We start from the raw sequence: 57,671 nt of genomic DNA, 5'->3' as shown, positions 1-57,671 counted from the left end.
CAAACCAAGTGCTGACTCTCTTACTTGATCCTGTATAAATCCTATCCCGTTATCTTCTATGTAAAAATGCAACTTATTATTTTCTATCCTTAAATGAATACATACTTTTTCACATGAGGCATGTTTTTTACAATTATGTAATGCCTCTTGGCTTATACGCCATAAAACTTCTTCTATCTCATCTTCAATTAAAACCATTCCATCAATTCGAACTTCCACTTGAATCCCTAACAGTTTTCCGTAATTTTGAATCGCTTCTGCTAAACCTTTCTCTAATCCTTCAGGCCTTAATTGCCAAATCAAAAGTGTCATCTCTTGTAATGCTTCCTGTGATAATTCTCCAATATAGCTTAACATCTCTTGCAAGTCTCTATCCTTCGTCATATTTAGAGTCCCTTTCGCTGTTAGCATAATTGAAAATAACAATTGTTTAACAGAATCATGTAAATCACGAGCCAATCGATTTCTTTCAGCTACAACTACATATTTTCGTTCTTTCTCAACTAATTGAATACGTTGTATTGTCGTTCCAATTTGAAATGCAATCGCTTCTAATAACGCTAACTCCTCCTCAGAAAAATGTGTTTTATGAGGCGAGGCTACATTTAATAGACCAAATTTCTCTGATCCAGATCTTAGCGGGATTGTCGCATGATGTGTAACATCTTCTGTCTCGCCCCAATTACATTCAATCGCATCCTCTATTCGTTTACATTCAATAATATTTGTCGCTTTTTCCAATCTTCCATTCACAAAACGTTCTACACACCAACAATCTCCTTCACACATCGGCTTCTTTTCCTGCCACGTAAGAGCTGGGGGTAAGTTTTGGTCTACAAGCATACGATGCTTTCCACTTTCATCAATAAAGAATATCCACCCTGTTTGTAAATTCATAACTTGTAATAATGTATGTAACACTTTTCCTAACATTTCCTGTAAGTTTGTTGCTTCATTTAGTAACTCAGCAATTTCTTTTAATGCCTCTAAACGATGCATCTCTTTTTCATCTATGCTCATTCTCATCACCAACTACCATTATAACATTAAGAAATTTCAAAATACTACAAACAAAAAAGAACCGAATTCCTTCAGCTCTTTTTTCGGAGATATCCCATACAGTACATTCAAATCTGCCGATTTGCAAATCTAAATTCTAAACCAAAACAGAAATTAGCTAGTTTTCATTAACTGTCTGATAAAGATTGTCCCACATGGATATTCTGTAAACTTTCAGTGTTAACGAACATATTCGCTGCTGGCATTTGCACTTGATTTTTATGGAACATAGACATTAATTCAAATCTTACTTGTCTGGAAGTTTCAAAATAATCTTCAGGTTTAATCAAACCTGTAATACAAAATTCATATCCAACATATTTAAGGTTAGGATTTAAGTCTGTAACTCCAACATATTTAAATGGTTCAACAGCTTCATCATCTACTCTATAAAGATTTTGGTCCAATTTTTCATTACAAATAACACATACTTCTTCTAACAATTCCTTAACTCTTGTAGGATCTTCCTGATAATTTACCGTGATGCGTTCAATAACTCGCATCCACCCTTTATTAAAATTCTGTATCGTTCTAATCTCTCCATGTGGTATGGTAAGGAGCTTCCCTGACCATTCACGAATTTGCATAAAACGAATACTAATTTCCTCAATAGTTCCTGAATTTGTTCCATTAAAAGTTACAAAATCGCCAACACGAAACTCTTTGTCCGCTAATCTTGCGAAGCCTAATATGACATCTTTTAGCATCTGTTGTGCAGCAAAACCGATGACAACTCCCGCTATCCCTGCACCTGCAATAATACTTTTTATATCTACAAATTGACTAATTAAATATATGATTAGACTGATGATAATGATATATCTAAAAATAGATCGAATAACACTTTGAATCGTCTGCTCTACCTCTTCATCAAAAAAGCTTGATTTTTTAAAAAACCAATCAATAATGCGGTTTATGACAAAAGAAATAATGATAAGAACTAAAGCAAATAGTAAAAATCTTAAAAGTAAAAATTCCCTTACATAATTAAAAAACTCTTCAGTATACGTTAATAAACTCATCCATCCACTTCCTTACTAATGAAAATTTCATGCAGAGCTACTCTATTTTAAATACACATTTATCATCTCAACACTTGTTTTCGAAACATCTTTTATCCTGATCTTAAATCGTACTTTCTTAACTATGTATTTGTATTCATTGTTCATCTTCAACAATATAACCATTTCATCAATCTTTCAACTTCAGATGTCCTTTTCTATTCACTATAAATATACCCTTTTTAATACCCTAAAGGGAGATTACAATAGAATTTTTTATAAAATGAAACTTTAATCAGTGGGGTTTTTTGTTCATCTCCCACTGATTATTAGCCCTCACCAATCGGGCATTTACGGGCAGCAGGGCTTCCACCTAACTTCTTTGCTCCAGCCGAATTTTGAGGTAGAAGTTTTACTGCCCACAAATAGCGGGATAAACGCCTTTTTTTTAAATCCGCAATACTCACTTCATTACAAGGAAAATATTCATATGACACCGAATAGTTCATTTGAATATATTTTTACTCGCGGAGGTTACTAACAATGGGATATATTGAAGAACTAAGAAAAGTTGTTGGATCAAGACCACTCAATCTAGCAGGAGTTGCTGTAGCTGTTTTCAATGAACACGGTCAAATATTACTACAACAAAGACGAAATGGCATTTGGGGAGTTCCTGGAGGTTTTGTGGAACTTGGTGAATCCACAGAAGAAGCTGGGAGACGAGAAGTGCTTGAAGAAACAGGTATTGAAATTGGTACACTTCAGTTAGTAAGTGTATTTTCAGGTAAAGAGTTTTTTGTACAATTACCAAATGGAGATGAATTTTATCCTATTACAATCGCATACCTTTGCAAAGACATTACAGGTGGTTTGTTAAAAGCAGACGAAGCTGAATCATTACATGTACAATTTTTTGATTTAAATGGGCTACCAAAAAAGATTAGCCCGTTCATTAAAAAGTTAATTCAACAGCAAGTCGTCTCTATTCAAATGTGAAAAAGAGACCTTTTGAAGGCCTCTTTTTTTCACTTCACTTCTGCATTTAAACAAGATTTAAAATGTCCAAGTGCATATTCATGCCCTTGCGCATTAAAAGATGCTACTGCTTTTTCATAAACGACAATTTGAAACCCTTTGTTATAAGCATCTACTGCTGTATGAAGGACGCAAATATCTGTACATACACCTACAAGATGCACTTCCTCTATTCCTCTTTCTCTTAGCTTCATTTCTAAATCCGTTCCTGCAAAAGCACTGTAACGTGTTTTGTCCATGTAATATACATTTTCAGCATTTTTATATTTTTCGTATACTTCTTGTAATTCACCGAATAAGTCTCTTCCATTTGTATCTGCTATATTATGAGGTGGAAACAATTTCGCTTCTGGATGATATACATCATTGTCTTCATGTTTATCAATCGCAAACACTACATAATCTCCACCTTCAATATACTGCTTCGTTATATGCACAAGTTCTTTCTCAATTTCTTGACCTGGCTTCCCGCAAGTTAAAGCACCTTTTTCAGCTACAAAATCATATGTATAGTCGATATTAATAAGAGCTCGTTTCATTACTACTATCTCTCCTTCTTCTGTTTCACAGTAAACAATAGAAAATTTGTTATTACGACATCGTATGTACTATTCGACATTTCAAATGAAATCCCTACATTTCCAACTCAATACTTACCTTAATCCGAGTTTATCATAAAGTGAAACTTTAATCATAGGGGGGTGTCCATCCCCCTATGATTATTATCCTTCACCAATCGGGCTTTTACGGACAAATTGATCTCCCACCTAACTTCCTCACATGTGGGTAGGGGCCTTACTGCCCGCAAATAGCGGGATAAAACCGATACACAATGACAAAGCATACAGCTCCAATTAACAAGTCATGAATGTGATAATTGAGCGTAACTTCAACCGCCTCTTGTAAAGTAAACCAAATGACCGAAAACATTATAATAAATAAGAAAATACGAATAACTCGTTTCAAACTTTCAATCCCTTCCTCTTACATGATAGTAAAGAATAAGTTCTTCCTATTCATTCGTACTAGAAAGTGAAACAAATTATTCTCAACAACCTAATCCTATCCAAATTAAAAAGTACACTACCACTTTAAGTAATGTACTTTTTATCCATAATTAAGACGCAGGCTTTGTTTCAAACGTTGCTTGATTAAAGCTAATGACTTTTCCTTTCGGGTCATTGTTTTCAAACTGAGCTGCGGTAATCGTATGACTACCTGTCTCAAGCGTCTTTTCTTTTAATTGTACTGTTGTCTGTGTTGTACTAGTTACTTGATGTTTATCTGCAAATATTTGATCTACAAATACAAATGTTTCTTTATCGTTTTGAAAATTGGAAAGTTCTAATTCGACTTGCTGAATTAAAGTATCCTTTTTTATGAATACAGTTGGTATATTGCCATTTTCAGAAGTACCATCTGGAGTAGTTACTTTTACTTTCCCTTCTCCGATTGGCACTGCTCCTTCAGGAAATACGACCATATTCTCATCACTTGCATTTACAACTTGTTCTTCCTGGTTTGACTGTGCATCCTCTTTTTCCTTTGGAGTACCACAGCCTACTAATAACAATACAGACAATCCAGCGATTATGAATTTCTTCAAAATTCATTCCCCCTGTTATTTCATTATAATTTATTATACAAAAATAACTTCTTGATTTTAAAACTAGTTTTTAACACTTTCATGAACAAATATTAACTTGCTCACGATTACTGTACCATACTTTCATTTTAAGAACATTAATTTTTTTAAAGAAATAAATAGTAATTCCAATCTATTCATCATTTTAGCCCAATTTACTAAAAAAATATCCATTCAAAATAAAAAGACATTGTCATTTCAATGTCTTTTCTACATAACATTTAGAAAATAAATGTTGTAATCTCATCAACTTCTTTTCGAGAAAGTTTCTTCGGCTTATCTTTCGGAAACCCGAGTGAAATTACCATATTAATTTGTTTTTGAGGCTCAATTTGTAAATATTGTCGCAGTTCATCTTGAGCTAATAATACAGGTCCTGTCATTGGACAAGTACCCAGTCCTCTCGCATGTGCAGCCAACATTAAGTTTTGTGCTGCTAAACAGCTACTCTTAATTCCTTCCTCTTCCCATACTGAATCAGGAACGAAGGCAATTGGATCAAATATCTTTTCACGAAACTTTGATTCATATGGTGTTGCCAAACATACGATTAATACTGGCGCCTCAGAGAAAGCTGTCGCATATGGACCGAAAGAACGTGTAAGTAATTTCCCTGCTTTCTCTTCTCCATTTTCTGCTGCTTTTGCCGCAAGTTTATGTAATGCATCCCATGTCATTTGTTCAATTTCTTTAATTTTCTCTCGGTTCATAATGACCAAGAACTCCCACGTTTGTGAGTTCGTATCACTCGGTGCATAACGAGCACAATCAATAATTTCTTTTATATCACTAGTGGATACTTCTTGTTCTGTAAACTTTCTAACACTTCGTCTACCGTGAATTACTTCTTTAAAATCTTCATAATTCATATATTAAATCCCCTTTTTACAGCGTTTTCAAAACTTGTCCTATGGTTGAATTATATCATGAAAAAAAGCTGGGGGAATACCAGCTTTTTCCCTCATTATTAATTTGTCACTTTAAACAAATTAATACTTTCTTCATATGCAGCTTGTAGTTTTTTCGTAATTGGTCCTCTTTCGCCGCTTCCAAACTTCTCATCACCAATTTGAACAACTGGGAATATTTCAAGTGGTGTCGCTGTAAAGAAACATTCGTCAGCCTCGTATACTTCTTGCAATGAGAATTCACGCTCTTCCACTTCAATATGTAAAGCTTTCGCTAATGTAATAACGTAGTGACGAGTAATGCCGTGTAGAATGAAATTATCGGCCGGATGTGTAATTAATTTATTATTTTTCACCATAAAGAAATTCGAATGACACCCTTCTGTTACAACTCCATCTCGTACTAATATCGCTTCTTGATACCCTTGCTCGTTTATTTTATTTTTAATCATGATATTAGGTAGAAGGTTTAAAGATTTTATATGACAGAACTTCCAGCGTATATCCTCTTCTACAGTAACCTTTATTCCTTGTTCCATAGTAGCGGTAGGTCTTGGAAACAAAACAATATTCGCAAAATATGTTGGCTGTAAATCTTTTTCATACACATGATTTCGAGCTTGAGCTCCACGTGATATTTGAAGATACACATTCCCATCCTCTTGAAATTGATTTCTTTCAATCATTTGATGAAGTTCTTCAACTAACTCTTCCTTTGTAAACGGCGGAACAATATTTATTTCCCTCATAGATTTAAAAAAGCGTTCCAAATGTAAGTCTAATAAATGAGGCTTCCCATCGTATAACCTAAACACCTCATATATACCATCACCAAATTGAAAGCCCCTCTCCTCTAATGGGACCATCGGCTGTTCTTCCTTCGTATTCACAATTCTTCCGTTAAATAAAATCCAATCTTTATGAGTAGCTTTCATTCCTTCCCACTCCTTTATTCCATAATTGATTTTATTGTACAACTTATCCACACTTAAAAGAAGGAATTTTCTGTATTTAACTAAACAAAAAAAGTACATCACCTATTTAAAGTGATGCACTCAACCATTCATTTATTTCAGAAAATATTTTTCAATATCATCTAACATTAAGTTTGCAGCTTTAATACCGCCTGCTGTATTCCAAATTACTTCATCCACTTGGAATACTTTATTGTCTTTAGAAGCCTGCAGCTGCTTAAAGAGTGGGTCTTCTGTCCATTCTTTTGCTAACGTGGTTCCTTCGTTATTCTTATCTGCATCTTTATCAGATGTGAAGTAGAATATGTAGTCCCCATCCATATTCGGAATTTGCTCTTTTGTAATTCCTTTTATCGCAAATTCATCTTTATCTTGTAGTGGTGGTCGCTTAAATCCAATATCATTTAAAACAGCACCTGAGAATGAGTTTTTCTGATAAATACGAACGTCACCTGGTACGAAGCGAATAATAGAAACTTTAGAATTCAATTTATCTCCTAACTTCTCTTTCATTCCTTCAATACGTTTTTTATAATCTTCAAGAGCCTTTTGCCCTTCTTTTTCTTCATTTACAGCTTTTGTATAGAATGTAAAGTTTTCCTTCCAATCCCCGCGCAATGTTTCAGCGTATACAGTTGGCGCTATTTCGTTCAATTGCTCATATATTTTTTCATGACGCATTTTATTCCCGATAATTAAATCCGGCTTAAGCTTCATAACTGCCTCTAAATTAATATCACGCTCAGTTCCTACAACTTTCGTATCTTTTAAATCTTTCGCTAAATGAGGATACCATTCATCACCAGCACGTGGTTTTGTAGTTCCAACTGGCGTTGCTCCAACAGCTAAAAGTGCCTCCGCACCCTCATTTGTTAAAACAACTACTTTTTTAGGTGTACCATTTACTGTTGTTTCACCCATTGCATGCTTTACAGTATACGAATCTTTTGCTTTAGCTGATGGATCATTTCCTTTTTTCTCTTCTTTGCTACACCCTGCGATTATTACCATAAGTATCATAATGCATAACATAAATATTTTTTTACTATGTACCATATGTCCTCCTAGATGAAATTGATTATCATTAACAATCAAAGGTTAATGTATATTACATACATTTTAGATTCTATCCGCTATTCAAATGTTTATTTTTAAAATAAAGTATATAAGTATGAAAACAATAAACGTTCTTAAAATGCGTATCTACGTTATACATAAATACGCATTCATATTACATCATAAATTTATTTCCTAATATTGATTATATTTAATATATGATGGATTATTATACACCCACTGATTTCCACCAAGGTTCAACCAACCGTTTTGATTAATATATACTAAATAAGATTCCGGATTATTTAATTTACGAATAACTGAAGAAGATGTTGATGGACCACTTCTTAAATTCACATTTGTTCCTTGTATATATGCAACACCAATTGCGCTTCCATCGCTATTGCTCGTCTTTACAAAATTAATGTACGAAGGGTCATTATACACCCATTGTCCATTTCCTAAGTCTAACCATCCGTTACTTTCCTGATATACGACATACGATTCTGGGGCGTTTAGTTGACGAATAACTGAAGAAGACGTTGATGGGCCACTTCTTAAATTCACATTTTTCCCAAGTATATAGGCAATCCCCTTCGTTTGTGGTGTTGGCTGTGGGTTTGGAGGTTGTGGATTTGGAGGATTCGGATTTGGAGCTACTCCAAAAATAGCTGCTATTCCGTTTGCATACGCTTGGCTTAGATCTTCGATAAATTGTGGATTTTTCAATAAATTAGCATCAAACGTTGTATCAATAAAGGCAGTCTCTGTTAAAATTGCATCCATTGCAGTCTCTCTTAGTACCGCATAATTTGCTTTTTTGGCTCCTCGGTCACGAAGACCGTATTTTGTTAATACAGGATTGACTGCTGCATGCATCTTTTGTTGCTTTTCATATGCAGAACTACTATTAGATAGCGCGTTGTAAATATAACTTTCAAATCCAGTTCCACCGCCACTATTAATGTGAAATGAAATAAAATAATCTGCACCAAATGAATTAGCAATATTAGCACGTTCTGATAAAGAGATAAACACATCACTATCACGTGTCATTTTAATATTGATTGGATAATTTACAGATAAAATATCTCGCACACGTCTAGCAATTTGAAGTGTTAACTCTTTTTCCACTAACCCATTACCAACAGCACCAGAATCATATCCACCATGCCCTGCGTCTATAACAAGTTTCATATATCTTTTTCATTCCTTTCTTTATTGTAATAAGCTTTCATTTCTACTCGTCCTATTTTATGTTAATTGTACAAGTTCCGTTACAAGTACAAATAAAAAAACCCCCTTATGTAAGGCGGTTTCTATCGCTTTGCTTTAGCCAATTTAAAATGAATATATACGATTGATAATGGATGTAACGTATGCAAAATAAAAGAAATAAAAGAAATATCCCCCCGCCGCTATATAGCAACCCAAACTTCAAAAAAATGTTCAAAAGAGGTGGGAAATACGTTATGTTTTGCAATACAAATAGCATACAAAACAAAATTAAAAATACGGGAATATATTGTAATTCATATGGTCTTCTCTTCTTATACATTCTTTTCCGAATAAAAGTCTGGCATAGTTCTGCTACTATAAAACAACCTCCAACTAATACAAGACCAGAAGTTATCGTCATACGTCCACCTACCTTATATTCATATCATCACCTAATCAATATTCACTATATTTTCTTTACATATATTCCATTTCCCTCAATAAAACCAGATCCCTCTATGAAAGATTTAGCTTGTTCAGTAAACATCTCTTGCAATACTTTTATTTCTTTCACATTTCTCTGTTTCATCATTTCTTCAAATGTAAAATACGTATTTGTCCCGTATCCATAACCTTGATAATCAAAATGAATAATTAACTGTGAAAAAATAGCACTCTCTTCTTGAACGCTATAATCTATTACGCCAATATATGTATCATCAACTTTTACACAATACTGAACCTTTTTCTCATCTAAGCTGTGTGAGTGAAACATTTCTTTTACAGCGCTTTCATTTTCTGTATTTACTTTCTCAAACGTAATCATATGTTGTCCATCCTTTTACTATTATTGTATCAATAATAAATGCAATTTATGAAAAAAACCTTAAGATCGAATGCGACCTTAAGGTTTTTTATTAAACTAAGCTATACGCACGCTTTGTTTCTTCGTGGAACTTATTCGTATCGTATTTATGCTCAACATAAATTTGATGCCATACCATAAACGCAAGTACAGTCCAAATTTTACGGCTATAATCGCCTTTATCTGCACAATGTGCTTCCAGTAAGTTTAATACATACTGTTTTTCGATTAAATGCTCAGTTTTGCTTTCTTTAATAATATTTACAGCCCAATCGTGCATTTCATCTTTTAACCAGTGACGAATTGGTACTGGGAATCCAAGCTTTTTACGATCTAACACGTGATCCGGAACAATTCCACGAGCAGCTTCACGTAATATAGCTTTCGTTGTTCCGTTTGCAATTTTAAATTCTGTCGGAATTTTAGATGCAACGTCAAATACTTCTTTATCTAAGAACGGTACACGAAGTTCTAATGAATTTGCCATCGTCATTTTATCAGCTTTTAATAAAATATCGCCGCGTAACCATGTGAACATATCAATGTACTGCATTTTACTTACATCATCATAATCTTTAATTTCGTTATACAATGGTTTCGTGATATCCATATAGTTAACACTTTCATCGTAATACTTCATTAATTCAGCTTTCTCTTCTTCACGGAAGATTTTCGCATTTCCATAGTAACGCTCTTCGATTGGCGTACATCCACGCTCTAAGAAGCTTTTTCCTTTAAACCCTTCTTTAAGAGCACCACTTAATGCCTTTAGAACACTCTTTCCTGGGCTAGGAATGTAAGAGAACATTTTTAACGAGTTTGGCTCACGATAAATGTTATATCCACCAAATAGCTCGTCTGCACCTTCACCAGAAAGAACAACCGTTACATGTTTACGCGCTTCTTTCGCAACGAAATACAATGGTACAGCTGCTGGATCCGCTAAAGGATCATCCATATGCCAAATGATTTTTGGGAACTCATCCATAAATTCTTGCGCTGTAATGAATACGTTATGGTTTTTAACTCCTAATTTCTCAGCAGTTTCTTTCGCAACATCAACTTCACTGAAACCACGTTGTTCGAAACCAATAGAGAATGTTAATAGATTTGGATTCATTTCTCTTGCGATAGAAGCAATAATAGATGAATCGATACCACCAGATAAGAAAGAACCTACTGGTACATCACTACGCATATGTACTTTTACAGAATCGTATAATACATCACGAATTGCTTGGATATGCTCCTCTTTCGTTGCGCTTGAAGCGTTGAAATAAGGATTCCAGTAGCGATGGATTTCCATCTCTTTACCAATTTCTTTTACGAAGTAATGACCAGGCTCAATTTTGTTAACATCAATTGTTAATGTTTCTGGCTCTGGACCATATTGGTACGTAAAGTAGTGTTGTAGTGACTTTGGGTTTACCCCTTTGTCTTCCATTACATGCATAATACTTTTCTTCTCAGATGCGAAGAATGTAGTATCACCTTGTTGTGCGATGTATAAAGGCTTAATACCGAAGTGGTCACGTGCACCGAAAAGTGTCTTTTCTTCACGATCCCAAATCATAAATGCGAACATACCACGAAGGTAGTCTACACATTTTTCTTTCATATGTGCATACAATGCAATGATAACTTCTGTATCAGATTGTGTAGCAAAAGTTGCACCTTTTTCAAGTAACATTTCACGTAGTTCTACATAATTGTAAATTTCACCATTAAAAATAATTACATATCGATCATTTTCATAAGTTAACGGCTGATGTCCTGCCTCTAAGTCAATGATACTTAAACGGCGGAAGCCAAATTGTACATGTTCATCACGAAAATATCCTTCGTCATCTGGACCGCGGTGGAAAATCATCGTGTTCATATTTTCAAATTGATGTTTTTCTGTTTCTGAAAACTCTCTAGGGTTTTCACATAAACATCCTACAAAACCACACATACTTCTTACCCTCTTTCAGTTTTCATTCTGTCTCAATACTACTATATCAACCCTATTTATACTAGCATAATCAACTGAATATGGCGACCAAAAACTATAAAAAACTCACTCCATTTCACATTTTTAACATTTTTTTATGAAAACATGAAAACTAGGCACTCACCTTTCTCCGCTTTTGTCATATGATATTGCAAATTGATTTCTAGGAGGTAATACCATGAGTGAAGAAAAAAAAGATTCTTCTCGCCCACCGGTTCGTAATTATTTAAAACAAATTGATGATTTTTTCGAACAAACACCTCTCCGTGGCGTAATTGCTGATTTAAATCATTTTTTCCAAAAGGGAAACCGTTTATTAACATTCCCAGTAGATTTATACGAAGTTGGTGACGAACTCGTCGTTACAGCCGAACTACCAGGTATACAAAAAGAACAAATTCAAATTGAAATACAAAGCGAATACTTAAAAGTCTCTGTAAAAGAAGATATACTTGAAGAGACGGAAGAAGAACAGACATCTCATAACTATTATCGCCGAGAACGTTCCATTTCAGAAGCGTCAAGAATTATTAAGTTACCATATTTAATTAATAAAAAAGCAACGAAAGCTTCTTATCAAAACGGTGTATTAGAAATTCGCGCACCGAAATTACCACAACAGCATGACATATTATCCATAGACTGAATACTAATAAAAGAAGGGTGCTAAGCACCCTTCTTTTTAATCAGCTAATCGCTTCATATCACGTATAATATCTTCGTATGGCGTATTGCTAATGCCGCTATATTTTTTCATTACTTTTCCATTTTGATCGACTAAGAAAAATGATGTACCGTGTATTACTTGCCCATTCTCTGGTTTATCTACAAGCGATTGGAAGTTATCTTTTGAAAACTTTGTAATATCCTCCAGTGAATAACCTGTTAACAAGTTCCAATTACTTGTATCCTCTGTAAACTTTTGAATGAATGCTTTCAAATTTTCTGGTTTATCAAGTTCAGGGTCTACACTAAACGAAACAAACTGAACGTCTAATTTCTCTTCCTTAGCCATTTTCTGTAATTTCGCCATATTAGCAGTCATTGGCGGACAAACTGTTTGACAGTTTGTAAACATGAAATCTGCTACCCAAACTTTCCCTTTTAAATCTTTTGTACCAAACGGCTTTCCTTCTTGATTTGTAAATTGGAAAGTTTCTAAATCCCAGTTTAACGGTTTACGGAGTTTTGCCCCTGAACTGCTACAACCTGCAAGTACAAAGAGACAAAATACAACCATAAGACCAATTAACTTTTGATAACGCTTCATTATTAAACCTCTTTTCTCTATCCTTAATTTATGTAAGTTATGTATATCATAACAAAAGTAAACACTATGAGAAAATTGTTTACATCATTTGTTCACGAAATCGTACGAATTTACGTATGTTACTTCTTTATTTCAAGCGAATTACTAGACAAAATATATTTTACTACTATTATTTCTCTAACCATTATTTGCGAAACGAAGTTCATTGTTAAATTTGTAAATAAATCTTCCTATTTTTTTACAATTAATTAAACATTACTCCATGTTAAACACTGTATTCCTTAACAACATTTCGGTACAATACAACTACAACGATTTTAAATGAGGTGATGTTCATGGCTAAGCGCTATGAAAATATGGATAATGCAAGTACAAAAAAATCAATTCGCTCCTTCTTACGTTGGCGTAAAGAAAGAAAGCAAAACAAAAAAGACTTTTCTTTTCTAGTAGAACAATCACCTGTTAAACAAAGTAAATTTCTACTAAATAACTTTGAAAAAACGACTGTCACATGGATTGGTCATTCAACTTTTCTCATTCAAACGAACGGCTTAAATATTTTAACAGATCCAGTATGGGCAAATAAATTAAAGTTAGTTCCACGACTTACTGAGCCAGGGCTCACTATAAAAGAACTACCTAAAATCGATATCGTTCTTATTTCACACGGTCATTACGATCATTTAGACTTTTCATCTCTTCGTCAACTAAATGATGATGCCTTATACCTTGTTCCTATTGGGCTAAAAAAATTATTTACTCGTAAAAAATTCACCAATGTAGAAGAATACAACTGGTGGGAAAGTACAACAATTGATGAAGTCTCTTTTCACTTCGTACCTGCCCAGCACTGGACGAGAAGAACATTATTTGATATGAACACCTCTCACTGGGGAGGATGGATCATTGATAATATGACTTCTTCAGAAACCATTTATTTTTGTGGTGATAGTGGTTATTTCCAAGGATTTAAAGAGATCGGCAAACGTTTTTCAATCGATATTGCACTTATGCCAATTGGTGCCTATGAACCAGAATGGTTTATGAAAGTGTCTCACGTTTCACCAGAAGAAGCTGTGCAAGCCTATCTAGATATAAAAGCTACACATTTCATTCCCATGCACTACGGTACTTTTGCTTTAGCAGATGAAACACCAAGGGAAGCCGTAACACGACTACGAAATAACTGGAATTTACGAATGCTACCGTGGGAACAACTACATGTTCTCTTTTTAGGTCAAACTTTCACTTATAGCCCTATTGTCCCAGATAAAGAACCAGTAAAAATCATAGAAACTTCTCATGTATAATAGTACTAATTTTTGCGAGTAATTTATCATATACTTTAAAAAATTGAAAAGGGTGTTTTCCATGAAAGATTATTTACAGACTCGCTATATAATTAGCGGTAGCGCCTGTATTGCCCTTCTCATTTCTTATTTTCTGTCCTGAAGTAATAAAAAAGCTACTTGAAAATTCATTTCAAGTAGCTTTTTTATTACTCTGCTAAATACATAAAACCAATTGCTCCTGGTCCTGTATGAGTACTGATAACTGGTGTTGTATAGAAAATCTCTGATTGAGTGAATCCATTCACTTTTTCAACAGCAGCTTTTACACTTTCTGCTAAAGGAATTGCTTTAGCATGTGGAATCGCAACAGCTTTCACCACTTTTCCAGCAGTATCTTCCTCGAATAGTTTAGCCAACGTTTTTACAATCTGCCCTTGGCTACGTACTTTCGTTACCGGATTATATACGCCGCCTTCTAAACTTGCAATTGGTTTAATATTAAGTAAAGAACCAATAAGTGCCTTACCTTTACCGATGCGTCCACCTTTTACTAAGTTTTCTAATGTATCTACGATTACGTATAAACGAGTATTTTTTCTCACTTCATCAATACGTTTTAAAATAGCTTCTAATGAGCTTCCTTCTCTTGCCATTTTAGCAGCCTCAATTACTTGATATGCTAACGCATGGCTAATGAATTGAGAGTCAACAACTGTTACTTTCGTATCTGCCATTGATGCAGCGCTATTTGCTGTTGCAACTGTGCCACTCATTCCACCTGTCATATGAATGGAAAGTACTTCACTTCCATCTTCCCCTAACTTTTCATACATTTCTACAAATGTACCCATAGCTGGTTGTGATGTTTTTGGTAATTCTTCTGATTTCGCCATTTCTTCAATAAATTCATCTGGTTGTAAATCAACGCGATCTAAGTATGTTTGTCCATTTACAGAAATAGATAATGGTAAAACATGAATATCATACTTCTCAATTATATCTTTTGATAAATCTGCCGTTGAATCTGTTACAATTTTAATTTTTTGCATATTATATTCTTCCCTTTCCAATACGCTCTCCCTGTTATTATACTAGCATTCCCGATGCTTTCAACAATTTCGAATGAATTTCACTAAATTAATTATATTTTTATACCTAAAATAAAAAAGACAGAGCTTATCTAACTCTGTCCCTGCTGTGTATTATGCATTCTTTTCAAGAGTATTTGTCTTATATACATTTGAATAATCATTCCACTTCAAACAACTTTGTAAATATTCACGGAAAGAGTACGAGAATCTTGGGTTTTTATGTTTTTGAATTTTCGCAATAAACAATTGAAGACGAGACTGAATTAGAAACGCTAATGGATGCTGTGTTTGTAGGACAGGGATTTCAAATATTTTAATACAATTCCCTGTTGCATGAGTGAAATAAAAACTTTTCGTAATCACAATATCAATCCTCTTTTTCGTTGGATTTTTGAACTTCCTCCACTTTATTCTTTAACACGTTTTTTAGTGTAGGTTTCCTATGAATACTAAAATATCCTTAAGCTGCCCCATTTAGAAGTTAATACTTCATTTATATCCACCTAATTCGAACCCTGTCCTATATATCCTTTGAGACGGGAGTCTTATTATCCATATATAGCTTGATAACTTCAGTATAAACTTATAAAAATGAAAAGTTTGTCTAAATTTTGGAGATTCTATAATTTTTCCCTTCTATATATTGTATACAATTATAGCTAGAGTATAACAAATAAATTAAAAAGTGCCTTTATAACGAGGCACTTTTCGACTGTATTTCTTCTTCTCTTTTCTGTTTTCGTTTACTAACTATCTTTGATAAAGCGATACTGATTTCATAAATACAAATAAGCGGTACCGCTACTAAACTATGTGATAAAAAATCTGGCGGTGATATACATGATGCAATTATAATCAACACGACATAAGCATATCTTCTTATTTTCTGAAGAAATTCTGCCGTTAGAAGACCTATACTCGTTAAAAACATAACAACTACAGGTAATTCAAATATAACAGCAAACGGAACTGTTAAATTTAATACGAAATGAAAATATTTTTCCGTTGTAAACATCGTATTAAACATCTCATTACCAATTGTAGTTAGGAAATGAAATAAAAATGGCATGACGATAAAATAACCGAAAGATAGGCCTGCTATAAATAATATAGACAATACCGGTATATACATTAATGTCATTTTTTGTTCATTGGGATGTAAACCTGGTTTTACAAATAACCAAATTTGTATCGCAGCAAAAGGAATTGTACAAACGATAGCAAATACTGTAGCAATCGAGAAAAAAATCCACAACACATCACTTGGACCGAGAACAGTTAATTTCATTGGTAAATCTTTTACAAGCCAAAAATAAATATCCTTCGTAAAAGCAAATCCAATAATTAAAAATAATACAAAGGATAATACTGTATATATTACTCGTTTGCGAAGCTCAACAATATGTTCTACTACGCTCATTTCCCGATCTTCCATCTCGTTCACCACACTTTATTTATCCATTCCGAGAAAAACTTCAGCATATTCTTTTATTTATTTATTTTTTTCTTTCTCTTGAAATGCCTCATCAGTCAATTCTTTTGTTGATTTTTTAAATTCTTTTAACGTTTCCCCTAAAGCTTTCCCAATTTCCGGTAACTTTTTTGGGCCAAATAAAATTAACACTGCTACTAAAATTAAAATTAACCCTGGAAAGCCAATATTTGAAAACATTTCCCCATCCCCTTCATAAGTAGATTCCTTGTCCTACTATTCCATAAGTTCATTTTGTCAAAAAATTTCGTAAACGTCAATGTATCCGTTGTCTTTTGTCAAAAAAATTTGAAAATATAATCAATTGAATATCATTTTCTATTCCTTTTGTATATGATATGGTTAAGGAAAATATAACTTATCTCAATACAGTGAAAGGGATTAACATTATGACGCAAAAAATTAAAAGAATGACCCAATTTGTAAAAGAAGAAATTGCGAATGCAATTACCCATGGTATCGGTGCCATTTTAAGCATCCCTGCCTTAATCATATTAATTATTCATGCTTCCAAACATGGCACAGCATCTGCTGTTGTTGGCTTTACCGTTTATGGCGTAAGCATGTTCTTGCTATACTTATTTTCTACACTGCTACATAGTATCCATCATCCAAAAGTAGAAAAGTTATTCACCATTTTAGATCACTCCGCCATATATTTATTAATTGCCGGCACGTATACACCATTTCTACTCATTACACTGCGTGGCCCGCTCGGTTGGACTTTACTCGCAATTATTTGGACCCTTGCGATTGGTGGCATTATTTTCAAAATCTTCTTTGTTCGTCGCTTTATTAAAACATCAACATTATGTTATATCATTATGGGTTGGCTCATCATCGTTGCCATTAAACCCCTTTATGAAAATTTAACCGGTCACGGCTTCTCACTACTATTAATAGGCGGCATTTTGTATTCTGTCGGAGCTATATTCTTCCTTTGGGAAAAGCTTCCGTTCAATCATGCCATTTGGCATCTCTTCGTACTAGGCGGTAGTACAATGATGTTTTTCTGCGTACTGTTTTATGTCTTACCCGCAGCATAAAAAAAGTTTCAGCTTGTTTAAGCTGAAACTTTTTTTATTACTTATGTAATTGAGATGCAATAATATCTTTTGTATGCTGGGTTAACTCTTTAGCATCCATACTTGCATATTCTTCAGGTGTAATTGGCTTAGAAATTGTTAATGTTGCATGAGCTGGTTTCATACGATTTCCATTAGCCTCAAACATCTTATATGTACCATCTAAAGTTACTGGTAATATGGATACGCCAGATTTTACAGCAAGGTGAAAACTCCCTGCTTTAAACTCACCGATTTCGCCACCCTTACTTCTCGTTCCCTCTGGAAAAATCACGATAGAATGCCCGCTCTTTAACAGTTCAATTCCATCTTTAATTGCCTTAAGAGATTGACGACGATCGCTGCGGTCCATAAACACACAATTCATTAATTCCATCCATGTTGGCACAACCGGAAACTTTTTAATTTCCGCTTTTGAAACGAATCCAATTGGCTTATTTAAGTAACCTAGTAACACAGGAATATCCATATTACTTTGATGATTACTTACAACTAGCACCGGCTTGTCTTTCGGAACATTTTCAAGTCCCTTTACTTCTACAGTCGATCCAGTTACACGCACCATTTTTTTACCAAACCAGTTTGTTGTTTTATACACAACACTATCTTTTTCTTGCGGTGACATCGCATTTGCTTTTCTTTTTATACGCCACAACCTTGGCGTAATCGCAATTACGATTAAAATTAAATAAAAGATTTTAAAAAACGTTTGAATCATACAGAACCCCCACCTATTATCATTCCGACCTTCATTATACTAGACAAACGAAGGAAAAAGAAGAAAAAATGTCCAAACAACAAGTGTTTGGACATTTTGAAGTTTTCTATATTAGAAACGTTTCGCTAATTCGCGTGCACTTGCAATTGCTGCTTCTTTAATGTCTTGTGCTTTTTCAGGATTTGCATTCATTCCTTCAACTGCAATATATTCAGTGTCTGATACACCCATGAATCCTAATACTGCATTTAAATGATTGCGACCGAAGTCCATAGATGCGTATGCTCCTTCAGAGTAAACGCCGCCTGTAGCTTGAATATGAAGTGCTTTTTTTCCTTCTAGTAAGCCAACTGGACCATTTTCAGTATATTTAAATGTTTTACCTGCGATTGATAAGTTATCTAAGTATGCTTTCACTACTGCTGGGTAGCTGAAGTTCCACATTGGAGTCACGAATACATAACGATCTGCATGCATAAATGTTTCTAGGTTTGTGTTCATTGCTGCAACTTTTTGTTGCTGATTTTCACTTAAAGCTTCGAATCCTTCGCCTGCTGCAAATTTACCCCAAGCAGCGAATACGTCTGCATCGATTGCTGGTACAGTTGTATTGAATAAATCAATTGTTACAACTTCGTCTTGTGGATGTTCGTTTTTATATGATTCGATGAAAGCTTCCCCTACTGCCATACCGAAAGAACCTTCTGCTGAATTTGGATTTGCTGTAATAAATAGTACTTTTGTCATTGTATTATCTCCCTTTTTCTAATTTATCTTTAACTCGAGATTTATTATTTTATAGTAAATAACTTACCTAATGTAAGTATAATACAAAAAGTTTTAATGACTGTCAATAAAAATAGCTACTTTTTTTTCGTAAGTTAATAAGTTATATTATTTCAGTTAGTTTTTGTATACAAATATTAAGGTTTTAATCAAATAAAAGACTATCTCCATATTTCATGGAGATAGTCTTCTTCAATTACTACTTTTGAAAAACATGTTTCACTTTTTCAGCCGGAATATTACTTCCACCTCTACCTTTTACATCTTCAATCATCATTGTAATGACCATATCAGGTGAATTTAAATCAAACGCAGCGAACCAACCTAGTTCTTTTCCTTCTGCCTCTTTTGATACTTTTAATTCTGCTGTTCCTGTTTTACCAGCGAGAGTCATACCATCAATTTTCGCAATTTTCCCCGTACCATCTGGATCGTTAATTACTTTCGTTAAAGCCGTTTTCAATATATCTTGATTTTCTTTAGAAATCACGTTCTCTTTCCAAGCTTTTGGTTGTTTATCTGTTTTAATAAGATACGGTGACGGAATCTTTCCATCATTTACAATCGGTGCATAAGTTAAAGCTAAATGAAGAGGAGTCATTAAGACTTGTCCTTGTCCATATCCTGTATCTGCCATTTGAATATCATTTTTTATGCCATCATTTGCGATTTTAGAAGCTGGGAATCCGTATTCAATTGGTAATTTCTCATCAAATCCGAATTTTTTCGCCTCAGCCATAAATTTATCTTTTCCAATTTTCAAAGCTTCTTGTGCGAAATAAATATTATCCGAGTACTTCATTGCCTTATCAAAATCAATCGGATTTGCATCTTTTACACGTGTTACGTAATAATTGCCCCAAGAAGAATCTTTCGTCCATTTCAGTCCTTCTATTTTCAATTCTTCTTTTGGATCGATTGTTTTTGTTTCAAGACCAATTGCACCTGTAATTGGCTTAAATACAGAACCTGGTACCGATAATTGTGTAAATCGATTCGTCATCGGTTTTTTCGGGTCATTATTCCAAGCCTCGCGTTGTGCTTTTGATGTTCCTCGTGCAATTAAATTAGGATTATAAGCTGGACTACTTACAAGAGCAATTGTTTCTCCACTTTTCGGATTAATTGCCGCACTTGAACCAGCTTCTCCCTTCATTTCATTATACGTTTTTTCTTGAACAACACTATCGATAGTTAAAGTTACATTTTCTCCATCAACAGCATCTGTTTTCGCTAAATTTTTAATTTCTTTTCCTTGTGCATCTTCCATGAAGACACGGCCACCTTTTTTCCCGCGTAGCTGTTCTTCCAATACTTGCTCTAATCCAGCTTTACCAACTGGATCATCTGCTTGATAGCCTTTCTTTTGAAGCGTCTTTAAATCTTCAGCATTTACTTTTCCGATATAACCAGTTAAATGAGCTGCTGCTTCTCCTAATGGATATGTACGAACATTTACTGGTTTTGTTGAAACACCTGGTAAATCGATGTACGTATTTTGCGTTGCCCCATCAGGTAAAATTCCAATTGGTACGAGATACCCTGGTTTTACCCATTTAGCAGCTAGTTTTTGATCAATTTCTTCTACAGACATATTTAACAACTTCGCTACTGTTTCTTTCGTTTGCGGAGCAGTAGCGTCTAATTTTTCTGGAACGATTCCGATCTCAGAAGCTTTCCCATTCGTCGCAAGACCTTTTCCATTACGATCGTAAACTTCACCACGTTTTGGTTGCGTCGTTTGCATACGCACTTTACTATCTTTTGTCATGCCAGGGAAAATGAAATCAGGAGTCCAATCTATTTTCCAAGATTCTTTATCTCCATCTTTTTCTTTCACCATTTTTGCTTCATGGCCAAAAGAGATATTACCACCAACTGTATCCATACTTACTTTAAAAGGAACAGGGCCATTCTCTTTCTTATCCTCTTTTACTTCGCCAGTCTCTACTTTTAAGTTTTTCACTTCTATACCTGCATAAATTTTTTCATATTTCTCTGTGAAATCTTTTTTAGAAATATTCTTTTTTGCATTTTCTGATAATTGATCATACATATCAGCAAATTTTTTCTTATTCCATGCTTTTGCATATGTATCAAACGCTTCTTGTGGTTTTTCTTCTTTACCGCATCCGACTAGCATTAATGCAAAGCAAAGAAAAAGAATCCCCCATATTTTTCTCAACCGATTCTCCTCCTCTTTCTATATGAATACTTTTGAAAATTTTAGCATTTTTCACATGCTACCTTTCATTATAGCACTATTGAATATCATCTATAAACTTACATTTATAAATACAAATAAAAAAATTGATGCGAATACTCACATCAATTTTTATTATTATTGTTGTTTCTCGTATACATGGTAATAATACGTATACGGATTATTTTCATCCGTTAAACCTTTTTCTACAAAAATCTCTTTCCAATTTGTCATATCCATTTCTGGGAAGAATGTGTCCCCTTCAAATGCGTGGTGGATTTTTGTTATATATAACTTGTCTACATAAGGTAAAAAGAGATCATAAATTTGCGCTCCGCCAAAAATAAAAATCTCTTCTTCATTTTTACATAGTTCAAACACTTCTTCTACAGTATGAGCTACTTCGCAGCCTTCTACATGATACCCTTCATTACGAGTTACAATAATATTACGTCTTCCAGGCAATGGTCTACCAATTGCTTCATAGTTCTTTCTCCCCATAATAAGTGGGTGACCCATCGTCGTTTTCTTTACATACTGTAATTCACTCGGTAAACGCCAAGGTAAGTTATTATCTTTACCAATTACTCTATTCTCGTCCATTGCGACCATAAATGAAACAATCATCTTGTCATCTCCTCTACAATTACACTGCAACCGGTGCTTTAATTGCTGGGTGCGGATCATATCCTTCAATCGTTAAATCTTCCATTTCAAAATCAAACACAGATTTTACATCTGGATTTAATGTAAGTTTCGGGAATGGACGTGGTTCACGTGCCAATTGCTTTTCTACTTGTTCAAAATGATTTGTATAAATGTGTGCATCTCCAATTGTATGAACAAATTCTCCTACTTCAAGACCACATTCATGTGCAATTAAATGTGTTAAAAGTGAATAGCTTGCAATGTTAAATGGAATGCCAAGGAATATGTCACCGCTTCTCTGATATAACTGACAAGAAAGCTTTCCATCTGCTACATAAAACTGGAATAGCGTATGACAAGGCGGTAAAGCCATACTTGGTACATCTTCAGGATTCCAAGCAGAAACAATTAGCCGGCGTGAATCTGGTGTTTTCTTAATCATTTCAATTACATCTTTTAATTGATCAAGTGTCTCACCAGCTGTCGTTTTCCAAGCACGCCATTGCTTTCCGTATACGTCTCCTAAATATCCAAATTTCGTTGAGAATTCATCGTCTTCTAAAACGTTCTTTTTAAACAATTCCATTTGCTCATCGTATTGCTTCTTAAATTCCTCATCTTGTTGTGAGCGAAGACCGAAATCTGTCATATCAGGGCCAGTATACTCATCGCTTTCTACCCAGCTCTTAAACGCCCATTCATTCCAAATATTATTATTATGTTGCAATAAATAGCGAATATTTGTATCACCTTTCATAAACCAAAGCAGCTCACTTGCTACTAGGCGAAATGGCACTCTCTTTGTCGTTAATAGAGGAAATCCTTTACTAAGATCGAAACGCATTTGATATCCAAATACAGATACAGTACCTGTCCCTGTACGATCTTCTTTCTTCGTACCGTGCTCCATTACATGACGGCATAAATTTAAGTATTCATATTCAACATGTTTCATATGTAGAAAAACCTTCTTTCAATCGTATATGAGATTTATCATAACATGAAAAACATCGAATTTAATAATCCAAATTAATAAAAAACATTTCTATATTAACAGAATTCTACCTCATTTATTTTCTTACAAAATGTAAATTCATAATCGCCCGATCCTAGTTCCTTTTCAACCCTATCCCTTGTTTCCCATTCAGCTTCCTGAATTCGTAACGTTGCTGTAGTATTCGCTGGTACTGAGATATTTAATATAGCTTGTTCATGTTCTACACGCCAATCAATTTTAATTTCTCCATACGCTGTTTCACGCTTTATATTTATCCATTCTAGATTGGAATCAAAATAAGGCTGGATATAAAAATGTTTATATGCAGGCTTTGTTTCATTCACTTCTAACCCAACAATATATCGGTATATCCATTCAACGATAGAACCGTATGCGTAATGATTATAAGAATTCATGTTATCCTTCCAAAGTGTTCCATCTTCTTTCACACCATCCCAATGTTCCCAAATCGTTGTAGCACCTTTTTTCACTTGATATAGCCAAGATGGATAATCTTCATGAAATAGAAGCTTACAAGCAAGGTCATGACGTTTAAACTTGCTTAATATTAAATTCAAATACGGTGTTCCTATAAAACCAGTTGTTAAATGATTTTTATTTTCTTTTAAAAGCTCAATTAAGCGATTAAATATTTTCTCCTTCACATTATCATTTACCAATTCAAACAAAAGCACCAATACGTGGGCAGTTTGGGTATCTGAAATTAATCTACCATTTGGTGTAACGAATTCATTTTGAAATGCTTGAACAATATTTGTGTGTAACGCTTCATAAAACTTAGCATCTGTTTTTTCACCTAAAATCTCAGCAATTTTTTGTAAAAGCGATGTTGAATACCCATAAAAAGCCGTCGCAATAAAATGCTTGTCTGTCCCGCCTTCATATACATCTGGTTTCGTATCTAATGCAAGCCAATCTCCTAAATGATAACCTGTATCCCATATATACTCGTTCTCACCTTGTGAACGTATGTAATCTAAATACTTCTTCATACTGTCATATTGTTCTTTTAAAATCGATACATCTCCATAATATAAATAATGAACCCACGGACAAATAATGACTGCATCGCCCCAACCTCCTGAAGTATCAAGATCAAAATCCGCTCTTTTTCCAAACGCATCTGGAATAACTAAAGGCACAGCTCCGTTAACATTTTGGTCTAATGATAAATCTTGAAGCCATTTTTTAAAGAACGATTGGACATTCATGATTTGTGTAGCTGTCCCGATGAACATTTGTGCATCTCCTGTCCATCCAAGTCGATCATCACGCTGCGGACAATCTGTCGGCACATCAAAGAAGTTACTTCTTTGGGACCATTCCACATTATGATGAAGCTGATTGATTAATGGATTGGACGTTTCGAACTCAGTCGCTTTTTCCATATCAGTATGCAATACGATCCCCTCAAAATCTGTTATTTGAGGTGGCTGAGTTAATCCACTTATTTTCACATACCTAAAACCTTGATATGTAAAATGAGGCTCAAACCTTTCCTCTTCTTCTCCTTTTGCAATATACACTATTTTTTGTTTTGCCTTTCGGAGATTTCCAGTATAAAAACTACCGTCTTTATTTAATATTTCAGCATGTTGTAATTCTATTTTTTGCCCAATATAAACATGACGGACTGTAAATCGCACCCACCCTACCATATTTTGTCCCATATCAATGAGCCACTCGTGATTTGGTAATTTTGAAATAGAGATTGGTTTTATGATTTTCATTTTACGAATCGATTCGTTTTCTTGTGCAACAATTATTTGTTTAGAATGCTCAATTACTTCAACATCCTCAAACTCTTGTCCACTTTCTTCTAACCTAGCGTCGTAAACTTCTCCGCCATAGATTTCCGAATATAAAATAGGGCTTTTTGCTACCTTCCATGTTTCATCTGTTACAATTTTTTCTTTCGCCCCATCTTCATATGTTATATGTATTTGAGCAATTGTCGCACGTCTTTCCCCGTAATAATTACGTACATGATGCATTGTAAGTGGACCCTTATACCACCCATTACCTACCAGCACAGAAATAACATTGTGCTCATCCTTTAATAAATGCGTTATATCATACGTTTGATACAGTACCCTTTTATCATAACTTGTCCATCCAGGAGTAAAATAACAATCTCCAATACGCTCTCCATTTATAGAAGCCTCATATAATCCTAAACTTGTGATAAATAAACGTGCTTTTTTAACTAATTTTTTAATAGAAAAATTTTTATTAAATGACATAACTTGCGTTCGCTCGTTTTTCGCAGCAATCCAGTTTCCTATCCAATTTTCTTGCCTTTGTAATCCAGTCTCCCAAAATGCTACATTTGACCAAGTTGACTCTTCCCCGTGATTATCCCACACCTTTACTCGGTAAAAATAACGCGTCTCCGCCCTATATTGATATGAATTTATCGGTATGTGTAAACTTTGATCTGTTTCTACTTTCTGTGAATCAAATAATATAGTTTCAAAATCTTTATTCGTCGTAACTTGCAATTGATAAGCAAGTTGTTTTACATTTCGGTTACTCGACTCAAGCTGCCAACTCATTTTAACAACTTTTGAATCTATACCTATCGGATTTTTTTTATTATCGCAAAGCACTCTCTTTATTGTTAGCACACTTCTTCACCATCTTTTCTAAATCTTAATTTAAATTAATTATAATAAAAATAAAATTCTAAATAAATAATAATTTCATTCATTCTTACAAAATTATTAACTTTCCACATTTATAAAGGTTTTCATTTTCTATTACCGAAAGTATAGTGCGGTAGGATAAAATTTATATTTGGAGGTTAGAAGCATGTCTAAAATTGAAACTCCTGTTATGACTTCTTTACAAACAACGGTTGAAAAAATGATGAAGGATTTAAATGTTCCTGGTGCTGCTGTAGCTGTTATAAAAGACGGTGAAGTTATTATTTCGGAAGGTTTCGGCTATCGTAATATAGAGACAAAAGAGGCTGTTACACCGAGTACTCGGTTCGCAATTGGTTCCTCAACGAAAGCTTTTGGCACACTTTCATTGAGTTTATTAGCACAGCAAAAAAAGTTTACTTGGGATACTCCTGTCCAGACTTATATACCTAACTTCTCTTTATCTGAACTACTTGCTAGCTCACAAGTTACAGGACGAGATTTGGCTTCCCATCGTACTGGGGTAAGTCGTCACGATGCTCTTTGGTACAGTTCTTCTTTAACTCGAAAAGATATAGTAGAAAAAATAAAACATTTATCACTTGATGCTCCGTTTCGCACAGCATTTCTTTATAACAACTTAATGTATGCGACAATTAGTTATATTGTAGAAAACATTACGAATCAAACATGGGAACAATATGTTGCAGAACATATTTTAGAGCCTTTAAATATGGATCAAACAAACTTCTCTGTTACAGACTCACAAAATACAGATGATTACGCATTACCTTACGTTGAAAATAACGGTGAAATGAAAGAAGTTCCATTCCGTAACATTGATACAGTTGGCGCTGCTGGATGTATTAATTCTACAATTGAAGATATGGCAAATTGGGTACTTCTTCACTTAAACGAAGGGAAATTTGGTGATCATGAACTAATCTCCTCTGAATTATTACAACAACTGTGTACACCACATAATTCAATTCCAGATCAACCAGCTTTATCACTTCCTGAATCTCCATTAAATAGTTATGGGCTTGGTTGGTTTATTAGCGCTTACCGTGGTTATAAAATGATTCATCACGGCGGTAATATCGATGGATTTTCAGCGTTTGTTTCATTTATGCCAAATGAAAATGTAGGTCTCGTTATATTAACGAATGCTGGAGGTACATTACTGCCTATATATCTTGCTAACCAAATTTACGACGAGCTACTCGGATTAGAATCTATCGACTGGCATAAACGTGCTGTAGAAGATAGTGAAAAAATGAAGGAAATGATGAAAGAAACAACTGAATCCATTCCTGAACAAATTAAAGGTACTACACCTTCTCACAAAAGTTAGAGGATTATACTGGTACTTTTGAACATCCTGCATATGGAACATTACAAGTATACAAACGAGATGATTCGTTATATGTACAATTTATGGAGATGGAAATTCAATTAGGGCATCATCACTACGACATTTTCTCTGCAGAAGTTGATTTATTCCAAATGAAAATGAGTTTATTATTCTCTTATGAAATGAATGTAAGTGGTGAATTCCCATCGCTGCAGTTACATGTACCTGCAATGCTAAGTACCCAACCTCTTACATTTACTAAAATTGAATAGTTAATTTTATAGAGGGAAGCTTTCGCTTCCCTCTATTTTTTCACAAGTAGAAATTCTATCTAAAACTATTAATTTGATTATCTAATTGAACAAATGATCTTTTAATATTAATCAAACCATTCATCATTAAATAATCTCAAAATAATCCTTCATAGAGCATTGTTTTCTTATTACCGTTTTACCGAATATGGAAGAATATAGTTATTGTTGGCGAGTTTATTTTTCTTATCTCTCCATATAATTTTTTTCAAACACATAAAAACAGTAACTGAAATAGCGACTCCAACTGTAACATCAGAAGCAAAATGAGCTCCTACCACAATACGACTCATTGGTACTATTATCATCCATAAAAGAATGAGAATCCAAACACCTATTTTTTTCTTTTTAACGAAGCGAAATATTCTGGTAATAAACTAAACCAAATGACTAACGCTGCATTAGCACTATGGCCTGAAGGGAATGACATAAACTCATCACTTTTAGCAATTCCTTGAGGTATAAACCATCTTGAAAACCCTTCAAATGATCCAATAGAAATCATATGACGATAGCGTTCTCTCCCCCAACCTAGTTTTATTAGATTAAATGTAATTAACACAATAACTACACTTAATAATCCAATTAATGCAATGTCTCTCAATCTTGCATCATCATATTTACTCCATGATTTAGAAATCATATAGCAAACTACAATAAAGCAAAGCATAAAAATTGGAATTTAAATTTTTGAAATGGTTAAATAATGTACTAGCATAAATGCATCTATAAAAGCGAACAAAAGAATGATTGCTCCATAGCTAATTCCAGATAGATAATATCCTCTTGAACCTTTATTCTTTCTAGCTTTAAATAAATACATACTAGAAAATAAAGCAATAAGCATCGCTGGAATTTCTCCTATAGCTTGTAAAAAAAGAGCGACCTTATTAGTTGGTTCATATAAACTATTGGATATTTGTAAGTCTGTAAATGCAAAGATACATAGTAGAATAGCAAAGCTAACAATTAATATCACTTTTCTATTTTTCATCATTCTCCCTACTTTCTACTTTCTACTTTCTACTATGCTTTAATATAAAATTCCCCATCTCAATTGCTAAATCTTCACTTTGGGGATAAACACCTACATTATCTCCATAAGCGTGCCCTAAACCACGATAAAGGACTGTTTCAGTATCCACTCCTTTTTTAGTCAATTTAGCTGCATACGCTAAACATTCTATCATTAAAAAATCATGCTCTCCTACCGTAATAAATGTACTTGGATAGTCCGGGGATACATCAACATATGGACTTAAATACTTAGAATGAATTTCTTTCGTACCAAGTACTTCTGACATACCTCCAACCATTGAATGCATTATATTAAGCATTTTTTCTAATCCTTTTTTATACTTTGGAGCAATTTCATATTTATCTATACTCCAAGAATAAAATTCATCTTCATAGTCGCACATGTTAATTGTAGGATACAGAAGCAACTGTCCCTTCACGTACTTCCTACCATCTTCCAAATCTTTAGTTGTACAATACTGTGTTAAGTTCCCTCCTGCACTATCACCTGCCACAAAGATATTATTCTTATCACCGCCTAATGTGCCAGCATTCTCATAAATCCACTTTAAAGTAGTGTAACAATCTGTATGCCCAGTTGGAAAAGGATTTTCTGGAGCTAATCGATAATCCACAGAAACAGCTAATATATCTGTTTTCTCAACTATCAATTTCACAAGTTCTTCTACTACATCTGGTGATCCCGCCATAAATCCACCACCGTGAATAAAGTATAGAATTGGTGCATTCTCTTGTTTAGAACTACTATTATAAATTCTTATCGGAATATCAAACCCATCTCCAGCTTTCACAGTTTTATGCATAATATTAATATCTTTAGTGACAATGGGAACACTTTTAATCGCATTAAATTGTTTTCGCATATTCCTTACCGACTTTTCAGAAGCGTCCATTTTCATCATATTTTTAGGCATAAACCTCATTACATTCATTTGAACCTTCATGTCCTTATAAAGACGTGGATCCATCGCTCCTTTTTCATCACAATCTGGTATGTTTTTTACTAAAACTTTTGCCCCCTGTACATTAATGATTTCTTGTTTTTCTTGCATTTTTTCTAATAAGTCTAAGTCATATTTTCTAGTCATCTAATATTCATCCTCTCTTATTTTAAGCGTTTTCATTTTGGGGGATTATATAAATCCCCTTTGAATCTTACTTCAAACGCTATTATTAAATTAAAAACGTTCCATGTACAAAATGTACCATGGAACGTTTTTTTATTGTTGTTCATATTTGATTCGATTATTGTCATTTTTTGATATGATATTTTTCCTATACTGTAATGGTGTATATCCGTATTTTTCTTTAAACTGTGAAATAAATGATTTTACATTTGGAAATCCGTGTTTTACTGCTATATCTTGTATAGAATTTGTACTATTAATAATATCTTCATACGCTTTATAGAGCCTGTATCTCGTTAAAAAAGTGGTGAAATTTGATCCGAACGATTTTTTGAACATACGGGAAAAATGTTCTTCACTTACAAAAAAATGTTTAGCTACATCTTTCAGTTTTAGTTCCTCATCATAATGTTTATAAATATACGTAATCATTTCTTTCTGTTTGTTTCCAAGTTGATAATTATTGTCTATACTCTCTCCATCTTTGCAATATCGCAATAGAATATAAACAATTTCATAAATTAAACTATTAATTTTTATGTAACTTAAATCATCAGAATTTGCGACTAACTCCTTTAATTCATAAAATATTTGCTGGAGGTTCGTTTTCTGAACAACTAATTCTTTTATATTAAATCTATATTTATCAAAATCTCCATTTACCTCTTTAAGAAATTCATAAGAAATAATTAACATCATTACTGCACAACTTGTATTCTCAACTTTTTCGAATTCATGAACATCTCCACTATTCACAAAAATAAATTCGCCAGCGGATACTTTCTTTTTTTGCCCATTCACATACAAGAAAACCTCTCCATATACGACTAGGCTAATTTCAATACTTCTATGCCAGTGAGGAGGAATATAATAGTGAAAACCAGTAGGTAACATTGTGTCCTCTATATATTCAACCATTCCTGGAATTCTATCGCGTAATTTTATTTCTTCATATTTGCCTTGCCTGATTTTCAATAGTCCACCCCCTATTTTCATTATAAAATAGATGTCAAGTTTCTCATTACATTTCTGCGCTCGGAGTATATGCAACCTCTATGTTAAATCCATTAGAATCATAAAAATCGATTGTTTAGTAATCATCCGAATATTGATTCATTTTGATTAGGTCACGTATTATTTTCACCTTAGTCTTAAAAAGAACTGCTGGTTTAAATGATTATTCTAATTTAGCAGTAATGGAATGGGCTGATACATTCGCTCTTTACTATCCTACTTCACGGCTTTCTATTATAGATAAAGGTGAAGGAATGTCCGGAATTGGTATACAACCGCACATACATATCCCATGGACTCCGGAACATATACAAGAAGATGTGGATTTAAAGTTAGCATTACAACTGCTTCAAAACGAAGAATGGTAAAAAAATAAAGGTAGATGTGCATCACACCTACCTTTTCTATTTCATATCAATCTTTTCTGGTTGAAACCAAATTGGCTTTAATAACTCACAGTTTTTATGATCCTCTAAAACTATAGTAAGACGTTCTAACGTATCATCTAACATATGCGGTGCTGCTCGTAAACTCCAGACAACTGAAGAAAAAACTGTCATGCCAACGTAAACCGCATATAATTTCCAAAACTCCTCTGGTATTCTCCCATTAAAGTATCCTTCTATTTGTCCGATTGAATATGGAATACTAATGTCCCTTGCAAATAGTGCTATTTTTACGAAATCATGAAGTGGGTCGCCCCAGTCGTAGCCATTAAAATCAACAACACCTACATATTTCGCATCACGTACAATTATATTTTCTAAATGAAAATCATCGTGTTGAAATCGATTTGGGCGGTTCTTTAAATATTTTTCATTTTCATCTATAAACTTTATGATTTTATCATCATTTTTAATTTGTATTCCGCATGTTTTATATGCCTCTACATATTTTCGATGTTTTTTCATTGCTCTTTCATACCATGGGAGTATATCCTTAGGAGCTTCATGTGTATGCATTTTTGCTAAGTCTTTTCCTGCTGCTATACCAATATCATATTGTTCTCTTGGCATATATGTAGTCAATAGCTTCTTAGCATCTTCTCCTTCTAAATATGAAAAAATACTATAACATAAATCTTCTTCCTCCAATATACCGAGTTCAATTGGTCTTTGAGCCTGCACGTTACGTTTTACCATTTCATTTAAAATTTGAAACTCTATTTTTTTCCTATCATACTCTTTTATATCACCTGTCCGTAATAAATATTTTTTATCATCACTAGTCGTAATAATATATTTTTTATCAGGTGAGAAACCTTTAGAGATTTCTTCAATATTTGCAGCATCTTTTACTATTTGTATATTGTTTTTCCACGTTGTAATTATCTTCATGTCTATTCTCCTTACATTTCTGTATTCGGTGTATACGCAACCTCTACAATAAAGCCCTTCGGGTTATAAAAGTCTATTGTATAGTAACATCCGAATAATGATTCATTTCAATTGGACCACGTATAACCTTCACCTTATTGCCAGTAAGAAACTTTGCTACCCAAAATTCAATATGATGAATACCTGCTCAAAGTTTATTTATATTAAGAATGTGCCGCCTGTACTACTTGCACAATTTCCCCTGGCGTATTAACCATATAATCTGGCGCGTCTCCTTTTACTGTCTCAATTACGTCATACCCCCACGAAACCCAAATGACATTCACACCAGCTTTTTTACAAGCTGCAATATCACGTTGTTCATCACCGACATACAACATATCTTGTTCTGTTAGCTTTTTCGACTTTAAAAATCTTTTAATCATTTTATCTTTACCAAACAAATTTTTAGAACAATACACTTCTTGAATATTTTCTATGCCATTACTATGTAAAAATGCCCTAATATGCTCTTCTGAGTTCGAAGATATAACCGCAATCCCGTATCCTTTTTTATGTAATTCATCTAATACATCCTTCATCCCATGGAATAAAACGAGATCTTTTATGGCAGGTTGATATAATTTATAAAACTCTAACGCCAATATAGGAAGTTTATAAAGTGGTACATCGAGTTTTTTACATCTTTCAAAAATAGTCAATTTTCGTAAAGGCTCAATTTCTTCCTCACTAACTGTCTTATATCCATGCTTTTCAGCAAGTTGATTATAAATTGGTACAAATATATTTTGTGAATCTACTAATGTGCCATCAAAGTCAAAAACGATATATTTTTGCATCCCCATACTCCCTTTTTTCTTTTTTCCTAAACATATGTTATTCAACAACATAAATGTCGTATCCTTTCATAAAGAAAAAAAGAACAAGATTTCTCTCGTTCTTTTTAAGACAACCATTTCGGCGGTACATTCGTATTCCAATAAATATTTCCTAACTCATGGTGTCCTGAATATCCATCATCAAAACGATGATAGTGGAAATTAAAATAATATCCATCTTGCGGTGGATGATCTCTCCTCACATGAAATCGCAGTAAGTCATTTCCTGATTTTGTGTCATAAACATGAAAAATCTTTTCATTATTTCCACCAGCTGGTTTTTGAGAAATCGCTAATGATTGTAACGATTCTTCTGGCACATCATTTGCAAGTTCCGCAATTGCCTCTTCAATTTTAGGTAATACAACATCTTTAAATTCATCTTCAATTACAGGCCCAATTTTAGAGCCGAATTTTTGCATAGATTGCTTCTCTGCTTCTTGCATCGCATAGTTAACAAAAGTATCGGTGGTTAACCTATCATTTGTTTCTTCATATGTATAGGACGTACTCTCCAAATTTTGTTGCCCAGCTGTGCTCGTAGGCTTGTCCGCAGCTTTGGCATTATCAAGTAATATGGAAGGAGGCGTCACTAAACCAAACGTAAATACGGTAATTAATGCGACTAAGGTTTTTCTAAACCAATTTGGCATTTATGTTCCCTCCCCTTTCACTCATTATATTTTATATAACGGTTGTTTCTTCTATTATACAAAATGATTGTAATTTTTGCACTTTACAATTTTGTTAACGTTCACATATTTTTCACTTGAATATGAAATTGTAAGATTTCATACACTATAAATACAACAACAATGAGGGGGCAATCAGATGACTTTAGATGTCGTGTACTCAGCCGCAAGCATACTCCTTTTAGTATATTTTATTTACCAGTGTGTTACAGACTAGAAAAAGAGCCATTTCCGGCTCTTTTTCTATGGTAAAAATACAATCCAACCAATGAATACTATAAAAATAACCCCAATAATTATTGCTGGCAATAAATAAAACTGTGAGAGAATGACTGTTCCGTACATAAATACGACTGGAAGGAGCAAATAACGATCTGCCTTCCACCTTAATAATAGTAATTCTCCTTCATCACAATATAAATGTAGAAACATTTTCTTCGTAAATTCATTCCAATAATCACGCGCATAGCGAGAAATAGCAGCTATAGCAAATACAAGAATAATAGCTGTTATCCACTGCGGAGTCACGATAATACTTACAGTGCTTATACATACAATTTGAACATAAAACATTAAAGCACTACTTGTACGCAAAAATTCTTTTAAAAAAGCTTCTACAATACGCGAATCAGAATTTTTTCCTAATATCTTTTTAGACCGAGGGAACATCCACGGTTTTTTATTCGAACTACTCGGCTTCGCAGCATGACCACCAACTTGCATAATCCCTACAGTCCAGCGCATACTTTCTTCTTTTTCTTTCTCAACTTCTTTAAAAAAGAAATTTTTATAATTCATCTTTTCTTTTACTAAGACTACAGTAAGTACAGCTACTAGGCCGGTAAATAATATGAAATACAATGGATTTTTAAAAATGAAAAATACACTCATTCCAAAATAGACTAAACTTAAAGAAAATATAACATCTTTTATAATCAATAAAACCCATCGTTTCCCCACACGTACATTTATGAATCTCGTCAACAACGATAGCATAAATCGAAAAACAGTAAAGAACATCCAGAACAGTACGATTTGTATAATTGTCGCTCCCGTACTTTTCATCAGTATAGGCAGCATAATGAATACTACAATTGCGTTCGTTATTGCAATCCGAATTAACGTATATATCATGCCAAGCTTCATTAATTTTCGCATATGATTTGGGTACGAAATTAAAAATAAACTATCTGCTTGTTCAAAAAATGAGCGAACTCCTCTTGAAAATGTGACAAAATAAAACGCGAGTAAACCTAACCCAAAATAAATGGTCTCTTCCATCGATAATTCTTTCATCCATAGTGAACGATAATAGATCCCCGCAAATATAAGTGCTGGAATAATAATATATAATGCGACTGTCCAATCTGTTACAGAACGAATCGCTTTCCATTTTCTTTGCAATTCATGACGTAACCTTTTATTAAACTGTTGTTTAATCATGTTGTTCCCGCCTTACAATTGCATCGAAACAATCTAACAGTGTACTTCCTGGCATTTCTGCTAACGATTGGATCGCCTCTAAATGCCCATCTGCTACTAACGTACCTTGCGAAATGAGTAAAAATCTTTCACAAATTCTTTCAGCTGTATCCAGTACGTGCGTACAAAGTAAAATTCCGGCTCCTCGCTCTTTTTCTTTATATAAGTAGTTCAAGAATTCTTTCGTAGCTACTGGATCTAAACCAATAAAAGGCTCATCAATAATATAAAAATCTGGCTCTGTTAAAAATGCTAATATAAGCATCGATTTTTGTTTCATACCTTTTGAAAACTTTGATATGTATTCGTGTATATGTTTTTCCATTCGAAACGTATGTAATAATTCCCTTGCTTTGTCCTCCCAATTTCCTACTTTATTTCCACGAGCAGCCATTAACAATTCAATATGCTCCCATAAAGTTAAATAATCATAATAAGTGGGCTGCTCCGGTACATAGGCATATGGATTTTTCTTTTCACCAAACGAAATTTCACCATCCATATTGACAAGCAAACCGAGTATCGATTTAATTGTCGTACTCTTTCCTGCACCATTTGCACCAATAAGAGCCACTAACTCTCCTTTTTCAATTGCAAATGCAATATCATGAACTGTCTTTTCACCAATTTCATATCCGGCTGAGCGGATATTCACTTCTAACATAATACTTACCTTCTTTCCATTTACATTACAATCAAGGAAAATGATAACATATCTCTCTTAATATAGTATTATATCACTTCTGATATATTTATTTTTGTAGCAGGAAAAAGCATATTTCAAGAGAATAATTAATGTTTGTGGATTTTAATTTAAATTGAAAGGACTATAACTATGAAAAACATTGAAGCAATATTCATTGATCGTGACGGAACAATTGGCGGTGATACTACAATACATTATCCAGGCTCTTTCACGTTATTTCCTTTTACAAAGGAATCTTTACAAAAGTTAAAAGCTCAAAATATTAAACTATTCTCTTTTACGAATCAACCAGGTATCGCGGATGGAAAAGCAACTGCGAATGATTTTGTGCAAGAATTAAAAAGGTTTGGTTTTGATGATATTTATCTATGTCCTCATAAACATGGTGGCGGATGTGAATGCCGCAAACCGAGCACAGGTATGCTCCTGCAAGCAGCGGACAAACATGGGCTTGATTTAACAAAATGCGCTGTAATCGGTGATCGCTGGACAGATATTGTTGCTGGGGCAAAAGTAAATGCAACGACTATATTAGTTCAAACTGGTGCTGGATATGATGCTTTACATACGTTCCGAGATAAGTGGGCACATATTGAACCAAATTACATCGCAAAAAACTTTGAAGATGCTACAAATTGGATTTTAAATCATCGATAAAAAAATTAAATGAGACGTCTTCACTTTGAAAACGTCTCATTTAACTATATATATTTCAAAAAGTTAATTCATAATGGAAATAACGATTATCTCTTAAATATCCATTTTCAGCATATAATCGCTGTGCTGATAAATTATCAATCTCTGTTTGTAATTTTACACCTTTTGCACCATTTTCTAATGCAAATTCTTTTGCAGCTTCTAACAATTTTTTACCTGTTCCGGCTCCGCGCTTCGCCTTTTGTACAAACAGATCATTTAAAATCCATAACTCTTTCATCGAAATAGAAGAAAATGATGGATATAGTTGCGTGAACCCGATATATTCTCCATCTTCAACTGCCACGAAAATAATGGATTCTTTTCTCTCGATTCGATTTCGTAAAAATACTTTTGCTCCTTCAATATCGGAATCTTGTCGATAAAATACGCGATAGTTATTAAAAACAGATGCTAGTCCATCTAAATCTGCAATTGTTGCCTCATATATTCTCATTTTGTTTTATTCCCCTTCCAATATTGTTTCATAATATCCGTTACCCATTTAGGCTGTAGAATTTCTTCTTTCGGCATAAACTCTTTCATTATCGGCTTTATATCCAATATAGGGGTGCCATCAATAGCATCTAACCCCTCGACAATAATTGATTTGCCTTCTCTTTTGATCACCTTTACAATTGTAGCTCCTATGCGATTCGGACGATTTTTCCCGCGCTGTGCAAAAATGCCTACTTTAGGATAATCATTATTATTTCTAGGATGTCTAGCAAAATATTGAATTTGTTCATCAGTTACTTTATGAAAATAAAAGACAACTTCAATATGAGAAAAATCTTCAATCCCTTGTATACTTTCCTCTGTATACATATCAGTTAAAGTAATATAGGATCTTACTTCTCCCCACTCATCATCTTTTATTTCCTTTCTTTCATTATGTACAAATGCGATTGGCTGAACTGAAAACATCCGCATTCCCCCTTAAATGTAACCACTTACATTATAAAATATTTTCTGAATGTTTTCCAGACAAACGAGTTAAGTTTACATAATATAATTACAATCTATTATGTAAAGCGAAATTGACTGCTTCAATCGCGTGTATATGCGTTGTATCAAATATTGGAACTGATATGTCTTCCTGTTTTATTAATAACCCTATTTCTGTACACCCTAATATTATTCCTTGCGCCCCTTTTTGCACTAACTCTTCTATAACTCTTTTATAATACTCTCTAGATTGAGATGTTATCTTTCCTAAACATAATTCTTTGTATATTACTTCATTTATTTTTTCTCTATCTTTTCCTAATGGTACTATTACTTTTATATCATTCTCTTCTATACGTGATTTATAGAAATCTTGCTCCATCGTATATTTTGTTCCAAGCAGACCAACCGATTGAATACCTTTTCTATTTATTTCTTTTGCAGTTGCATCCGCGATATGTAATACTGGAATGTTAATATTCTCCTTTATTTTCTCAACTACTTTATGCATTGTATTTGTGCAAATGATTATAAAGTCTGCTCCTCCTTTCTGCAATGAATACGCCGTATTCCCTAATACTTCTCCTGCTCCATCCCAATCTCCGCTAGACTGGAATCGTTCAATCTCTTCAAAATTCACACTATTAATCAGACATTTTGCTGAATGTAATCCACCTAATCTACTTTTTATTTCTTCATTTAAAATTCGATAATATTCTGAAGTTGATTCCCAACTCATACCACCTATAAGACCTATCGTTTTCATAGTAAAACACCTACCTAAACTATTTTTATAAAACTAATAACAATATTTTATTATGTATATTATACACAATAAAACAAGACTTTAAATTTATAATATAAAGTCTTGTTTTAACTATTTCCAAGGAAATTTTATTATAATATTCTGAAATTAAATCCCTGATGTTTTTATAGAATCTTCATATTGATAATTAAAACACTCCCGATACAACTGTTTGATTTCATCATAAGAAGGAACTCGTGGATTATTTCCTGGGCTACCACTTGCAATTGCATCTTTCGCCATTTTAGAAATAGCATTTTCAAATTCAACTTCGTCAATTCCGTATTCTCTTAAATTAGGAATACGAAGATCAAAACAAAGTTTCTTAATTTCAGCAATCGTGTAGTTCGCTACTTCTTCATCAGAATGAGAATACAAATCTTTGTTTAAGCTACGTCCTACTTCTGCTAACCTTTTTATTGCACTCATTTTTGTAAACTCTAAAACTGTAGGTAATAGTATTGCATTCGATATTCCATGTGGTACATGGAATAATGCTCCCACTGGACGGGACATACCATGCACTAATGTAACAGATGCATTTGAAAAAGCAATCCCAGCTTGTAATGAAGCAATCATCATTGCTTCCCTTGCTTCCATATTATCTCCATCTTCATATGCGATACGTAAATATTTCATAATGCTTTCAATAGCTGAAAGAGCAAGAACATCTGTAAGAGGTTGTGAAACTTTAGAAATATAAGCTTCAATTGCATGGCATACTGCATCTACTCCCGTTGCTGCAGTAATATGAGGTGGTACCGAACTTGTAAAAATCGGGTCTATTATAGCAACATGAGGGATAAAGCTTGGATGTTTTATCATCATTTTCACATCTGTTTTTTTATTTGTAATTACTGCTACACTTGTTACTTCCGATCCAGTACCAGAAGTCGTAGGGATTGCGATTAGCGGTAGTGGATTGGATTCTATTTCTATATCCTTTTGGACGTAATCTTCAATTTCTCCACCATTTGTATATAACACTGCTACTGCTTTCGCAGCATCAATACAGCTTCCTCCTCCAATACCTATGATAAAATCGCATTTTCCTTCTTTACAAATAGATAACGCTTCCAATATGTGTAAATTTGTAGGCTCAGTGTTTACTTCATTGTACGTAATAACAGTAATCCCTTTCGCATTTAAGTGATCCACACATCTTTCAACATAACCCAAACTCTCCATAATTGTATCACTTACAATAAAAGCCCTTTTCCCTAACTTTCTTGATTGATCCCCTAGTTTTTCAAACGAATTTCTCCCATATAATACAGACTTCGGCATACGAAACTCAGCAACTTCTTGCAAGTACTCCACCCCTTCTATCTATAATAAATATTTGCAACTACTCAGCCATGCATTTCATTCAGAAGTTTGATAAAGTCTATTATTCCAGTTAAAATAAGCCCCCTTATTAACTATAGAAAGTTGTTTTCATTTTTCAGCATATAGATTGCTGCCATGAAGATAAAAATGGGCCTACACCTTACTACCTTTCTTTGTTTTAAAACTTTGCGCGTGGCAGGAAAGGCCCTGACCGCTCCTATAAATATCCAGGTCCTCTCTTGGCCAACTAAAAAACTTTTCTGCCTGTTTTTCATAGAGTGACTGAGTAGTTACAATAAATATTTTATTATGTAAAATATCAATCTAATAAATATTTTCTTTTCGTATATTAACTAGTATTAATAGATCCCTGTTAAAGTATAGAATGCGATGACTGCAAATACAGCAATCGTTTTCAAAATTGTAATAGCAAATATATCCTTATATGACTGTTTATGTGTTAATCCTGTTACCGTTAGAATAGTAATAATTGCCCCATTATGTGGTAATGTATCCATTCCGCCTGATGCCATTGATACAATGCGGTGCATAACTTCTAATGGAATGTTATATTGCGTTGCTGCAGCAATAAATTTATCACCCATCGCACTTAACACAATTCCCATTCCGCCTGATGCTGAACCTGTAATTCCAGCTAAAATATTCGTCGTTACTGCCCCATTTACTAATGGATTCGTGAAAGTTGCAGAGATGCTATCTCTCATTATCGCAAAGCCAGGAAGTGCGGCAATAACACCACCAAATCCAAATTCAGCTCCTGTATTCATTGTTGCAAGTAGCGCTCCACCAATACTTGTATTCAATCCAGCTTGAAATCCAGTTACTACTCGTTTCCAATATAATAAAAGCGTTGATAAAATCCCTATAATAAGTGCCAATTCTACAGACCAAATCCCAACTACCGCACTTAATTCAACCTTTCCAAATGCTTTCATACCAATAGCTGAGAAATCAAAGCCATCTGGATACCACTTTGGTATCATGATTGTGAAAACTTTATTCATTACACCTACTAAAATAAGTGGTACAAACGCAATTACTTGCTGTACTCTTGTAATTTCAATACTGCTTAATATCGGCATATCTTTTTGTTCTAATTGCAAAGATGCTGCCATTTCAGAATTCCCATCGTTAAAACCAAAATACCCTTCTCCTGCTGCTTTTGCCTTCTTACGCTTACTCTCTAAATAAAGTAAACCTAACGTTAAAACAAAAATTGCTCCTAAAATACCAAGTATCGGTGCTGCATAAATATCAGTTTTAAAAAAAGTTGTAGGTATTACATTTTGAATTTGTGGTGATCCAGGAAGCGCATCCATTGTAAATGTCGCTGCTCCAAGAACGATTGTGCCAGGGATTAAACGTTTTGGAATATCCGCTTGTCGAAACAACTTAGCCGCAAACGGAAATATAGCGAACACCACTACATACACACTAACACCGCTATACGTTAAAATAGCTCCCATTAAAACGATTGCTAAAATTGTACGTTTTTCTCCAACTAACTCTACAATCGTCTTTGCGATGGAATCAGCGATTCCTGACATTTCTACTACTTTCCCAAATATTGCTCCAAGTAAAAACACTGGGAAATATAATTTGATAAATCCTACCATTTTCTCCATAAAAATATTTGAAAAGAAAGGTAATACAAAACTAGGCTCTGTCAAAAATACCGCAAATAATGCAAAAATCGGTGCGAATAATATTACAGAAAATCCTTTATATGCTACAAACATGAGTAAACTAAGTGCTAATAAAATAATAACTAGCTCCAATTATAACCCTCCTTTTAAACTGAAAATTCAATCTTTTTATGACGAACTTTTACTCGTATTTCGAACCCTTTTATTTCATGACATTCCTCCTCTTTTTATCCCGCTATTTGCGGGCAGTAAGACTCCCACCTTAAAATTCAGCAAATGTGCAGAAGCTAGGCGGGATATCAACTGCTCGTAACAGCCCGATTGGTCAGGGCTGTTACTCAGTGCCGGATGGACAAAACTTCCACTAATTAAAGTTTTACTTTATTACAAATTTTTCATGCTAAAATTGTCTAATTATAGTATTCGATTACATATGTAAAATCCCTTTAAACAAAAACGATTTCATCGCCATATGTTATAAAGGGATTTCTAGGTTCTATTTCTATAGTTTTATCGTACTATTCTCTATACAAAAGCTTTGTAACTCTTCGACATCTTTCACTATATGAATCGCCCCAGCATCACTCAATTCATTCTCATTACCATATCCATACAATACACCTATTGAAGCAATTCCGTTACTGTTCGCACCGATTACGTCATGCTTTCTATCACCAATCATCACCATTTCTTCTTTTTTGAGTTCTTCATTTGTTTGTAAAATATGAGCAATTATTTCTTTCTTTTTTATTCTTGTCCCATCTAAATTACTCCCAACAATCTCCTCAAAAAAAGATGTTAACTGAAAGTGCTCTATTACTTGTTTCGCAAATACAGTAGGTTTTGATGTTGCTACAAACAAACGATTATCAGCATCCTTTAATTCTTGCAATAGGGTTGTAATTCCATCGTATACTTTATTCTCTAATAAACCACTTTGCTTTAAATACTCCCGAAAGTAAAACACTGCTCGTTCTACTTCTATTTCGTTCATATTATATCTATCTACAAAAGATTGTTGTATTGGTGGGCCGATAAATGAATCTAACTCGCTTATATTTACTTCTTCAATCCCGATTTTTTCTAACGCGTATAGAACAGAATTTATAATCCCTTCTTTCGGATCCGTTAATGTTCCATCTAAATCAAATAGAAATGTTTTATACATATTTAATTCCCCCACTGATTTTATATGTACCCCATTAAAGCCATGCTCCTACTTAGCCCTTTACTATACTATCACCATTTAACTTTTCAGAAAATTACTTTTTCTTATCCTTATACTTTCAGTTACAAAATCACAAAAGATATGATAAAGTGAAAAAGTTATACTCAATTTAATAGAAACTGGTGAATCAAATGTCAATTACATTAATTTTTATAATGGCTTTCACAATTGTTATCCACGCGGTTGAAACTAGCTCTTATAGTATTCGATTAGCTGGTGTTCGTTTAAAAAAGATTGTCGTTGCCTTATCCATCGTAGGAATGGTACTACTTATTTCAAGAACATCTAACTTACTACAAGCTTTTTTAATTGGTGGTATTGTCGATGAAGCAAAACTAGATTCTTCTATTGATTTAGAGCATATTATACGGCTCGTTCTATTATCGGCTTCTGTCGGTACATTGCTCGCGATTATACTCTACCCAACTTTGACAAAGCTATTTGGATACGTTATTCAAAACTTTGAAACGGATGGTTCATTCATTCGAATGATGAAAACAAATAACATTCAAAAATTAAAGTACACAAAAAAATATGTACGCTTTCCAAAGCTTGAGATGATTCATCGAATGCGTATTGGCGGAATTCCGAAGCGAATTATGCTTATTAATATGTTTGCCACTGCCATTTATACAGCTGGTGTTCTTTCCGCACTATATGCTTCTTTTTTAAATCCGACTTATGCAACAAATGCAAGTACAGCTTCTGGCCTTGTGAATGGTTTCGCCACTATTTTATTAACAGTGCTACTCGATCCACGCATTGCCCTTTTAACAGAACGTGCTTTACAATCTGAAAAGGGTGCTGAGGCAATGAGTAAAATGTATGGTTGGCTAATGATATCTAGACTTTTCGGCACATTATTGGCACAACTACTATTTGTACCAGGTGCTTACTGGATTTTATGGATTATTGAACTGATGCATTAATTTACTAGAAAGGTGAATATATCAATGAAGATAAAAACAGAGCAAGATATAATTCGTTTTATAGAAAACGACGAATGGATGATGTATGTATTAAAAATGGCAAAATCACTAGAGCTACCTGATTGGTGGATTTGTGCTGGGTTTGTCCGTTCTAAAATTTGGGATACTTTACATAACTACGAAGTAAGAACGGCTACGCCAGATGTCGATGTCATTTATTATGATCCATTACATAAAGATGAGGCGTACGAACAATCATTAAAACAGAAGCTGGCGAATATGGATGCCTCTATCCCTTGGTCAGTAAAAAATCAAACTCGCATGCATGTAGTGAATGGAATGCCACCATACTCTTCTTCTGTTGATGCTATTTCTAAATTTCCTGAAACAGCAACCGCTTTAGGAGTTACGCTTGACGAGCAAAACAATCTCATATTAACAGCTCCATGTGGAATTGAAGATGTACTTTCATTACAAGTGAAACCTACACCTCATTTTCTGGAAACGAAAGAACGAATACATATGTACAACAAAAGAGTTAATCAAAAGAAATGGCAAAGCAAATGGCCTAACATTACAATCACTTATCCCGAAATTTAAAAAGAGTGCTTCTCATTATTAGAAGCACCCTTCTTTTTTATTTCAAAAAATGCATGATTGTTTCTGCGAATCTCTCTGCTTCCTCATAATGCGGTGAATGACCACTTTCTCCGAATACAATATACTTCCCATTTGAAGCATCATTATTAAATATTTCAATTTGTTTTTCACACGTTACTACATCGTATTTTCCTACAATTAATAACATTGGATTTTGTATATCTTTTATTTTAGATAATAATGACGTATGACATGCTCCCTCTGATTTTAATCTATCAAAATGGATTTTGGAGCGATTTGAAAATACTTCCCACTCTTCATCACTATATAAACTATCGTCTGTCTCATCTTTTTTATAATTGTAAATCTCCATTCTTTTTTCTTCTAATTCAGCACTTAATCTTATATAAGCTTCTAACAACTCTTCTGAACTAGCATTATTAGATGAATAAGCAAAGCAGTCTTCTGCTGCCGCTTCTTTTCCATACTTTTTTAATAACGTTCCTGTCTTTTGTAATAGAGCCCTACTTGTTAATGCAAAATCGAAAGTCGGACCTTCAAATATTATTTTCTCTATTGAATTTGGATACATCGACGCATATAACAACGCTAAATATCCACCGAAAGAGTGCCCGATTACAGACCATTTCTCAATTTGTAATAGTTTTCTTATTTCCTCACAGTCTTCAACTAAATCATTTAATCCAAAAGGTTCTTCCTCAGTAATTCCTTCTGATCGACAAACTCCTCTTTGATCTATCATAATGACATATAAGGAATCTTTTAATCGTACTGCTTGATAAAATGAAAAATCATAACAGCTTTCACCTGGGCCACCGTGTAAAAATAATACTGGTTTATTTTTAGGACTTCCATGTGTTTCAACGTATAGCTTTTTCCCTCTAATGTTCATATATTTCCCAACTTCAATCAAATTTGTTTTTATTATCATCACCTTCTTTTTTTTACTGAATATTATAACATTTAAACTTAAATAATCCCTATTACATTTAAAAATACGATAACTATTGCAAGTGGTGCTACAAATCGAAGTAAAAATGCCCAGATAGTAAATACTATCTTTCCATAATTTCCACCTACAAAAAATTCAGCTTCTAACACTTTCTTTTCCATCTTGAATGATACGAAAATACTAATAAATAATGCTCCCAGCGGCATTAATATATTACTAGATAAGAAGTCTACTGCATCAAAAATATTCTTCCCAAAAATCGTAATATCACTCCATACTCCAAATGATAAGGCAGATGGTATACCTGCTAGGAAAATGCAGAACCCGATGATCCATGATAGTTTAGCTCTTCTTTCTTGTTCACCATTTGCTAATGCTGAAACAACCGTCTCTAGTAGAGAAAATGCCGAGGTTAATGTGGCAAATGTAAATAGAGCAAGAAATACAGTTAAGAACAATCCTCCGAATGGAATTTGGCTAAATACAGATGGCAATACGATAAATAGTAAGCCTGGCCCTTCTGTCGGCTCCATGCCTAACGAAAATACTGCTGGAAAAATGGCAAGACCTGCAAATAAAGAGACGAATAAATTCAATCCAACAATTGTTATTGCTGATTTTGGTAAACTTTCTTTTTTATTCAAATACGAGCTATACGTAACCATAATCGAAATCCCTATACTAATCGCAAAGAATGATTGGCCCATTGCGAATAAAATACTTTCTGAAGTAATCTTCGAGAAATCTGGTTGTAAGAAAAACTTCACGCCTTGCATCGCATTATCCAGTGTTAATGAACGAATAATAAGAGCGACAAATAAAACGAACAATGCTGGTAGCATATATTTACTTGCTTTTTCAATTCCATTTTGTACACCTTTTGATACAACCCATATCGTAATGAACATAAATGCAAAATGACCGATAATGGCCCAAGTCGGATTTCCAATTGTCTCTGTGAATAATGCACTATAATTTTGTCCCGGAGTAATAAGCTGTCCTGTTACTCCCCTGAAAAAATATATTAAAACCCAGCCACCTACAACACTATAAAATGATAGCAATATAAAACAAGTTCCAACGCCAAGACGGCCAATCCAGTGCCATCCTGTATTTGGTGCGATACTTTTAAATGCTCCAACTGCTTGTTTCTGTGTACTGCGTCCAATCATAAATTCAGCTATAAGTAGCGGTAGTCCAATTAATACAGTAAATAATATAAAGATTAAAAAGAATGCCCCTCCCCCGCTCTTTCCAGCGATATAAGGAAACTTCCATATTGCGCCAAGTCCAATTGCTGATCCTGCTGCTGCCATTATAAAACCTAATTTCGAAGTCCATTGCTCCGTCTGTTTCATCCTATTTTCCTCCTGTTAAAATCAACTTATATTAATAAATAAATGTTATTGATCAATCTGAATAAAACCTCCATTTCTTTTTCTATAAAATAAAAAAATGGCCCAACGTCTCTATATAAAGAGACGCTAAGCCATTTACTTAACGCGGTACCACCCTTATTGATTCCATTATGAATCCACCTTAGTAGTAATCGTTTGATTACAAACCTAATATCGAAGGTTAACCGTTAAGATTTACTAAGAATGTGATTCCGTTCCACCTTACTGCTCCTAGGCGAGTTCAGGATGTCATTTGACTATGTCGCACCAACCCATAGCTCTCTGTACAAATACATGACCTTACTACTCCTATTCAATGCATTTTAATATTTAGAATATATTTTCTTTTGAAATTAATATGAAGTATATCGGTTATATTTATAACTGTCAAGGGCTATGTTAATTTTTTGTCGAAAATGATTTTTATAAACTTTCAATGTAAAAATGAAAGAACAGTAAAAAAGCATCTTCGCGATAATCGCGAAGATGCTTTTTTATGGTATAAGACGTGTACAATCTCTCGGAAAAGCACTCGCTTCTCTAACATTTGATAATTCTAAAAGCTTATACACAACTCGTTCTAATCCAATTCCAAAGCCACCATGCGGTGGACATCCGTAGCGGAATGTATCTACATACGATTGAAATTTCTCTGGATGTAATCCTTTTTCTTTAAAAGATGCGAGTAACATTTCATGATTGTGAATACGCTGTGCACCTGACGTTATTTCTAATCCTTTATATAATAGGTCAAATGAATCCGTTACGGCTTCATTCTCCTTATTCGGTATTGTATACATCGGTCGCGATTCTTTCGGATAATGTGTAATAAAGACAAATTCACTTTTATATGTTTCCTTCACATATTTCCCTAGTAACTTTTCACCTTCTGTATCTAAATCCCCTTCAGGAGATTCTTTCCGATACTTCATTTTCAAAATTTCTTGCGCTTCTGCCAATGTGATTTTAGGAATTTCTGTAATGACAGGTACTGTTATTTGTAATAGTTGTAGTTCTTTTTCACATTTTTCTCCTACTTGTTGAAACATGTATCGTAAAATATCTGTTTCTAATTGCATTACTTCATGAAAATCATGAATAAATCCAAGTTCTACATCTAACGATATATATTCATTTAAATGTCTTGAAGAGTTATGATGTTCAGCCCGGTACACAGGAGCAATTTCAAAAACACGTTCGAGTCCTCCCGCTACCATCATTTGTTTATAAAACTGTGGTGATTGAGCTAAATACGCTTCTTTTTGGAAATATGGAAGCTTAAAAACATTCGCTCCTCCTTCTGCCCCTTGCGAGACAATTTTCGGAGTAAATATACGTGTGAAATCGTTCTCTATTAGGAATTCACTAAAGCTCTGAACGAGTATAGATTTCACTTTAAATATCGCCGCGATTCGCTCATGCCTTAACGATAATACTCGCTCATTCAATAATTGATCTAGGCCAACTTGTAACTTTTTTTTATTTATTTCAAATGGGAGTGATTCTGCTCCATTTAGTACTTCCACTTCATGTGCAAGTACTTCAACACCTAATTCTGTTTTCGGTGTCTCTACTATTTCTCCAATTATTTGGACCACACTTTCAACATCAACTTTGTATCCGGCTAACTCGTTTTCTAATACACATTGAATAACTCCCGTTCGGTCCCTTAATAATAAAAAACTAACATTCCCTAGATGACGAATCTTTTTTACCCATCCTTGTAGTAATACAACCTTCCCGCCATGTTCCGTACATTCTCGTGTGAGTGAACGCTTCATTATTTGATCCATTATATTTCCCTCCATTAATTTTATTTTTATTTACGTTATTGTTGTCATCGTCATCATCCACGGTCACTCACCTCCTTTCAAAGAATACAAAAATCCGCCCCTATAAATAGGGACGGATTTTTCCGCGGTACCACCCAAATTGTCATAATGACCATCTTAGCCCTGATAACGGTAGGTACCGTTTGCTTTTACTAATTATCACGTTCAAAGCAACACTCACAGGTGTCTTTCCATCATGCGGTATCGCAATCTTCCCAGCAACCGATTGCTCTCTGTAGACCCTTGCATCATGTACTTTTCCTAATCATCACTTTTTATATTTACAGAGTATTCTATCTCTTTATTTTATAAAACGCAAGCCCTTTTAGAAAAATATTGCGATTTTTCACTAAACAGACCCCTTCTAAAGATATGTAACATGAACATTGAACTCTATACAATTATCATTTGACAGCTTAGAAATATTTTATCCTTATCAAATTCTTTCAATTGAACTTTTTTCCATTTTATTACATAAAACACGAGTTTCCCACGCATATTATTATTAAAGTTTTATCGGAGGTGTACATATGAAAAAAACAATTAGTTTCTTTCTCCTACTATTATGCTTAGTTGTAGTTAATGAAGCATATGCCTATTCACCAAAATCTTTACCAATCTCTCAAAATTCTGATCAATGGCAAGTAAATATTGATGAAGTAAAAAGAACGAGTGAAAAATTGTTACAACCCAAAAAAGGTGTATTTCAAACATATCATTTCTCTGTAAAAAATCTTGGAAAAAGTGAAGTGTATAATGTACAAGTTGAAGTTTTTCGGAATGAACCAAATACGAAAACAAAATATGAACTCTTTTCCCTAAAAGAAAGTCGTCTAGCGGGCGGAAAAACTGGATTTGAACACGCTAATTTTCCAGTTTCTACAAAATCGGATAAGGTTGACGTGATCATTACGTGGCAAGAACATCCTTTCCGCTCTATGAGAAACGGTCAAAAAGTTGAATCTAAAAAATTTAAAGAGCATTTTGTTTTTAAAGAAGCAGTAAAGTGAACTTATCGGTATATGTACATTATTACCGCTACCAATAAATTTTCTAGTACCAGTTCTTAAGCAAATTAAAAACGTCGTGGCTTATAAATGCCACGACGTTTTTAATTAATTCGTACTAATTCCTCTCGCTGCCCAAATACGATCGATTTCAGCAGCATGTTGCCCGCCGTATAAAAGAGCATCTGCTTGCTTAATCGCTTTCGCTCCATCACGGAATTTCGCATTTGGCGTTAATGACCAATGTGATTGTAAAATAATTTTTGTTGCTACATCACGTCCAAAAGATTGCGCCATTTCGTATTGACCTTGAGCCCAAATTTCCCCATCATTATGCACTTCATTCGTTATATCTTTCGGGTATACTTTATTCGTATCTAATCGGCGTAAGCACGTCGGATCTGAACTAGAATAAGCAGTCGCATCCCATTCTCCAATACATGCTTTCCCGTATCCTGTTGTCGATACTGCATCTTCATAAGTAGCACCTAAGAAGTCTCCAAATCCTTCTCCCATCGCTCCACCTTCTGGTGAACTTCCGAATCCTGGCACTTGATTATCTTGAATAGAATGACCATATTCATGCGCAATAATGCCAGCATCTTCTGCATCATCTACTCCGCCAGTACCGAAAGTTAAAGCTTTCGTTGATGGAGAATAGAATGAATTATCGTCAGTTGTACCATTTACATTCACTTTAATCGAACGTTTATTAATATTTTGAAAACCTAATCCTTGAATGTAACGCTGTAATGTATCAATATGATAATATGACATAACATCTTCAAAACTATCATTTGCACGTGTATAGTTAAATTGTAAGTTTGTAGATTTCGTCTTCGCTTTTGAAGAAATCGTAACATACTCACCAATTAAAAATCCTGTACCATCTAAACCTTTTAACGTAACAGTTTTCAATTGATTCGTTAATGCTGTTGAATCTGCATCATTATTATCTTTTAACCCTGCTAAACTTCCACTAGATACGACAGGGTTAGGTAAAAATACTTTTCCTGTTCCTTCTGCTTTTCGGTTTATATCAACTTTTTTAATTAACTTTCCATTTTCCGCATCAATGAATGTTTCCCATGCACCGAATGGATTATTAGAATGGACTACCACTTTATATACAGGAATAGCGACTCCCTCTTCAACAATATATCCGAATTCTTTTTCTGTAGGAGCCCATAAGTTTTGCTCACTTTCTCCTCCAACATACGCCATCGATTTTTGTTCTGCATCTTTTTCACTAATTTTTTTCGTAACTTCCTTCACACCTGTAACAGGCTGATAATCTGAAATCGCAAGTAATCCTTTTCCCTCTCCGTTAAGAGTAACTGTAATTTGTTTTGAAAATACAGGCGCACCATTGACCACTTGTTGGAATCTAACATATGAAGCTACTGATGTTTCTGTTGTAGAAATATATTGCAAGTCTGAAAGGTCTGCCTTCAATCCATATTCCGTAGCATGTCCCTTTAAATATTCAATTGCTTTTTTCTGTGGTGAATAAGCTTCTAACTTTACTTGCTGTTGTTTTTCCAGTGCTGAAACAGTAGAAATTGTCCCCATTACTAATGGCACAGTCATTGCCATTGCCACCATTTTTTTGTTTAACATAGAACCACTCCCCCTAATAAATTGAAAACTTTACCCCATTCCTATAAGGCTATTCCTGTCCACAAGTAACGAAATAAAGTGAATCTACGAGTAATTCTATACAAACAATTCTATTACCTTTACATTTTGGGTAAGTGAAATTTTCTCAATATTTATGTGTGAAACGAGAAAAATACTGTAGAAATATATTACTCTTTATTTTCATCGTGATAATTCATTTTCAGTGTTTTATTTAGCGTGTTTTGGAGAAAGAAATTTTCTAGAGCTCCTATCGAATGGATTATGAGAAAATTAGCCGGATAATTTCTCTTCATACAAAAAGGAAGTTGGAATGAACGATTCCAACTTCCTTCTCATTTAATTTGCTGGGCTCAGTTTGACGCGAACTTTTGTCTCACCTAAAGAAAGTTCATCGTCCTCATTCGTTAAGTGACCAAACGCAAATTGCTTGACGAGTAAGTTTTCTTCTAATAAATCTTTATGATTCGTTAACGTTTGCTGTAGTTCTTCTTCTGTATCAAGAATTACATCCACTCGTAAATTAACTGGTAAATTCAACTGCTTACGATATTCTTGAACTGCACGAATAAATTCACGTGCTACTCCTTCTTGTAACAATTCTTCCGTTACATTCGTATCTAACATTACCGTATATTGACCGTTAGTCGTATTTGAAAATCCTGATTTCGCAACTTTCTCTACTAATACATCTTCAGCTGTTACAACTACTTCTTCTCCTGGTGCTACTTCGTAAACTGCTCTTTCTGTAGATACAAAGTGTTGTACTTCTTCTTTTGATAATTGTTTTAACCAACCATTTACTGCATTCACACTTTTACCAAACTTCGGCCCAGCTGTTTTAAAATTCAGCTTTAATTGATAGGACGTGTATTTCGTTTCATCGAGTTCAACATGGAACGCTTTTACATTTAGCTCATCCATGATGATATCACGATAAGATTCCCAATCCATATCATTTTCATTATGCGCTAGTAATACAAGTTCTGCTAACGGCTGTTTTACTTTTAATGAATGTTGATTACGATTACTTCTTCCAAGTTCAACAACTTGTAAAACAGCATCCATTTCTGCTTCTAACTCAGGCTGGATAAGTGATTCGTTTACAACCGGATAATCTGCTAAATGAACGCTTCTTCCTTCTAAATTCAGATGAATATCCTCAGCTACAAACGGTGTAAATGGTGCAATTAATTTACTAATTGTCACAAGTACTTCATGAAGTGTCTCATACGCAGCTGCTTTTTCAGCATTCATACCAGACTCCCAGAAACGATTACGTGATCGTCTTACGTACCAGTTACTCACTTCATCTACAAGCGCCGCGATTTCACGAGCTGCATTCGTAAATTGATAATCATCAAGTGCTGTTCTCACCTTTTTCGTTGTGCTATGCAATCTTGATAATACCCATTCATCCAATTTCGTTCGCTTTACATCATAGGTTTCATTCGGATTATACTCATCTAAATTTGCATATAAAACGTAGAAGCTATATACGTTGACTAACGTATCTACAAATTTAGATTTTGCTTCCAGTACTGTTCTTTCAGAAAAACGCTTCGCATTCCACGGAGCACTGTCAACAAGTAGAGCCCATCTTAAAGCATCTGCACCAAACTGATTTACTAAATCAACTGGATCTAGTGCATTTCCTTTACTTTTAGACATTTTCTGTCCTTCCTCGTCTAGAACATGCCCTAGTGATAACACTCGTTTATAAGGTACTTTTCCTGTATATAGTGCTGATACTGCTAATAAACTATAAAACCATCCGCGTGTTTGATCAATGCCTTCTGCAATAACATCTGCTGGAAACTGTTCTTCAAATAACTCTTTATTTTCAAATGGATAATGATATTGTGCAAACGGCATGGAACCACTATCAAACCAAACATCGATTACTTCTGGTGTACGATTCATTGTACTTCCGCATTTTTCGCAGCAAACTTGCACTTCATCTACATACGGCTTATGCAATTCTAAATCTTCAGGTGTTTCTTTCGTACTATGCTTTCTTAATTCGGCAATGCTTTTCGGTGCGAATTGATGATCGCAGCTTTCACATTCCCATACGTTTAACGGTGTTCCCCAATATCTATTCCGGCTAATATTCCAGTCCACCATGTTTTCTAAAAACTTACCAAACCGTCCATGCTTCATATGGTCTGGATACCACTTAACAGAATCATTATTTCGTAAAAATATTTCTTTAATCTCAGTTGTTCGGATTAACCAGCTTTCTCCTGCATAATAAAGTAATGGTGAATCACAGCGCCAGCAATGCGGATAGCTATGTTCATATTTTTCTTTATGATATAGCAAACCTTCTTTAGCTAAATAACGAACGATATCAACGTCACATTCTTTTACAAACTTACCTTTAAGAAATGGTACTGCATCCGCATACTCACCTTTCTCATCTACAACATGTAAGAACGACAATCCTTCACTTTGAACGACTCTATAATCGTCCTCCCCATATGCTGGAGCGATATGAACGAGTCCTGTACCACTATCTGCAGTTACAAAATCTGCTGCAATTACGTGGTACCCATTTGTAACTTCCTTCATCGGAAACGGTGCTGTATAAGATGTGTTTACTAATTCTTCGCCTTTATGAACGGATAATACTTCATAGTTTTCTTTTAGTACTTCTTGTACACGCTCTTTCGCAACAATGTATACATACCCTTCTTGTTTCGCTTTAACGTATTCCATATTTGGATGTACAGCAAGTGCAACATTCGCTGGAAGTGTCCACGGCGTTGTCGTCCATCCAAGGAAATATTCATTTTCACTATTTTTCACTTTAAACTTAACTGTCGCGCTTAAATCTTTCACTGTTTTATATCCTTGTGCAACTTCATGTGAACTAAGAGATGTTTGACAGCTTGGGCAGTACGGCGAAACTCTATGCCCTTTATATAACAAGCCTTTTTCATGAATCGTCCCTAAAATATTCCATACACTTTCGATATATGGATTCTCTAGAGTAACATACGGATCATCCATATCTACCCAATATCCAATGCTCTCCGTAAATTCACGCCACTGCTTCTCATACGTGAATACACTCTCTTTACACTTTTGAATAAATGGCTCAATGCCGTACTCTTCAATCTCATGCTTACCTGAAATACCAAGTTGTTTTTCGACGCCTAATTCTACAGGTAATCCATGTGTATCCCAGCCAGCTTTTCTTAACACTTTATATCCAGCCATCGTTTTATATCTTGCTACTAAATCTTTAATCGCCCGCCCAAGTGCATGGCCGACGTGTGGTAATCCGTTCGCTGTCGGTGGCCCTTCATAAAACACAAAAGATTGTGCACCTTCTCGATTCTGAATTGATTGCTCGAAAATACTTTGTTCATTCCACTGCTTACGAATACGTTTTTCTCTCTCTACAGCTGACTCTTTTACATCTACTTTTTTCATGTACAATCACTCCTTTGAATGTTCTAAAAAGCACACAAAAAACCCGTCCCTATGAAGTAGGGACGGGTTTACCCGCGTTACCACCCTAATTCTATTAGCTTTTCACTAATAGCACTTAGCAACGTACTAACATACGCGTTCTTTGTAACGGTAGACATCCGTCCGAGCTTACTTTATTCAGCCACGGCTCCTCGGAGATGATTTTCAAATAACGTCTGCACACCGGCTTTCAGCAATACACCGGCTCTCTGGAGAACAGCTCACTATTTTACTCTTTCTCGTCTTCAGATTTGTATACTTTATTAAAAGTTATTTTATGCCATTAAACAATTAATTGTCAACTAATTCGAAATATATTTTTATTTATACCCTTTTTCTCTATTCTTATACAATTACTTTTCAAATTCTCGCAATCCTGCTAAATCTTCATCTTCCTCTGCAAGTTCAGCGGAAAATCCTGTTTCATCTTCACGAAGCACAATTTCAAGTTCATCTCTTGCCTCTTCATTTCTGTTTAATAATGTTAAATAACAAGCATGATCGTATCTTGCTAGCAAGTCAGTAGCATCAATTGCTAATATTTCACTTGTTATTTTTTCTGCCTTTGTCGTTTGCCCAGCTCTATGATACGAAGATGCTAAAGCAAGAAGAATTGCTGTTTCATTTGGATGATGTACAGAAGCGTCTTCTAATAACTGAATCGAGTCCTCAATTCTCTCTTGACTTTGATATATTTCTGCTAAAGAAAGGAATCCTCTACTTACAAATGGTGTTTTCTCAATTAATTGCAAGTAAATTTTTTCGGCTTTTCTTTCTTCGCCTAGCTTACATAATACATTCGCTTGTAAAAGAAGTGTATCATAATCATCCGGTAGCTCGCGAACCATTTGTTTCGTTAATTCAAAAGCATCTCGTAACATATCTTCTTCTTCACACTCAATGAAAAGATTTACAAGTTGCTTCGCTACATCATAATCCCACTTATTTTCTAACGATGTTTGTAAAACCTCTATAGCTTCTTTATTCATCGCCGCATTCTCATAAAATATTGCGAAACGCTGCGCTGCCATACTATTTTTCGGATTTAAATTTAAGGAGATTTCAAATAAATCGATAATAACTGTAATCATTGAAATTTCCTTCGCACGATTTTTCATGCGATAAAATGCTCTTGTAAATATAGATTTTTTCGGTTGCTCATTTTGCTGTCTTTCTACTAATCTTTCGGCAACCGCAGTAGCTGCATACATAAACGCTGTACTTCTTTCTGCTTTTTTCACCTTTAACGTATGAAGTACGTCTCGTATTTGGGATAATTTTTTATGTTGCTCCATTGCTTTTACGTACACACCAAAAATACGTTCACTTTCCAAATCTTTATGCATTACTTTCAGCGCAACTTCGATTGCTTCTACACTCTGCTTTTTAACTAGCAATTTCGCATAATGATATAGTACTTCCACATGCGCTTCATCTATTTTCATTGCGCATTCGATATATTCTTTTTCTTTATTTACCTCATTCATCGCACCATATACATATGCAATTGCATCTAAACGCCATATTTCGGGTACCTCTTCTGCTAATTGTTCTAGTTCAACTAGCAATTCTTCATGAAGATTCAAATCTACTGAAAGCTGTGCCAAATATTCCATATTAATATGCAAGGGCTCTTCTTTCATTGCCTGGACCATATGACTTTGTTCTTTAGAACTATTTTCTTCTTTTTCATATATTTCTGCTAGTTGCACATGTACACCTGTGAAATTCTTATCCATTTCTAAACATGTTTCATACGCATGCTTCGCTTCTTGAAATTGCCCTAACGCCATGAATGTTTCACCGATTCGAAAATACGGCAATGAATCCTGTTTTTTCTTAAGTGCATCATTATACCGTTTTATCGCCTGATCATACTGTCCAATAGATTCATATAAAATACCAGCGTAACAACCGTATTCAATTACTTCCGTTTTCTCTTTTTCTAACGTTCTTAAAAACGCTATGCCTCGTTGCACAAAAGCTGTGTCTTTTATTCGATTTACATACTCATCCAACACGCTCGCTATATTAGCGTATACGCTTCGTATACCGTTCTCTAATTTAGAAAGTGCAAGTTTTAACTCTTTTTCATCCTCGCCTAATGCCATTTCAGCATCCCATAGCACCATACCAGCATTCATAAGGAAATCTTGATTGTCTTCAAATTGCTTATTAATACTGACAATATAGTTTTTTGCATCCTTATATTGTTCCTTTGCCATATAAACTTGAATTAAACCGAAATGAGAATATACATCTTCATTATTTTCTTCTAAAGAACGCTTATATATAGTTTCCGCTTCTTCAAGTTCATCATTTTGAAAATAAAAATCTCCTAAACGAACATATAAAGACGCCTGATCTTCACAATTTTGAATTCCTTGTAATAGAATTTCCTTCGTATTTTTCTCATCATCCAAATCCGATTCATAGATTTCCGAAAGCTTCGTATATAAATAGGCTGCTGTTTTATCTAATTGAATCGCCACTTTAAGTCCTTTTACCGCCAAATAGACTTTCCCTAAATACTGAGCACATCTTGCACGTTCATACCATATGTGCGCTTCATATTTATATTCTTTTAATAAATCATTAAAGAATCCATATGCTTCTTCATATCGTTCTAAATCTATTAAAATTAAACCGTGATTTACAAGTGTAAACCTTTCTGGACTACGTTCTATAGCTGTTAGAGAATACTCTAGCCCCTTTTCGGATTGATCCATATACATGTATGATAATGCTAAGAAACTCCACGCAACTGGTTGATCTGCATCCAATTGTAATGATGAACGAAAACTAGCAATCGATTCTGCATAATTATCTTGCTCAAAAAAGAAACGTCCATTTATAAAATGATACAACGCTTGATTGCTTTTCTTCTCCACACCTTGAAGCATCTGTCCTGCTTTTTCCATATCCTGCAGACGAATAAAACACTGTGCACTATGCAATTTCACAAAGTCAGAGCTCGGAAACTTTTTCATTAATTTTTCTATACAAAACTGAATAAAATCTTTATCTACTTCAGCATCTAAATGTTTAATCGTATATAACCAAGTGTTTGGATTTTCACTTGTTTCTTTTAAAAATAGTACTAACTTTTCAATTCCCTCTTTATCTTGCTCACCTAAATGATCTGTAAGAGAAAAGATTGTTTTATAATAAGTGTGTTCTTCCACATTTAAAAATGAA

At 34.2% G+C, this 57,671-nt stretch carries 50 protein-coding genes, 5 pseudogenes and 3 other annotated features (2 of these 58 only partly in view); of the genes and pseudogenes, 11 read left to right on the top strand and 44 right to left on the bottom strand.

Going from position 1 to position 57,671, the window contains the following annotated elements; all coding sequences use genetic code 11:
- Both I6L50_RS17410 and I6L50_RS17405 read right to left on the bottom strand, forming a co-directional pair.
- A protein-coding gene (locus I6L50_RS17410) for a GAF domain-containing sensor histidine kinase (RefSeq protein WP_113937788.1) crosses the window boundary here: on the bottom strand, positions 1-1,020 show its 5' portion. 99 nt of this gene lie to the left of the window's left edge; only the first 1,020 of its 1,119 coding nucleotides appear in the window; the start codon lies at positions 1,018-1,020; the stop codon falls past the left edge of the window.
- A 167-nt stretch (positions 1,021-1,187) separates the two neighbouring features.
- Positions 1,188-2,081: a mechanosensitive ion channel family protein gene (locus I6L50_RS17405; protein ID WP_219302171.1), complete on the bottom strand. Its 894-nt coding sequence runs from the start codon at positions 2,079-2,081 to the stop codon at positions 1,188-1,190.
- Between the two features lie 522 nt (positions 2,082-2,603).
- On the opposite strand from I6L50_RS17405, the gene I6L50_RS17400 reads away from it, so the two are divergent.
- Positions 2,604-3,059 (top strand): NUDIX hydrolase, encoded by a 456-nt coding sequence (locus I6L50_RS17400; RefSeq protein WP_219302170.1) that lies wholly within the window; start codon positions 2,604-2,606, stop codon positions 3,057-3,059.
- Positions 3,060-3,088: 29 nt separating this feature from the next.
- Here the strand turns inward: I6L50_RS17400 and I6L50_RS17395 are convergent, their stop codons facing one another.
- The 10 genes from I6L50_RS17395 to asnB all read right to left on the bottom strand — a co-directional run bounded on the left by I6L50_RS17395 (position 3,089) and on the right by asnB (position 11,718).
- Positions 3,089-3,637, bottom strand: coding sequence for a cysteine hydrolase family protein (locus I6L50_RS17395; RefSeq protein WP_219302169.1), 549 nt, complete (start codon positions 3,635-3,637; stop codon positions 3,089-3,091).
- 256 nt (positions 3,638-3,893) lie between these two features.
- Positions 3,894-4,064, bottom strand: a complete 171-nt coding sequence (locus I6L50_RS17390; protein ID WP_374108389.1) for a hypothetical protein — start codon at positions 4,062-4,064, stop codon at positions 3,894-3,896.
- A gap of 151 nt (positions 4,065-4,215) precedes the next feature.
- Positions 4,216-4,704, bottom strand: a complete 489-nt coding sequence (locus tag I6L50_RS17385) for a putative periplasmic lipoprotein (protein WP_016092680.1) — start codon at positions 4,702-4,704, stop codon at positions 4,216-4,218.
- A gap of 260 nt (positions 4,705-4,964) precedes the next feature.
- The gene (locus tag I6L50_RS17380) at positions 4,965-5,612 is read right to left on the bottom strand and encodes a nitroreductase family protein (RefSeq protein WP_002012699.1); all 648 of its coding nucleotides are present in this window, start codon (positions 5,610-5,612) and stop codon (positions 4,965-4,967) included.
- Between the two features lie 98 nt (positions 5,613-5,710).
- On the bottom strand, positions 5,711-6,586 hold the full coding sequence (gene dat / locus I6L50_RS17375) for a D-amino-acid transaminase (protein WP_219302168.1): 876 nt from the start codon (positions 6,584-6,586) through the stop codon (positions 5,711-5,713).
- 132 nt (positions 6,587-6,718) lie between these two features.
- Positions 6,719-7,681: an ABC transporter substrate-binding protein gene (locus tag I6L50_RS17370; protein ID WP_219302167.1), complete on the bottom strand. Its 963-nt coding sequence runs from the start codon at positions 7,679-7,681 to the stop codon at positions 6,719-6,721.
- A 195-nt stretch (positions 7,682-7,876) separates the two neighbouring features.
- Positions 7,877-8,878: an N-acetylmuramoyl-L-alanine amidase gene (locus tag I6L50_RS17365; RefSeq protein WP_219302166.1), complete on the bottom strand. Its 1,002-nt coding sequence runs from the start codon at positions 8,876-8,878 to the stop codon at positions 7,877-7,879.
- Positions 8,879-8,984: 106 nt separating this feature from the next.
- A complete protein-coding gene (locus I6L50_RS17360) occupies positions 8,985-9,320 on the bottom strand; it encodes a hypothetical protein (protein WP_012260872.1) in 336 nt (111 codons plus the stop codon).
- A 45-nt stretch (positions 9,321-9,365) separates the two neighbouring features.
- Complete coding sequence (locus I6L50_RS17355) at positions 9,366-9,725, bottom strand: GNAT family N-acetyltransferase (protein ID WP_219302165.1); 360 nt, start codon at positions 9,723-9,725, stop codon at positions 9,366-9,368.
- Between the two features lie 91 nt (positions 9,726-9,816).
- Positions 9,817-11,718 carry an asparagine synthase (glutamine-hydrolyzing) gene (asnB, locus tag I6L50_RS17350; protein WP_002012706.1) on the bottom strand — a complete coding sequence of 634 codons (1,902 nt, stop codon included), beginning with the start codon at positions 11,716-11,718 and terminating at the stop codon, positions 9,817-9,819.
- Positions 11,719-11,935: 217 nt separating this feature from the next.
- On the opposite strand from asnB, the gene I6L50_RS17345 reads away from it, so the two are divergent.
- Positions 11,936-12,403, top strand: a complete 468-nt coding sequence (locus I6L50_RS17345) for an Hsp20/alpha crystallin family protein (RefSeq protein WP_002012708.1) — start codon at positions 11,936-11,938, stop codon at positions 12,401-12,403.
- Between the two features lie 36 nt (positions 12,404-12,439).
- On the opposite strand, the gene I6L50_RS17340 is transcribed toward I6L50_RS17345, so the two are convergent.
- Positions 12,440-13,027, bottom strand: coding sequence for an SCO family protein (locus tag I6L50_RS17340; RefSeq protein WP_002141632.1), 588 nt, complete (start codon positions 13,025-13,027; stop codon positions 12,440-12,442).
- Between the two features lie 335 nt (positions 13,028-13,362).
- Between I6L50_RS17340 and I6L50_RS17335 the strand changes: the two genes are divergently transcribed.
- The gene (locus I6L50_RS17335) at positions 13,363-14,337 is read left to right on the top strand and encodes an MBL fold metallo-hydrolase (protein WP_219302164.1); all 975 of its coding nucleotides are present in this window, start codon (positions 13,363-13,365) and stop codon (positions 14,335-14,337) included.
- A 188-nt stretch (positions 14,338-14,525) separates the two neighbouring features.
- Here the strand turns inward: I6L50_RS17335 and I6L50_RS17330 are convergent, their stop codons facing one another.
- The 4 genes from I6L50_RS17330 to I6L50_RS17315 form a co-directional block, all read right to left on the bottom strand.
- The gene (locus tag I6L50_RS17330) at positions 14,526-15,368 is read right to left on the bottom strand and encodes a DegV family protein (RefSeq protein WP_033708355.1); all 843 of its coding nucleotides are present in this window, start codon (positions 15,366-15,368) and stop codon (positions 14,526-14,528) included.
- 153 nt (positions 15,369-15,521) lie between these two features.
- Positions 15,522-15,773, bottom strand: a complete 252-nt coding sequence (locus I6L50_RS17325) for a DUF2535 family protein (protein ID WP_002012715.1) — start codon at positions 15,771-15,773, stop codon at positions 15,522-15,524.
- A 328-nt stretch (positions 15,774-16,101) separates the two neighbouring features.
- Positions 16,102-16,845, bottom strand: coding sequence for a twin-arginine translocase subunit TatC (tatC, locus tag I6L50_RS17320; RefSeq protein ID WP_219302163.1), 744 nt, complete (start codon positions 16,843-16,845; stop codon positions 16,102-16,104).
- 57 nt (positions 16,846-16,902) lie between these two features.
- A complete protein-coding gene (locus I6L50_RS17315) occupies positions 16,903-17,082 on the bottom strand; it encodes a twin-arginine translocase TatA/TatE family subunit (RefSeq protein WP_002012719.1) in 180 nt (59 codons plus the stop codon).
- A gap of 209 nt (positions 17,083-17,291) precedes the next feature.
- On the opposite strand from I6L50_RS17315, the gene trhA reads away from it, so the two are divergent.
- Complete coding sequence (trhA, locus tag I6L50_RS17310) at positions 17,292-17,948, top strand: PAQR family membrane homeostasis protein TrhA (RefSeq protein WP_002085872.1); 657 nt, start codon at positions 17,292-17,294, stop codon at positions 17,946-17,948.
- Between the two features lie 37 nt (positions 17,949-17,985).
- Here the strand turns inward: trhA and I6L50_RS17305 are convergent, their stop codons facing one another.
- The 6 genes from I6L50_RS17305 to I6L50_RS17280 form a co-directional block, all read right to left on the bottom strand.
- Positions 17,986-18,705: a lysophospholipid acyltransferase family protein gene (locus tag I6L50_RS17305; RefSeq protein WP_002141628.1), complete on the bottom strand. Its 720-nt coding sequence runs from the start codon at positions 18,703-18,705 to the stop codon at positions 17,986-17,988.
- Between the two features lie 111 nt (positions 18,706-18,816).
- Positions 18,817-19,452, bottom strand: coding sequence for an FMN-dependent NADH-azoreductase (locus I6L50_RS17300; RefSeq protein WP_002085876.1), 636 nt, complete (start codon positions 19,450-19,452; stop codon positions 18,817-18,819).
- A 238-nt stretch (positions 19,453-19,690) separates the two neighbouring features.
- On the bottom strand, positions 19,691-21,676 hold the full coding sequence (pbpC, locus tag I6L50_RS17295) for a penicillin-binding protein 3 (protein WP_219302162.1): 1,986 nt from the start codon (positions 21,674-21,676) through the stop codon (positions 19,691-19,693).
- Positions 21,677-21,832: 156 nt separating this feature from the next.
- On the bottom strand, positions 21,833-22,321 hold the full coding sequence (locus I6L50_RS17290) for a dihydrofolate reductase (RefSeq protein WP_219302161.1): 489 nt from the start codon (positions 22,319-22,321) through the stop codon (positions 21,833-21,835).
- A gap of 19 nt (positions 22,322-22,340) precedes the next feature.
- Positions 22,341-23,297 (bottom strand): thymidylate synthase, encoded by a 957-nt coding sequence (locus I6L50_RS17285; RefSeq protein WP_113937776.1) that lies wholly within the window; start codon positions 23,295-23,297, stop codon positions 22,341-22,343.
- A 95-nt stretch (positions 23,298-23,392) separates the two neighbouring features.
- Positions 23,393-25,987: an alpha-L-rhamnosidase gene (locus I6L50_RS17280; protein WP_219302160.1), complete on the bottom strand. Its 2,595-nt coding sequence runs from the start codon at positions 25,985-25,987 to the stop codon at positions 23,393-23,395.
- A gap of 184 nt (positions 25,988-26,171) precedes the next feature.
- On the opposite strand from I6L50_RS17280, the pseudogene I6L50_RS17275 reads away from it, so the two are divergent.
- A pseudogene (locus I6L50_RS17275) lies at positions 26,172-27,631 on the top strand (serine hydrolase).
- Between the two features lie 170 nt (positions 27,632-27,801).
- Here I6L50_RS17275 and I6L50_RS35680 read toward each other — a convergent pair.
- The 3 genes and pseudogenes from I6L50_RS35680 to I6L50_RS17260 form a co-directional block, all read right to left on the bottom strand.
- A pseudogene (locus I6L50_RS35680) lies at positions 27,802-28,664 on the bottom strand (phosphatase PAP2 family protein).
- A 22-nt stretch (positions 28,665-28,686) separates the two neighbouring features.
- Complete coding sequence (locus tag I6L50_RS17265; protein WP_219302159.1) at positions 28,687-29,796, bottom strand: alpha/beta hydrolase; 1,110 nt, start codon at positions 29,794-29,796, stop codon at positions 28,687-28,689.
- Positions 29,797-29,928: 132 nt separating this feature from the next.
- Entirely contained in the window at positions 29,929-30,810 is an 882-nt protein-coding gene (locus I6L50_RS17260) for an AraC family transcriptional regulator (RefSeq protein WP_219302158.1), read from the bottom strand.
- 179 nt (positions 30,811-30,989) lie between these two features.
- On the opposite strand from I6L50_RS17260, the pseudogene I6L50_RS17250 reads away from it, so the two are divergent.
- Positions 30,990-31,217, top strand: a pseudogene (locus I6L50_RS17250) (S41 family peptidase); the annotation flags it as partial.
- 36 nt (positions 31,218-31,253) lie between these two features.
- Here I6L50_RS17250 and I6L50_RS17245 read toward each other — a convergent pair.
- From I6L50_RS17245 to I6L50_RS17225, 6 genes and pseudogenes are all read right to left on the bottom strand, one after another.
- Positions 31,254-32,186, bottom strand: a complete 933-nt coding sequence (locus I6L50_RS17245; RefSeq protein ID WP_219302157.1) for an aminoglycoside phosphotransferase family protein — start codon at positions 32,184-32,186, stop codon at positions 31,254-31,256.
- 11 nt (positions 32,187-32,197) lie between these two features.
- A pseudogene (locus I6L50_RS36005) lies at positions 32,198-32,346 on the bottom strand (VOC family protein); the annotation flags it as partial.
- 43 nt (positions 32,347-32,389) lie between these two features.
- Positions 32,390-33,025, bottom strand: a complete 636-nt coding sequence (locus tag I6L50_RS17240) for an HAD family hydrolase (RefSeq protein WP_181150751.1) — start codon at positions 33,023-33,025, stop codon at positions 32,390-32,392.
- Positions 33,026-33,129: 104 nt separating this feature from the next.
- Positions 33,130-33,717, bottom strand: coding sequence for a YpjP family protein (locus I6L50_RS17235; protein WP_002012605.1), 588 nt, complete (start codon positions 33,715-33,717; stop codon positions 33,130-33,132).
- A 282-nt stretch (positions 33,718-33,999) separates the two neighbouring features.
- Entirely contained in the window at positions 34,000-35,199 is a 1,200-nt protein-coding gene (locus I6L50_RS17230; protein WP_219302156.1) for an ABC transporter permease, read from the bottom strand.
- Positions 35,192-35,902, bottom strand: coding sequence for an ABC transporter ATP-binding protein (locus I6L50_RS17225; RefSeq protein WP_219302155.1), 711 nt, complete (start codon positions 35,900-35,902; stop codon positions 35,192-35,194). Before I6L50_RS17225 ends, I6L50_RS17230 begins: the two co-directional genes overlap by 8 nt.
- A 171-nt stretch (positions 35,903-36,073) precedes the next feature.
- On the opposite strand from I6L50_RS17225, the gene I6L50_RS17220 reads away from it, so the two are divergent.
- A complete protein-coding gene (locus I6L50_RS17220; RefSeq protein WP_219302154.1) occupies positions 36,074-36,601 on the top strand; it encodes an HAD-IIIA family hydrolase in 528 nt (175 codons plus the stop codon).
- 55 nt (positions 36,602-36,656) lie between these two features.
- On the opposite strand, the gene I6L50_RS17215 is transcribed toward I6L50_RS17220, so the two are convergent.
- From I6L50_RS17215 to I6L50_RS17190, 6 genes are all read right to left on the bottom strand, one after another.
- Positions 36,657-37,097: a GNAT family N-acetyltransferase gene (locus I6L50_RS17215; RefSeq protein WP_002085894.1), complete on the bottom strand. Its 441-nt coding sequence runs from the start codon at positions 37,095-37,097 to the stop codon at positions 36,657-36,659.
- Positions 37,094-37,567 (bottom strand): SAM-dependent methyltransferase, encoded by a 474-nt coding sequence (locus I6L50_RS17210; protein WP_002085895.1) that lies wholly within the window; start codon positions 37,565-37,567, stop codon positions 37,094-37,096. The genes I6L50_RS17215 and I6L50_RS17210 overlap by 4 nt, the downstream gene beginning before the upstream one ends.
- An 88-nt stretch (positions 37,568-37,655) precedes the next feature.
- Positions 37,656-38,354, bottom strand: coding sequence for an aspartate/glutamate racemase family protein (locus tag I6L50_RS17205; RefSeq protein ID WP_219302153.1), 699 nt, complete (start codon positions 38,352-38,354; stop codon positions 37,656-37,658).
- 147 nt (positions 38,355-38,501) lie between these two features.
- Entirely contained in the window at positions 38,502-39,704 is a 1,203-nt protein-coding gene (locus I6L50_RS17200; protein ID WP_219302152.1) for an iron-containing alcohol dehydrogenase, read from the bottom strand.
- 377 nt (positions 39,705-40,081) lie between these two features.
- On the bottom strand, positions 40,082-41,521 hold the full coding sequence (locus I6L50_RS17195) for a GntP family permease (protein WP_113937769.1): 1,440 nt from the start codon (positions 41,519-41,521) through the stop codon (positions 40,082-40,084).
- 370 nt (positions 41,522-41,891) lie between these two features.
- Complete coding sequence (locus I6L50_RS17190) at positions 41,892-42,557, bottom strand: HAD family hydrolase (RefSeq protein ID WP_219302151.1); 666 nt, start codon at positions 42,555-42,557, stop codon at positions 41,892-41,894.
- A gap of 191 nt (positions 42,558-42,748) precedes the next feature.
- Between I6L50_RS17190 and I6L50_RS17185 the strand changes: the two genes are divergently transcribed.
- Together I6L50_RS17185 and I6L50_RS17180 are read left to right on the top strand one after the other, a co-directional pair.
- Complete coding sequence (locus I6L50_RS17185; RefSeq protein WP_061673890.1) at positions 42,749-43,546, top strand: lipid II flippase Amj family protein; 798 nt, start codon at positions 42,749-42,751, stop codon at positions 43,544-43,546.
- A gap of 24 nt (positions 43,547-43,570) precedes the next feature.
- On the top strand, positions 43,571-44,146 hold the full coding sequence (locus I6L50_RS17180; RefSeq protein WP_113937766.1) for a nucleotidyltransferase family protein: 576 nt from the start codon (positions 43,571-43,573) through the stop codon (positions 44,144-44,146).
- Between the two features lie 37 nt (positions 44,147-44,183).
- Here the strand turns inward: I6L50_RS17180 and I6L50_RS17175 are convergent, their stop codons facing one another.
- From I6L50_RS17175 to aspS, 3 genes are all read right to left on the bottom strand, one after another.
- Positions 44,184-45,098 (bottom strand): alpha/beta fold hydrolase, encoded by a 915-nt coding sequence (locus I6L50_RS17175; protein ID WP_219302150.1) that lies wholly within the window; start codon positions 45,096-45,098, stop codon positions 44,184-44,186.
- Positions 45,099-45,136: 38 nt separating this feature from the next.
- Complete coding sequence (locus I6L50_RS17170; protein WP_113937764.1) at positions 45,137-46,477, bottom strand: sodium-dependent transporter; 1,341 nt, start codon at positions 46,475-46,477, stop codon at positions 45,137-45,139.
- 116 nt (positions 46,478-46,593) lie between these two features.
- Positions 46,594-46,842, bottom strand: a binding site (T-box leader).
- A 168-nt stretch (positions 46,843-47,010) separates the two neighbouring features.
- Positions 47,011-48,309, bottom strand: coding sequence for an aspartate--tRNA(Asn) ligase (gene aspS, locus I6L50_RS17165; RefSeq protein ID WP_219302149.1), 1,299 nt, complete (start codon positions 48,307-48,309; stop codon positions 47,011-47,013).
- 105 nt (positions 48,310-48,414) lie between these two features.
- Positions 48,415-48,626, bottom strand: a binding site (T-box leader).
- Positions 48,627-48,878: 252 nt separating this feature from the next.
- On the opposite strand from aspS, the gene I6L50_RS17160 reads away from it, so the two are divergent.
- Complete coding sequence (locus I6L50_RS17160) at positions 48,879-49,358, top strand: hypothetical protein (protein ID WP_219302148.1); 480 nt, start codon at positions 48,879-48,881, stop codon at positions 49,356-49,358.
- Positions 49,359-49,463: 105 nt separating this feature from the next.
- Here the strand turns inward: I6L50_RS17160 and I6L50_RS17155 are convergent, their stop codons facing one another.
- The gene (locus I6L50_RS17155; protein ID WP_113937761.1) at positions 49,464-50,975 is read right to left on the bottom strand and encodes a M36 family metallopeptidase; all 1,512 of its coding nucleotides are present in this window, start codon (positions 50,973-50,975) and stop codon (positions 49,464-49,466) included.
- A 213-nt stretch (positions 50,976-51,188) separates the two neighbouring features.
- Here I6L50_RS17155 and I6L50_RS17150 point away from each other — a divergent pair.
- Positions 51,189-51,278 (top strand): annotated as a pseudogene (locus tag I6L50_RS17150) (DUF418 domain-containing protein); the annotation flags it as partial.
- A 54-nt stretch (positions 51,279-51,332) separates the two neighbouring features.
- Here the strand turns inward: I6L50_RS17150 and ileS are convergent.
- Entirely contained in the window at positions 51,333-54,434 is a 3,102-nt protein-coding gene (gene ileS / locus I6L50_RS17145) for an isoleucine--tRNA ligase (RefSeq protein ID WP_219302147.1), read from the bottom strand.
- Positions 54,435-54,489: 55 nt separating this feature from the next.
- Positions 54,490-54,728, bottom strand: a binding site (T-box leader).
- Positions 54,729-54,826: 98 nt separating this feature from the next.
- A protein-coding gene (locus tag I6L50_RS17140) for a bacteriocin-processing peptidase family protein (protein ID WP_219302146.1) crosses the window boundary here: on the bottom strand, positions 54,827-57,671 show its 3' portion. The gene runs 1,358 nt beyond the window's last position; the window shows 2,845 of its 4,203 coding nt (coding positions 1,359-4,203); the start codon falls outside the window, past its right edge; it ends in the stop codon at positions 54,827-54,829.

It is taken from the genome of Bacillus sp. FDAARGOS_1420, assembly GCF_019344915.1.
Lineage (GTDB): Bacteria > Bacillota > Bacilli > Bacillales > Bacillaceae_G > Bacillus_A > Bacillus_A mycoides.
This window is presented reverse-complemented; position numbering and strand designations above follow the sequence as displayed.

Coding starts and splice junctions, on each gene's coding strand:
- I6L50_RS17405 (WP_219302171.1), bottom strand. CDS start 2,081: ATGAGTTTATTAACGTATACTGAAGAGTTTTTTAATTATGTAAGGGAA.
- I6L50_RS17400 (WP_219302170.1), top strand. CDS start 2,604: ATGGGATATATTGAAGAACTAAGAAAAGTTGTTGGATCAAGACCACTC.
- I6L50_RS17395 (WP_219302169.1), bottom strand. CDS start 3,637: ATGAAACGAGCTCTTATTAATATCGACTATACATATGATTTTGTAGCT.
- I6L50_RS17380 (WP_002012699.1), bottom strand. CDS start 5,612: ATGAATTATGAAGATTTTAAAGAAGTAATTCACGGTAGACGAAGTGTT.
- dat (WP_219302168.1), bottom strand. CDS start 6,586: ATGAAAGCTACTCATAAAGATTGGATTTTATTTAACGGAAGAATTGTG.
- I6L50_RS17370 (WP_219302167.1), bottom strand. CDS start 7,681: ATGGTACATAGTAAAAAAATATTTATGTTATGCATTATGATACTTATG.
- I6L50_RS17365 (WP_219302166.1), bottom strand. CDS start 8,878: ATGAAACTTGTTATAGACGCAGGGCATGGTGGATATGATTCTGGTGCT.
- I6L50_RS17360 (WP_012260872.1), bottom strand. CDS start 9,320: ATGACGATAACTTCTGGTCTTGTATTAGTTGGAGGTTGTTTTATAGTA.
- I6L50_RS17355 (WP_219302165.1), bottom strand. CDS start 9,725: ATGATTACGTTTGAGAAAGTAAATACAGAAAATGAAAGCGCTGTAAAA.
- asnB (WP_002012706.1), bottom strand. CDS start 11,718: ATGTGTGGTTTTGTAGGATGTTTATGTGAAAACCCTAGAGAGTTTTCA.
- I6L50_RS17345 (WP_002012708.1), top strand. CDS start 11,936: ATGAGTGAAGAAAAAAAAGATTCTTCTCGCCCACCGGTTCGTAATTAT.
- I6L50_RS17340 (WP_002141632.1), bottom strand. CDS start 13,027: ATGAAGCGTTATCAAAAGTTAATTGGTCTTATGGTTGTATTTTGTCTC.
- I6L50_RS17335 (WP_219302164.1), top strand. CDS start 13,363: ATGGCTAAGCGCTATGAAAATATGGATAATGCAAGTACAAAAAAATCA.
- I6L50_RS17330 (WP_033708355.1), bottom strand. CDS start 15,368: ATGCAAAAAATTAAAATTGTAACAGATTCAACGGCAGATTTATCAAAA.
- tatC (WP_219302163.1), bottom strand. CDS start 16,845: ATGGAAGATCGGGAAATGAGCGTAGTAGAACATATTGTTGAGCTTCGC.
- I6L50_RS17315 (WP_002012719.1), bottom strand. CDS start 17,082: ATGTTTTCAAATATTGGCTTTCCAGGGTTAATTTTAATTTTAGTAGCA.
- trhA (WP_002085872.1), top strand. CDS start 17,292: ATGACGCAAAAAATTAAAAGAATGACCCAATTTGTAAAAGAAGAAATT.
- I6L50_RS17305 (WP_002141628.1), bottom strand. CDS start 18,705: ATGATTCAAACGTTTTTTAAAATCTTTTATTTAATTTTAATCGTAATT.
- I6L50_RS17300 (WP_002085876.1), bottom strand. CDS start 19,452: ATGACAAAAGTACTATTTATTACAGCAAATCCAAATTCAGCAGAAGGT.
- I6L50_RS17290 (WP_219302161.1), bottom strand. CDS start 22,321: ATGATTGTTTCATTTATGGTCGCAATGGACGAGAATAGAGTAATTGGT.
- I6L50_RS17285 (WP_113937776.1), bottom strand. CDS start 23,297: ATGAAACATGTTGAATATGAATACTTAAATTTATGCCGTCATGTAATG.
- I6L50_RS17265 (WP_219302159.1), bottom strand. CDS start 29,796: ATGACTAGAAAATATGACTTAGACTTATTAGAAAAAATGCAAGAAAAA.
- I6L50_RS17245 (WP_219302157.1), bottom strand. CDS start 32,186: ATGAAGATAATTACAACGTGGAAAAACAATATACAAATAGTAAAAGAT.
- I6L50_RS17240 (WP_181150751.1), bottom strand. CDS start 33,025: ATGCAAAAATATATCGTTTTTGACTTTGATGGCACATTAGTAGATTCA.
- I6L50_RS17235 (WP_002012605.1), bottom strand. CDS start 33,717: ATGCCAAATTGGTTTAGAAAAACCTTAGTCGCATTAATTACCGTATTT.
- I6L50_RS17230 (WP_219302156.1), bottom strand. CDS start 35,199: ATGATTAAACAACAGTTTAATAAAAGGTTACGTCATGAATTGCAAAGA.
- I6L50_RS17225 (WP_219302155.1), bottom strand. CDS start 35,902: ATGTTAGAAGTGAATATCCGCTCAGCCGGATATGAAATTGGTGAAAAG.
- I6L50_RS17220 (WP_219302154.1), top strand. CDS start 36,074: ATGAAAAACATTGAAGCAATATTCATTGATCGTGACGGAACAATTGGC.
- I6L50_RS17215 (WP_002085894.1), bottom strand. CDS start 37,097: ATGAGAATATATGAGGCAACAATTGCAGATTTAGATGGACTAGCATCT.
- I6L50_RS17210 (WP_002085895.1), bottom strand. CDS start 37,567: ATGTTTTCAGTTCAGCCAATCGCATTTGTACATAATGAAAGAAAGGAA.
- I6L50_RS17205 (WP_219302153.1), bottom strand. CDS start 38,354: ATGAAAACGATAGGTCTTATAGGTGGTATGAGTTGGGAATCAACTTCA.
- I6L50_RS17190 (WP_219302151.1), bottom strand. CDS start 42,557: ATGTATAAAACATTTCTATTTGATTTAGATGGAACATTAACGGATCCG.
- I6L50_RS17185 (WP_061673890.1), top strand. CDS start 42,749: ATGTCAATTACATTAATTTTTATAATGGCTTTCACAATTGTTATCCAC.
- I6L50_RS17180 (WP_113937766.1), top strand. CDS start 43,571: ATGAAGATAAAAACAGAGCAAGATATAATTCGTTTTATAGAAAACGAC.
- I6L50_RS17175 (WP_219302150.1), bottom strand. CDS start 45,098: ATGATAATAAAAACAAATTTGATTGAAGTTGGGAAATATATGAACATT.
- I6L50_RS17170 (WP_113937764.1), bottom strand. CDS start 46,477: ATGAAACAGACGGAGCAATGGACTTCGAAATTAGGTTTTATAATGGCA.
- aspS (WP_219302149.1), bottom strand. CDS start 48,309: ATGGATCAAATAATGAAGCGTTCACTCACACGAGAATGTACGGAACAT.
- I6L50_RS17160 (WP_219302148.1), top strand. CDS start 48,879: ATGAAAAAAACAATTAGTTTCTTTCTCCTACTATTATGCTTAGTTGTA.
- I6L50_RS17155 (WP_113937761.1), bottom strand. CDS start 50,975: ATGTTAAACAAAAAAATGGTGGCAATGGCAATGACTGTGCCATTAGTA.
- ileS (WP_219302147.1), bottom strand. CDS start 54,434: ATGAAAAAAGTAGATGTAAAAGAGTCAGCTGTAGAGAGAGAAAAACGT.